The sequence below is a fragment of the Stenotrophomonas sp. YJH_SMC_37 genome (genome assembly GCF_059370035.1).
Window position 1 is genome coordinate 172,427 of record NZ_JCAFTG010000009.1, and the last position, 42,650, is coordinate 215,076.

The following is a 42,650-nucleotide window of genomic DNA, read 5'->3' on the forward strand; positions in this document are numbered from 1 at the left end:
GCAGGCGTTCGGCCAGGGTGCCCTGCGGGTTGAATTCCAGCTCGAGCTCGCCGGCCAAGAACTGCCGCTCGAACTCCTTGTTCTCGCCCACATAGGACGAAATCATCTTCTTGATCTGCCGGGTTTCCAGCAGCTGGCCCAGACCGAAACCATCGACCCCGGCATTGTTGGAGATCACGGTCAGGCCCTTGGCGCCACTGTCGCGCAGCGCGGCGATCAGGGCCTCGGGAATGCCACACAGGCCGAAGCCGCCCACGGCCAGCGTCTGGCCATCGGCGACCACCCCTTGCAGGGCCTCCGCCGCACTGGCGAAACGCTTGCTGCGCTTGCCGGTGGAAGTCGATTGCTGCATTGCTGTACTACCCTGCACGTTGAGGATGACCGCATTCTAGCTGGAGGGCGGCGAAGGGCCTGGATGCGCCGCAGCATTGCACGGGCATCGCACAGGGTTCCGTAGAATGCCGGGTTCCCCTGCCAATGGCCGGCCCCGTGCCCGCCCCACCCTCGTTGATGGCCCATACCTACACCGAAGAAGACCTGCTCCGCTGGATGGAAGGCCGGACGCTGGAAATGAGCGACCATGGCCTGTCGGAAGTCCATAGCATGCGTCTGTTCGGTGACATTCTGGTCGCTGAGGTAAAGATCCCGGCCAAGTACTCCTACCGGGTGGAGATCGACCTGGCCGCCAGTCTTCGCCATCCGCGCAGCCTGCTGCGCAACCGGTGTTCCTGCCCGCTCGGCCACGACTGCATGCACGTGGCGGCTGTGCTGGCGCAGATGCTGCAGCAGATCGACCATACGCCCCCCATGCCCGACGACAGCAGCACGCTGCCAACGCTGCTGATCCGTTCGATGACCCCCGTCCTGCGCCTGCACACGGTCGAGTTCCGTCCGCCGTGGCTCGGCCCACGCGACCCTTCGCAATGGGCCGATATCGCCACCGTGGCCTTCGAATACGACGAGCACGTGCGGTTCCTGGATGATCCGAGCCTGTTCGCCCACGATCCGGAGGGCCAGCTTGCGCTGCTGCCCCGCGACCTGGCCGAGGAATCACGGCGCGAGGCCGAGCTGCGCACGGTGGGACTGCATCGCGACACGGCGCCGCGGGCGCCATTGGAGGGCGCAGGACCTCAGTTCCAGCTGCGCACCCATGACTGGACACGGTTCCTGCTGGACGACGTACCGCGCCTGGAAGCCTTGGGCTGGAAGGTAGAGACCGACGACGATTTCCGCCATCGCATCACCCGGGTGGATGAGATCGACCTGGACATCCAGGCGGACCCGGCGGATGCGGGCTGGTTCAACCTGGGCCTGGACATCCAGGTGGAAGGCCGCAACGTGTCGATGGTTCCGCTGCTGCAGCAGGTGCTGCAGTCCGATCCCCGCTGGATGCGTGGCCAGCTGGACGCCATCGGCGATGATGAGAACATCCTGTTGACGGCGGGCGACAACACGCGCCTGGCATTGCGGGCCGCACGACTGAAACCGATCATGGCCCTGTTGACGGATCTGTTCGCCCAGCGTGGCGCGCCGCTGCGCCTGTCTGTGCATGACCGTGGCCGCCTGCAGGCGCTGCAGGACACGGCGCGCCTGCAGTTCCGCGGGCGCAAGGACACCCAGGCACTGGTGCAGCGGCTGATGCAGGCACCCGCATTGGGCGAAGTGCCGCCGCCGGCAGGGCTGGTGGCAACACTGCGTCCCTATCAGCGCGAAGGCCTGTCGTGGCTGCAGTACCTGCGCCAGCAGGGCCTGGGGGGCGTGCTGGCCGATGACATGGGCCTGGGCAAAACCGTGCAGACGCTGGCGCATGTGCTGGTCGAGAAGGAAGCCGGTCGCCTGGACCGTCCGACGCTGCTGGTGGTGCCCACTTCGCTGCTGCACAACTGGCAGAGCGAAGCGGCACGCTTCACCCCGGGCCTGCGCGTGCTGACCCTGCACGGGCCGACACGTGAAACGCTGTTCGAGGCGATTCCCGGGCACGACCTTGTACTGACCACCTACCCTCTGCTGTGGCGCGACGAGCAGGCGCTGCAGGCACATACCTACCATCTGCTGATTCTGGATGAAGCCCAGCAGGTGAAGAATCCGAAGTCACGCGCGGCCATCACCCTGCGCACGCTGCAGGCGCGCCACCGGCTGTGCCTGACCGGCACGCCGCTGGAAAACCACCTGGGCGAACTGTGGACGCAGTTCGACTTCCTGCTGCCCGGCCTGCTAGGCAGCGAGAAACAGTTCAACCAGCATTGGCGCCATCCGATCGAACGTGGCAGCGACCACCGCCGCGCCACCTTGCTGGCGCAACGGCTGCGTCCGTTCATACTGCGCCGGCGCAAGGACCAGGTGGCGTCAGAGCTTCCGCCCAAGACCGTCATTACCCGCGCGGTGGAAATGGAGAGCGGCCAGCGTGATCTCTATGAAACCGTGCGCGCAGCGATGGAAAAGCAGGTGCGCGAAGCCATCAGCGGCAGCGGGCTGGCGCGCAGCCACATCGTGGTACTGGATGCGTTGCTGAAGCTGCGCCAGGTCTGCTGCGATCCGCGCCTGCTGCCTGGTGATGCCCCGGCGCGCAATGCGGGCTCAGCCAAGCTGGACCTGCTGCGCGAGATGCTGCCGTCGATGGTCGAGGAAGGCCGGCGCATCCTGCTGTTCTCCCAGTTCACCGGCATGCTCTCGCTGATCGCGCAGGCACTGGATCAGCTGGGCTTGGCCTATGTGACCCTGACCGGCGACACCCAGGACCGGGCCACGCCGGTGCAGCGCTTCATGCAGGGCGAGGTGCCGGTATTCCTGATCAGCCTGAAGGCAGGTGGCGTCGGGTTGAACCTGACCGCCGCCGATACCGTCATCCACTTCGACCCGTGGTGGAATCCGGCGGCCGAAAACCAGGCCAGCGATCGCGCCCATCGCATCGGCCAGCAGCAGCCGGTGTTCGTTTACCGGCTGATCGCCGCAGGCAGCATCGAAGAACGGATTGCCGAGCTGCAGGAGCGCAAGGCCACGCTGGCCGACGCCATTCTCGAAGGCGGCGGCGCTACGGGGCCACGCTTCAGCGAAGAAGACGTGCAGGCGCTGCTGGCGCCGTTGCCGGGCCTGCCCGGCAAGCGTTTGCGCAAAGCGGGCAAGCGGTCGACGCGGAGCTGACCTCCGGACGCCAGTCAGGTGGCGTTCCCCGATGGAAACGATTCCCATACATGACTGGGACTACAATTGGGGACTGAGCTCACAAAGGAACTGATCGATGCCCCTGCCCGCCTTCAAGGCCTACGATATCCGCGGCCGTGTGCCGGAAGAACTGAACGAAGACCTGGCCCGCCGCATCGGCGTCGCCTTGGCCGCGCAGCTCGCTCCAGGTCCAGTGGTCCTCGGCCACGATGTGCGCCTGACCAGCCCGGCGCTGCAGGATGCACTGGCCACCGGCCTGCGTGGTACCGGGCGCGAGGTGATCGACATCGGCCTGTGCGGCACCGAAGAAGTCTATTTCCAGACCGACCATCTGGGCGCGGCCGGCGGCGTGATGGTCACCGCCAGCCACAACCCGATGGATTACAACGGCATGAAGCTGGTCAAGGAGAATGCCCGGCCGATCAGCTCCGATACCGGCCTGTTCGCAATCTCCGACGCGGTTTCCGCCGATACGTCCGAGGCCCAGCCGCCGCGTGCCGGGCAGGTTGCCCAGCACGACAAGAGCGCCTACATCCAGCACCTGCTCAGCTATGTCGATGCCAGCAGGCTCAAGCCGCTGAAGCTGGTGGTGAATGCCGGTAACGGCGGCGCGGGCGCGATCGTCGACCTGCTGGCCCCGCACCTGCCGTTCGAGTTCATCCGCATCTGCCACGAACCGGACGGCAGCTTCCCCAACGGCATTCCCAACCCGCTGCTGCCGGAGAACCGCGCCGCCACCGCCGATGCGGTGCGTGAACACGGTGCCGATTTCGGCATTGCCTGGGACGGTGACTTCGACCGCTGCTTCTTCTTCGACCACACCGGCCGCTTCATCGAGGGCTACTACCTGGTCGGTCTGCTGGCCAAGGCGATCCTGGCACGCAATCCCGGCGGCAAGGTCGTGCATGACCCGCGCCTGGTCTGGAACACCGTGGATATGGTCGAACAGGCGGGCGGTGTGCCGGTGCAGTGCAAGAGCGGCCATGCCTTCATCAAGGAAAAGATGCGCGCCGAAGACGCCGTGTACGGTGGCGAGATGAGCGCCCACCACTATTTCCGCGAGTTCGCCTATGCCGACTCCGGCATGATCCCGTGGCTGCTGATCGCGCAGCTGATCTCCGAGAGCGGCCGCTCACTGGCCGAGTGGGTCGAAGACCGCATGGCGGCCTATCCGTGCAGTGGCGAGATCAACTTCAAGGTGGCCGATGCCAAGGCTGCCGTGGCCCGCGTGATGGAGCACTTCGCGGCGCAATCACCGGTACTGGATCACACCGACGGCATCAGTGCCGACTTCGGCGGCTGGCGCTTCAACCTGCGCAGCTCCAACACCGAACCGCTGCTGCGCCTGAATGTCGAAGCCCGTGGTGACGCCGCGCTGATGCAGGCGCGTACCGACGAAATTTCCCGCCTAATCCAGCAGTAATCAAGGACGACCATGAGCATCATCCAGCCCGTCATTCTGTCCGGTGGCTCCGGGACCCGCCTGTGGCCGCTGTCGCGCGAGGCGTACCCGAAGCAGTTCCTGCCGTTGGCGGGCGAACTGACGATGCTGCAGGCCACTTGGAAACGGGTGGCGCCGATCGCCGCGCATGGCCCGCTGGTGATCGCCAACGAGGAGCACCGCTTTGTCGCTGCCGAGCAGCTGCAGCAGGTCGGCGCCGAGCCGGCGGCCATCATCCTGGAACCGGTTGGCCGCAACACGGCGCCGGCAATCGCGGTCGCAGCCCTGGAAGCCACCCGCGACGGCGCCGATGCGCTGCTGCTGGTGCTGCCCTCGGACCATGTGATCACCGACGAAGCCGCCTTCCGCAGCGCCGTGCAGGCCGCCGCCAGTGCCGCCGAAACCGGCAAGCTGGTGACCTTCGGCATCGTGCCGACCGGTCCGGAAACCGGCTACGGCTATATCAAGGCCGCCGATGGGCAGGGTCTGCGTGCGGTCGAGCGCTTTGTCGAAAAGCCCGACCTCCAGACCGCCAGCGGTTACGTCAGCAGCGGCCAGTATTACTGGAACAGCGGCATGTTCCTGTTCAAGGCCTCGCGCTACCTGCAGGAACTGGAGCGCTTCCAGCCCGGCATGCTGGCCGGCAGCCGCCAGGCCTGGCAGCAGGCCCGCCGCGATTCGGATTTCACCCGCCTGGACAAGGACGCCTTCGCCGCCGTTCCCTCTGATTCCATCGACTATGCCGTGATGGAAAAAACCGCCGACGCCGTGGTGATTCCGTTGGACGCCGGCTGGAACGATGTCGGCTCGTGGACAGCCCTGCGCGATGTCTCGCAGCAGGACGGCGATGGCAACGCCCATCAGGGCGATGTGATCGCCATCGACTGCCGCAACACCTATGCCTATGCACGGCGCCTGGTGGCACTGGTCGGCCTGGATGACGTGATTGTCGTCGAGACCGACGACGCGGTGCTGGTCGGCAGGGCCGACCGCATGCAGGAGGTCAAGACCGTTGTCGGTCAGCTGAAGTCCGAAGGCCGCAGCGAGGCCACGTGGCATCGCAAGGTCTACCGCCCGTGGGGCGCGTACGATTCAATCGACAATGGTGCACGCTTCCAGGTCAAGCGCATCACGGTCAAGCCCGGCGGCACACTCAGCCTGCAGATGCATCATCACCGCGCCGAGCACTGGATCGTGGTCAGCGGCACCGCGGAAGTGACCCGCGGCGACGAAGTGATCCTGCTCAGCGAAAACCAGAGCACGTACATCCCACTGGGCGTGACCCATCGCCTGTGCAACCCGGGCAAGCTGCCGCTGGAACTGATCGAAGTGCAGTCCGGCAGCTACCTTGGCGAGGACGACATCGTGCGCTTCGAGGATACCTACGGGCGCAGCTGACCCGGCGCCCGCTGGAGGCGACCGACCGTTGGTCGGGGTGGGTGCCGACCGTCGGTCGGCACGCCGCCTGCCGGGTCAGGCAATCTCCGCCATCACCCGCTTCAGGCCATCCTGCCAACTCGGCAGTACGATGCTGAAATCCTGCTGCAGCTTGCGGTTGTCCAGCACCGACCAGGCCGGGCGCTTGGCCGGGGTCGGATACTCGGAACTGGGAATCGCCTCGACCGCCGGCACCTTCGCCAACACGCCGGTAACCAGCGCTTCGGCGAAGATCGCTTCGGCGAACCCATGCCAGCTGGTCTGGCCGCTGGCGGTCAGGTGCCAGGTACCGGACAGTTGGCCCGGATGCCGCAGCGCCTGCGCAGTAACATCAGCGATCAACGCGGCCGGCGTCGGTGTACCGACCTGGTCGGCCACCACACGCAGCTGGTCGCGCTCGGCGCCGACGCGCAACATGGTGCGCAGGAAATTTGCCCCATGCGAGGCATACACCCAGGCCGTGCGGAAGATCAGGTGGCGACCGCCGGCCGCGCGTACTGCATCCTCACCATCGCGCTTGCTGGTGCCATACACACCCAGCGGCGCGGTCGGCTCGTCCTCGCGGTACGGCGCGGTGCCCTGACCATCGAACACATAGTCGGTGGAGTAATGCACGAACGGCACGCCATGGGCCGCACACCAACGCGCGATCATGCCAGGCGCCTGCGCGTTGGCCGCAAACGCAGCTTCCACATCCTGCTCGGCACGATCAACGGCGGTATAGGCCGCAGCATTCACCACCACCGACGGCTGAAGACGGTCCAGCAGGGCTGGCAGGCTTTCAGGTTGGCCGAAATCGGCGGTTTCGCAGGCGCTGCCATCCGGCAGAGTGCCGCTGCGGGTGGTCGCGACCACCTTGCCCAGCGGCGCCAGCGCGCGCAGCAGCTCCTGGCCGACCTGGCCGTTGCCACCGAACACCAGCACGGTCATGGCGCGCCCTGGGCGGCGGTGTAGACCGGAAGGCGGTCTTCAGCGATGTCCTTCAGGAACGGCGCATTCTCGTCCTTGGCCGACAACGTCGGTGCACTGACTGGCCAGTCCACGGCGATATCCGCATCGTTCCAGCGCACGCCGGCGTCGAAGTCCTTCAGGTAGACCTCGGTGCACAGGTAGCTGAACACCGCGCGCTCGGACAGGACGGCGAAACCGTGGGCGAAGCCTTCCGGAATCCAGAACTGCTTCTTGTTCTCCGCACTCAGCACCACCGCTTCCCACTGGCCGAAGGTCGGCGAGCCGCGACGGATGTCGACGGCCACGTCATAGACCTCGCCTTCCAGCACGCTGACCAGCTTGCCCTGCGGGCGCGGCCACTGGTAATGCAGGCCACGCAGCACACCCTGCGCTGACGTCGACACGTTGCTCTGAACGAAGCGATCCGGCAGGCCCAGCGCGGCAAAGCGCTCGGCATTCCAGGTCTCGAAGAAATAGCCGCGGGCATCGCCAAACACCGCCGGCTCGATCACCACGCAACCGGGCAACTTGGTTTCAATCACTTTCACGGAACAACTCCACGCAATGCGAGCTTGTGCAGGTACTGGCCGTAGCCATTCTTGATCAGCGGCGCCGCCAGCGCTTCGAGCTGTTCGGCGTTGATCCAGCCCTGGCCGAAGGCGATTTCCTCCGGGCAGCAGACCTGCAGGCCCTGCCGGGTCTGGATGGTCTCGATGAAGTTGGACGCTTCCAGCAGCGACTGGTGGGTGCCGGTATCGAGCCAGGCATAGCCGCGGCCCAGTGCTTCCAGATGCAGGTTGCCTTCGGCCAGGTAGCGCTTGTTGAGATCGGTGATCTCCAGTTCGCCACGGGGCGACGGCTTCAGGTCGGCGGCATGCGCGCTGGCATTGCCGTCATAGAAGTACAGGCCGGTCACCGCATAGTTCGAACGCGGATTCTCCGGCTTCTCGACCAGGTCGATGACCTTGCCGCTCTTGTCGAATTCAGCCACGCCGTAGCGTTCCGGATCATTCACCCAGTAGCCGAACACGGTGGCACCGTCGGTGCGCTCATCGGCGCGCTTGAGCACCTCGCGCAGGCCGTGGCCGTGGAAGATGTTGTCACCCAGCACCAGGCAGCTTGGCTTGCCGGCCACGAAGTCGCGGCCGATCAGATACGCCTGGGCCAGCCCATCGGGGCTGGGCTGCACGGCGTACTGGATGTCCATGCCCCACTGCGAGCCATCGCCCAGCAACTGCTGGAACAACGCCTGTTCGTGCGGGGTATTGATGATGAGCACTTCACGGATGCCCGCCAGCATCAGCACGCTGAGCGGGTAGTAGATCATTGGCTTGTCATACACCGGCAACAGCTGTTTGCTGACGCCCTTGGTGATCGGATACAGCCGGGTGCCGGAGCCACCGGCGAGGATGATGCCCTTGCGCTGGGTCATGGTGTCTCCTGGGTTCAGGCCGCGGTGCCGATGCGCTGCAGGCGGTAGCTGCCGTCCAGCACGCCGTTGACCCATTCCTGGTTGTCCAGGTACCAGTCGACGGTGAAGGTGATGCCCTGCTCGAAGGTGTAGGCCGGTTCCCAGCCCAGGTCGTTCTTCAGCTTGGAGGCATCGATCGCATAGCGGCGGTCATGGCCGGGGCGGTCGGCGACGTAGGTGATCTGGCTGCTGCGCGGCTGGCCGTCCGCACGCGGGCGGCGCTGGTCCAGCAGTGCGCAGATGGCCTGCACCACTTCGATGTTCTGCTTTTCCGAGTTGCCGCCCACGTTGTAGGTCTCGCCGACCTGGCCCTTGGCCAGCACGGTGCGGATCGCCTCGCAGTGGTCGGAGACGAACAGCCAGTCGCGCACCTGCTTGCCATCGCCGTACACCGGCAGCGGCTCGCCGGCCAGCGCCTTGGCGATCACCAGCGGGATCAGCTTCTCCGGGAAGTGGTACGGGCCATAGTTGTTGGAGCAGTTGGTGGTCAGCACCGGCAACCCGTAGGTGTGGTGGAACGCACGCACCAGGTGGTCCGAAGCCGCCTTGGACGCCGAGTACGGCGAATTGGGCGCATACGGGGTGGTTTCGCTGAACTTGCCGGTCTCACCCAAGGTGCCATACACCTCATCGGTGGACACATGCAGGAAGCGGAAGGCCGCGCCCTGCTCGGCCGGCAACGCCTTCCAGTAATCGCGGACCGCTTCAAGCAGCCCCAGGGTGCCCACCACATTGGTCTGGATGAAGGCGCCCGGGCCGTCGATGGAACGATCGACATGGCTTTCGGCAGCGAAATTCAGCACAGCGTCCGGCTGGTGCTCGGCCAGCAGGCGGGCGACCAGATCACGGTCGCCGATGTCGCCCTGCACGAACACGTGGTTGGGGTTGCCGTCCAGGCTGGACAGGGTCTTCAGGTTGCCGGCATAGGTCAGCACATCGAGGTTGATGACCTTGACGCCGCGCGCGACGGCCTCGAGAACGAAGTTACCGCCAATGAATCCGGCGCCGCCGGTGACAAGCCATGTGGGCACTACCTGTTCTCCTGATCGAAATTCATCCAAGGGGCGCTATGAAGCGCCCGACACAGCGGCACAGGATACATGTGGTTCGTCTTCACGACTGCCTGCGTGACGTGAACGAAGCACTCGATTCACACGAGCCATGCCGCACCGCAGCATAACCATACGCATTCGCATGGTCCGCTCAAGCCAGCTAGAATCGGGATCCCACCCCCGAACCGGTTGCTGTGCGAGGACCGGACGTTCTCCCCAGTTATTGAAGGACCCCGTACCAGATGAAAATCCTCGTCGCGTACAAGCGCGTGGTGGACTACAACGTCCGCATTCAGGTCAAGCCGGACGGTTCCGGCGTGGTCACCGACGGCGTCAAGCTGTCCCCCAATCCCTTCGATGAAATCGCCCTGGAAGAAGCCCTGCGCCTGCGCGACAAGGGCATTGCCAGCGAAGTGGTGGTCGCCACCATCGCCCCGGCCGATGCCCAGGCGCACCTGCGCAACGGCCTGGCCATGGGCGCCAATCGCGCCATTCACGTCGTTACCGACCAGGCCATCCAGCCGCTGACAGCCGCACGCACCCTGCTCAAGCTGATCGAGAAGGAACAGCCGGACCTGGTGATCCTGGGCAAGCAGGCCATCGACGACGACGCCAACCAGACTGGCCAGATGCTGGCCACGCTGTGGGGCCGCCCGCAGGCGACTTTCGCCAGCAAGCTGGAGATTGCTGATGGCAAGGCCACGGTGACCCGCGAAGTCGACGCCGGCCTGGAAACGCTGGAAGTGGACCTGCCGGCAGTGGTCACCACCGATCTGCGCCTGAACGAGCCGCGCTTCATCAAGCTGCCGGACATCATGAAGGCCAAGGCCAAGCCGCTGGAGACCCTGCAGCTGGCCGATCTGGGCGTTGAAGCCGCCGATACCTTCAAGACCACCCAGTATGCCGCGCCGTCCAAGCGCAGCAAGGGTGTGATGGTCAAGGACGCGGCTGAACTGGTGGCCGCACTCAAGCAGAAGGGGTTGCTGTAATGAGCAGGATTCTCGTCATCGCCGAACACCACGACGGCAAGCTCAACGCCGCCACCGCCAAGACCGTAAGCGCTGCTGCCGCCATCAGCGGTGCCAGCATCGACGTGCTGGTGCTGGCCGCCGACCCGGCCGCCGTTGCCGCTGAGGCCGCGAAGATCGCTGGCGTCGCCAAGGTTCTGACCGTGGCCAACGCTGCCAACGCGCAGGCCATCGCCCAGGTGCTGGCGCCGCAGATCGCGCAGCTGGCCAAGGGCTACACCCACGTGTTCGGCCCGTCGACCACCTTCGGCAAGGACCTGATGCCCTGCGTGGCCGCCCTGCTGGGCGTCAACCAAGTCTCCGACCTGATGACCGTCGAAGGCAGCCACACCTTCAAGCGCCCGATCTACGCCGGCAACGCGATCATCACCGTGGAAGCCCCCGCCGACCAGATCGTGGTCGCCACCGTACGCGCCGCGTCGTGGCCGGAAGCCGCCCAGGGCGGCAGTGCCGCCATTGAAGCGGCCAGCGTCGATGCTGCCCTGCCGAGCCACACCCGCTTCATCGGCCTGGCCGCCGGTGCCAGCGACCGCCCGGACCTGCAGAGCGCCAAGCGCGTGGTCTCCGGTGGCCGCGGCGTCGGTTCGGAAGAGAACTTCAAGGTCATCTTCCAGCTGGCCGACAAGCTCGGCGCCGCCGTCGGTGCCTCGCGCGCCGCGGTCGATGCCGGCTACGTGCCCAGCGACCTGCAGGTGGGCCAGACCGGCAAGATCATCGCCCCGGAGCTGTATGTGGCGGTGGGCATCAGCGGTGCGATCCAGCATCTGACCGGCATCAAGGACGCCGGTACGATCGTGGCGATCAACAAGGATCCGGATTCGCCGATCTTTGAGATTGCCGATATCGGCTTGGTTGGGGATCTATTTGCGATCCTGCCGGAGCTGGAAAAGGCGCTCTGACTCAAGCGACGGCGGCGGCGCCTGCGCCGCCGCCGTCATGCCGGACCCTGCCCGGGCGTCTATACTCTTCCGTTGTCGGATTTACCCCCTGCAGGCGGATGCGCCGGCGCGATGGATCCGATTTCCCTGAAGATAGCGCCGAGGCCCACCACTCCATGACCGCTGTTCCGCCTTCCCCTCCGCAGCCGCCGGTCGAACTGTCGGTCGTCGCGCCTGTCTATGGCTGTAAAGGGTGCCTGGAAGATCTCGTCGATCAAGTCCAGGCTGCGGCAGGATCCATGGGCGTGTCGTTCGAGATGATCCTGGTCGACGACGCCAGCCCTGACGGCGCATGGCCGCGCATCCAGGAGCTGGCCGCCAGCCGGCCTTGGCTCAAGGGCCTGAAGCTCTCGCGAAATTTCGGGCAGCACTCGGCCATTTCAGCCGGCATCGAGCATGCCCAGGGCCGTTGGACGGTCGTCATGGATTGCGACCTGCAGGATGTTCCTGCAGAAATTCCCGGCCTGTACCGCAAGGCGGTGGATGAGCAGTTTGAAGCCGTGTTCGCGCAGCGGATACAGCGCATGGACACCCCGCTCAAGCGCCTCTCGTCGTGGGGGTTCTTTGCGGTGCTGGGCTGGCTGACCGGCGTTCCGCAGGACCCTTCCACGGCCAATTTCGGCATTTTCCACCGCAAGGTCATCGACGCGGTCTGTGCAATGCCGGAACGTGATCGCTCGTTCCCGCTGATGGTGAAATGGGCCGGCTTCCGCACGGGCAAGCTTCCCGTACGCCACCAGCAGCGCGCAGAGGGTGAATCGTCCTACACCCTGCGGCGCCTGTTGCGGCTGGCCATGAACATCGCCCTGGGTTACTCGGAGAAGCCGCTGCGCATGGTGGCCGGCACTGGCATGTTCTGCGCGCTGGTCGCCTTCGTCATGGTGGCCATCAGCATCTGGCGATGGTGGGACGGCGACATCCAGGTTGCGGGTTACACCTCGATCATCGCCGCAATCTGGCTGATTGGCGGCTTGATGATGTTCTCCATGGGCGTTGTGGGGCTGTACGTCGGCCAGGTCTTCCGCAATGTGCAACGGCGCCCCTACTACATCGTCTCTGAAACGACCGTTCGCGGAGAAGCTCCATGAGCCACCTGTCTCTGCAGGCAGGCGGCAGCGTGGTCGAGGCGCGCCTGACGCCCTGGGATGAGCGTGCGCTGGGCTGCACCACTGCCGAGATCGTCCGTTTGGATGCGGCCACCACGGACCAGGCGGCCGCAATGCTGGACCAGGCCCAGGCCTGGGCCAGGCAGCAGGGCGTCCACTACCTGTTCGGTCGCATCGATGCCAATGCGCATGCGTTGCGTGCTGCGGTGCTTGGCTGTGGTTTCCAGTTTGTTGAAACGTCACTGACCGTGTCACGCAGCGGCATGGGGCAACTGCCTGCGGTCCCGCGCGGGATGCTGCCTACGCTGCGGCCGGCGGTTGCTGCGGACATTCCGTTGCTGCGGTCCATCGCCGCCGACGACTTCGGGCATGGCCGTTTTCTGGAAGACCCTGCCATCGACCCTGCACACGCACGTCTTCGCACCGCCAACTGGATCGAGGACCTGGTCAACGCCCAGCTGGTCCAAACCGCGGAATCACGCGGCCGTGTCATTGGCTTCCATGCAGAACGAGTCTTCGCCGACGAGCACAGGGCAGAGCTGCTGCTGACCGGTGCAGCCGCGCCGTACGCCATGCTGGCCATGCCGCTATGGGTCACGGCCCTGCAATCGCTGGCTTCCAGGGATATCCAGCGCTGCACGACGCTGGTGTCCGCCGCCAATACCGGCATCATCAATCTGTATGCCCGGCTTGGCTTCCAATTCAATTCATCTCTTAACGGGTTCCGGAAATTCCTATGAGCAACTCCAGCAACGAAGACCAGGTTGTAGCCGTGTTCGCCCGCGTGTTGGGCATCGATGCCTCCCAGGTGACTGACGAACTGCGTTACAACACCATTCCGCAGTGGGATTCGATCGCGCACATGTCCGTGGTCGCCGCACTGGAAGAAGCGTTCAACGTCATGATCGACATGGACGAAGTGATCGACATGAGCTCGGTCGGCAAGGCGCGTGAAATCCTGCGCAAGCACGGCGCTGCTGTCTGACAATGACGGGCACCCACGCTCCCGTTGTCCTGGTTACCGGGGCCTCACGAGGCATCGGCCGGGCCATCTGCGAACTGCTGGCAGCACAGCACGTCCAGCTGGTGATCGTCGCGCGCGATGACGACGCGCTGCGCGCGCTCGCCGCCGAGGTCACTGCACAGGGGGCACCGGAACCGATGGTCGCGGTCATCGATCTGGCTGACGTCGATGCGGTGGCCGCCGTGTTCAAGCAGATATTCAACCAGTTCGGCCGCCTGGATGGGCTGGTGAACAACGCAGGGGTCCTGCACGAAGGTCTTCTGGGCATGATCCGTGCCGAAGACATCGACCGCGTGCTGGCGGTGAATGTCAAAGCGCCGTTGATGATGATGCAGCATGCAAGCCGGATGATGGCACGAACCCGGAAGGGCAGCATCGTCAACCTCGTCTCGATCATGGGCGTCAATGGCGCTGCAGGATTGAGCCTGTATTCGGCAAGCAAGGCGGCACTGGTCGGTGCAACCCGATCCGCGTCGAAGGAACTGGCTGCCAAGGGCATTCGCGTGAATGCGATTTCGCCGGGTTTCATCGATACCGACATGACCCGCGCCATGCCGCAGGCCGCCCACGCCAAGCGGGTGGAATCGATCGGCATGGGCCGCGCAGGAACGCCGCGCGAAGTGGCCGAGCTGGTCGCCTTCCTGCTCGGCGACAGCTCCGCCTATATCACCGGCCAGATCATCGGCATCGACGGACAGATGGTGGTCTGAATGCAGTTCTGGCAGTTGGCGCACGGCAACCGCACTGCGCTCATCGAGGGAACACGGACGCTCAGCTATGGCGAACTGGGCGTGCTGGCCGATACCCTGGCCATGCACCTGCCCGCCGGGCGGGGCATGGGCGTGCTGGCGATGCCCAGCACGATCGACGCGGTCGCGCTCTATCTGGGCGCCCTGCGCAGTACCCGCCAGGTACCCCTGCTGATCCAGCCCGATGTCGACCCGGAGCTGCTGGACGCGCTGCTGACCCAGTACGCGCCGGACTGGCTTGCCATGCCGGGCACGGCGCCGGCGGGTTACCGGACGGTGCATGTCGCAGGCACTCTGGGCATCCACCTGCGCGAAACCCAGCTCACGCTGCCATCGCCGCATGGCGACCTGGCGCTGTTGCTGAGCACCTCGGGCAGTACGGGTTCATCCAAGCTGGTGCGGTTGTCCGCGCAGGGCCTGGCCGCGAACACGGCATCGATCATCGCCTATCTCGGCCTGGGTCCCGAAGACCGCGCCATCACCACATTGCCATTGGCCTATTCGTTTGGCATGTCCATCCTCAACAGCCATCTGGGCTGTGGTGGCTGCGTGGTGCTGAGCGAAGACAGCCTGATGACCCGCGAGTTCTGGGAAGCCGCACGCGGCAATGCGGTCACTTCCCTGTCCGGGGTTCCGGCCACCTACGAAATACTGCGCCGCATGGGCCTTGCGCGCCTGCAGCTGCCCAGCCTGCGCATGCTGACCCAGGCCGGTGGCCGCCTGCGCGACGAACTGGTCCAGCATTTTGCCGAGTCTGCCAAGGACCACGGCCTGCAGTTCTTCGTCATGTACGGCCAGACCGAAGCCTCGCCCCGCATCAGCTATGTTCCCTCCGAGCGGCTGCTGGACAAGATCGGCAGCATCGGCATTGCGGTGCCGGGTGGTCGTATGCATGTCGATGCGGAAAGCAGTGAACTGGTCTACGAGGGGCCCAATGTCATGATGGGCTATGCCACCTCGCGCGAAGAACTTGCGCGCCCCGACGAACTGCACGGCCTGCTTCGCACGGGCGATCTGGCCCGTGTGGATGACGAAGGGTTCCATTACATCACCGGGCGCGCCAAACGGTTCCTGAAGATCTCCGGCAACCGCGTCAATCTCGACGAAGTGGAAGCGATGCTGTCGACCGCGCTCGGCCGTCAGATCGCCTGCTCGGGCAATGACGACGATCTGGTCGTATTCAGCCATGGCGATGCCCCCGCCGCGCAGGACAACGTCCGCCAATTGGTGCAGGCGCGCTACAAGCTGTTCGGCGGCCTGGTCCGCTGCATCCATCTGGATTCGCTGCCGCTGCTGTCCAGCGGCAAGATCGACTATCTGTCGCTGCGGCAGCTCGCCGCGCAAGGAGCACGTCAATGAACGCAGGCACGGACAGTTCGCTGGCAGCGGCTGCGCTGGAAGCGGAGGTCTATGGGCTGGGCCGCCAGGCCAAGCGCGAATGGCTGCTGGACGGCCTGCAGTCGCTCACCCGGCATCACCACCTGTCCTGCCCGCCCTACCGCGCCATGCTCGATGCATTGTGGCGCGGCGGCCAGGCGGACTCGCTGGAATCGCTGCCCTGGCTGCCGGTCCGGCTGTTCAAGCAGATCGACCTGAAGAGCGTCGCCGACGACCAGGTACTGCGCACGCTGGTTTCCAGCGGCACCACGGGCGCTGCCGTCTCGAGGATCTTCCTCGATGCGGAAACCGCACGCGCGCAGACCCGCGCCTTGACGCGGATCTTCTCCCACTTTGCCGGCAACCGCCGGATGCGCATGCTGGTGGTCGACGACGACTCGTTCCTGCGCGATCGCAGCCGCTTCAACGCGCGCGCAGCCGGCATCCTGGGCTTCTCCAACTTCGGCCGCGACCATCTGTACCTGCTCGACGAACAGCTGCAGCCCGATTGGGCAGCACTGGCGCACTGGCTGGCCAAGGCCCCGGACGAACCGGTACTGCTGTTCGGCTTCACCTTCATCGTCTGGCAGTCCTTTGTCCAGGCTGCCGCACGCGACGGCGTAACGCTGCGCTTTCCCGAAGGCAGCATGCTGGTTCATGGCGGCGGCTGGAAGAAGATGGACGAACAGAAGGTCGACAATGCCGCTTACAAGGCCTCGCTCTCCAGCACCTTCGGTATTGATCGCGTCCACAATTATTACGGCATGGTCGAGCAGGTCGGATCGATTTTCTTCGAGTGCGAGCACGGTCATCTTCATGCACCGGCTTATGCCGATGTGATCATTCGTGACCTGCAGGATCTCAGCCCAACAGCCAATGGAACCGCAGGTGCCGTGCAGGTGCTGAGCCTGCTGCCTGGCAGCTACCCGGGGCACAGCCTGCTCACCGAGGACCTGGGCGTGATCCACGGCGAGGACGATTGCCCTTGCGGTCGACTCGGGAAGCATTTCAGCGTACTGGGCCGCATCAAGAACGTTGAAGTCCGCGGCTGCAGCGACACACGAACGGTACCCCGCGCATGACACAGATCCTGTTTTCCATTGACGCAGACGCAGCGCTGCCGGATCAGCTGGCGCGCCTGGCCACGCTGCCGCCGCTGCCACCTTTCAGTGCGGAGGCGCGCGCGTTCGTTGCCGATTTCGCACGACGTGTGTTCGCGCTGCCGGTGCTGCGCGAGCATCCCGAACTGGCGACGCTGGCACACTGGTTCCGTCCGGCGGCGCAGGAGCAGCTGTCGCGGCGCCTGCTGGCGCCGTCCACCGAACACCTGCTGGCACGTGGCCTGGTGTTCCATCTTGCGCCGGCCAACGTCGATGTGCTGTTCGCCTATGCCTGGCTGATGTCCGTGCTGGCCGGCAATCGCAACGTAGCCCGCCTGTCGCAGAAGCACAGTCCCCAACGCGAGGCACTGGTCTCGATCCTGCACGCCATGCGCGAGGAAGGGCTGCATGCCGACGTCCTGCAGCGAAGCGTGCTGCTGACCTATCCGCATGATGACGCGGTGACTACGTTGATCTCCCGCAGCTGCCATGCGCGGATCATCTGGGGCGGCGACGCAACGGTCGCCAAGATCCGTTCCTTGCCGCTGGCGCCGCTGGCTGTTGAACTCGCCTTCCCGGATCGATTCGGTGTGGCAGCCATCGATGCCGCGCATGTACTGCAGAGCAGCGACGCAGACCTGCAGCAGCTTGCCCACCGGTTCGTCAACGATGTTCTCTGGTTCGGCCAGCAGGCGTGCTCTTCACCCCGCACCCTGTACTGGGTTGGCGCGCAGGAAACAGTGGAGGCCGCGCGTGCACGGTTCTGGCCTGCGGTACGCTCGCAATCCGGCGCCGTCGCAGATGAGCCCGCCGCGATGATGGCCCGGGTGACCGATGCCCACCTGATGGCCGCACTCTCCTCCGATGGCCTGCATTCGGGCGGGTCACTGGGCACCTATCCCCTTACGCTCGATGCTGCCCGCGCCGATGGAAACCTGCGCGAGCTGCAGAGTGGCCACGGGCTGGTGGTGGACGTTCAGTTGGACACGCTGGAAGCGCTGGCGCCACAGCTGGATGATCGCGACCAGACGCTCGTCGTGCAGGGTTTCCCGCGGGAATCGCTGATCAAGCTGCTTGACCGGCTCGGTAATCGTGCCATCGACCGCATCGTGCCTTTCGGCCGCGCACTTGACTTCCACCCGGTCTGGGACGGCACCGACCTGCTGGACGTGCTGACCCGCAAGATCACCCTGCCAGGGAACTGAGACGATGAGCTACCTCTTCATCGCGTTGACGATCATGCTGACGGTCTACGGCCAGCTGATCCTGAAGTGGCAGGTAGGCGTCCACGGCCACCTGCTTTCCGCGCCGCTGCAGCCTTTGAACGTGCTGCAACTGCTGCTCAAGCCATGGGTCATTTCCGCCTTTGCGGCAGCCTTCGGTGCATCGCTGTGCTGGATGGCGGCCATCAGCAAGATGCCGATCAGCCGGGCCTACCCGTACATGGCGATCAATTTCTTCCTTGTTGCGCTGTTTGCCAGCGTGATCTTCCGTGAGCAGCTGGATGGATACAAGATCGCCGGAACGCTGATCATCATGCTGGGTGTGGTCGTGCTGTCACGATCGGTCGCCTGACACCATTCCAACGCCCACCCTGCGAGGCACACTCTTGATTCCCTTCAACAAGCCCTTCATGACTGGTCGTGAGCTCTGGCACATTGCGCAGGCGCACGCCAACGGCCACCTGTCCGGCGACGGTCAGTTCACCAAGCGCAGCCACGCCTGGCTTGAACAGCGCACCGGGGCGCAGCGGGCGCTGCTGACCCACAGCTGCACGGCCGCGCTGGAGATGGCGGCGCTGCTGCTCGACCTGCAGCCCGGTGACGAAGTGATCATGCCGTCCTATACCTTCGTGTCCACCGCCAACGCATTCGTACTGCGAGGGGCGGTGCCGGTCTTCGTGGACATCCGCGAGGACACGCTGAACCTGGACGAGCGCCTGGTGGAGGCTGCGATCACGCCGCGCACCCGCGCCATCTGCGTAGTGCACTATGCCGGTGTCGCCTGCGAAATGGACAGCTTGCTGGACATCGCCGCCCGCCACGGCCTGGCCATCGTCGAGGATGCAGCACAGGCCATCATGTCCACCTACAAGGGGCGACCACTGGGCACGATTGGCGAATTGGGGGCCCTCAGCTTCCACGAAACCAAGAACATCATTTCAGGTGAGGGCGGCGCCCTGCTCTGCCGCGACGCCCAATTCGGCGAACGCGCGGAAATCCTGCGCGAGAAGGGAACCAACCGCAGCCGCTTCTTCCGCGGCCAGGTCGACAAGTACACCTGGGTGGACGTCGGTTCCTCCTTCCTGCCCGGCGAAATCACCGCCGCATTCCTCTGCGCGCAGATCGAAGAAGCAGACCAGATCACCGCGCGCCGCCTGGCCATCTGGGACCGTTACCAGCAATGGGCGGCGCCGCATGAAGCGGCTGGCCGGCTGCGCCGGCCGATCGTACCGGCCGACTGCCAGCACAACGCGCACATGTTCTACATGCTCCTGCCCGACCTCGACGCGCGCACCCGCTTCATCTCGGAAATGAGGAACCGCGGGGTGCAGACCGTTTTCCATTACATTCCGCTGCATTCGGCACCCGCCGGCCTTCAGGCCGGCCGTACCCATGGCGAGCTGCACAATACCGACGCGCTCAGCGAGCGGCTGGTGCGCATGCCACTGTGGGTGGGCGTGGAAGAGCACCTTGAGGCGATCTTCGCAGCTGCGGACGACGTGCTCGCATGAATCAACCGGTCACTTCAGCAGCGCAGGACGCCCGGGAACTGCTCAAGGGGTTGCCCGGCTGGTACTCCAGCCTGACCATGCTCCGCCGCCTGCAAGGGCTGATGATGCTGGTCGCGGGTCTGTTGCTGCTGATCCTGCTGATCGTGCCGTACAACCGCCAGGTGCTGGTCATTGACCTGGAGAGCGCACAGCCTGGGCGGCTGCAGGTCTATTTCGACATGGGACAGGGCCTCTCCGAGTCCCTGTCCATGATCAAGCGCTATCAGGCCGGCCAGACCGAACTGCGCTACGAGCTGCCACGCGGCACGCTGCATGGCGTCCGGATAGATCCTGATCCCGGCGCAGCGCCCATCGTGTTCACGCATATCGGCGCGGTTGGCTTCGGCGGGCGCGAGCGACAGACGCTCGCAGACCCGCTGCAGCTGGAAGGTGTGCAGATGGCACGCGACACCAGCCCCGGCCTGGAACACGCACGGTTCGTGATCGCCGCCGATGCCACCGATCCACAGCTGGCGATCCCGCTCGCGGTGCCGATGAAAAGCAACTCCGGCGTAGCACCGGCTACGTGGAACCTGCTGTGGTGGGCATTCTGGTTGAGCCTGCTGGTAGCCATCAGCCTCCAGTTCCTGCGCCGGCCCATGCCGCTCCTGGCATTGGCACTGATCGTGCTCGGGCTGTGCACCGCGCTGTCGATGTTCTCCCCGACCTCGGGGCGTTCGGTGCACCCCGATGAGCTGCTGCACGACGCGGATGCGGGGTATTTCCAGCACCATTGGGCGCCGCCGCGCATGGATGCAGCGGACCTGGCGACCAGCTTCACCAGCAGTCCGTATGGCGTGACCTATCTTTCCGAATGGAACGTTGTCTACCTGTTCGCCGCAAAGACCTCACGGATCTTTGGCGAGCTGGGCCTGGACGTGATGCTGTCCTATCGCGCGTTCAATCTGGCATTGTTTGCGCTGATGCTCGTTGGCCTGGTGGTGATCCGCGCGCCGCGGGGCAGCTACATCCCGCTGCTGATCACGCCACAGCTCTGGTACGTGTTCTCCTATTTCAATGGCGATGCAATGCCCTTCGCGCTGGGCATGCTGGCCGCCACGATCGCACTGATGCCCGAGGGCCCACTGCAGCGCTTCCTGCAGCGCCGCGGGCCCTTAGACGCCGCCACACTGGGGCATCTGCTGGTGTTCTGCACCTGCCTGGGCCTGTTGCTTCTTTCGAAGAAGAACTACTGGCCGGTCGCAGCGTTCATCGCGTTGTCGATGTCGGTCGTCGCGCTGCGACTGCGCGCCCTGCTGGCGTCGTCCCTGGTCGTGCTGCTGCTGGCCGGCGTTGCCGCCAACGGCGCCGGCACGGGGCTGGCCGCTGCGGCGGGCTCCTCCCTGCTCACCGTGGTGGGCATCATGGCCGGCCTGTCGCTGCTCTACTGCTTCTATGCAGCCTGGGTCCTGCTGCGCGAATCCCACAGCCGCGCAGCGATCGGTCGCATTTGTCTGACCCTCGCACTGTCGGCAGCGGTGGCCCTGCCGTGGATCGCGGCCGATGCCTACAAGCACCGCGGCGGCCCGGGCAAGACCGCACTGATCGAGCAGCAGCGTGAGCGGTTCGCCGAGCCCGCATTCAAGCCCTCGGTGACCCGCACGCTGTCCGCAGAGGTCTCCGGGTTCAAGCTCCAGGAGAAGGGCGTGCAGATCGGGCAACTGCTCGACGCACCGAAGGAGTGGCACGTGGGAACGTTCCGCAGCTTCTTTGGCGTCTATGGCTATATGGAGTACTTCGACACCGAGAGCGCCTATCGGTTCGTCGGCTGGTGCGTGCTCGGGGTCCTGTTGCTCGCGCTTGCCTGGGGACTGGGCACCCGCACGCTCTCCCCTGCCCTGGCCATCACCAGTGTCGGCTGCGGGCTGGCACTGGTGCTGGCCTCGTTCCTGCACAGCTGGACCTATGATTTCCAGCCGCAGGGGCGCTATGTGATGGGCCTGGTGGTGATGATGGTGCCGCTGTTCATGCGCACCGGCGAGTCGCAGTGGGGACGCGTCCTGTTCACCGCCGTGGCGCTGCTGCTGTTCGTACTGTCAGCCGCTTCATTCACCCATATCGCGCTGCCGCACCTGGTCTGACACCAGCGGCGGCAGCCGGGTGTGCAGGACATCACGCGGGCGAAGCGCAATGTCGTAGTTGAGGAAGGCCAGGATCAGCTGGAGCCCACTGAGAATGGCCATGGCAGGCAGCACCACCGTACCCACCGGTGCTGCCAACCCCGCCACGGACAGTTCGAACCAGCGAACAGCGCCGTAGGCACCGCCTCCGAGCAACAGCACGACACCGGCCACCAGCTGCAGCGATGCCACTGACAGGTCGCGCAGGAAATAGTTGTAGCTGATGCGCTTGGCGAAGTTGCGCGCGTGCTTCAGGGCGAACTCGCCCAGCACCTTGCCTACGCTGAGGTTGCTGACCTCTTCGCCGTAGTGCGCGTCCATCGGCACGTCCACCACCACGGCACGCACGGCGTTGAGCCGGAACAGCAGGTCGGTTTCGAAGAAGTACCGCTCGCTGAGTTTTGCCAGCGGCAAGCGTGCGGCGACCGCGGCGTGGATGGCGGTGTATCCATTGGTGGGATCGAACAGATCCCAGTAGCCGGTGGATGCTTTGGCCAGGAAGGAAAGCCCCAGATTACCCAGGCGACGGAGCCAGGGCATGCGGCTGATCTGGCCCAGATCCCAGAAACGGTTGCCCTTGGCATAGTCGGCCTGCCCGCGCGCGATCGGAGTCACGAACAACGGCAGCAGTCGCGGATCCATCTGCCCGTCGCCGTCCACTTTGACCAGGATCTCCATGCCGTCGGCAATGGCAGCCCGATAGCCGGTCACGACCGCACCGCCCACGCCCTTGTTCCGGGCATGGCGCAACACCCGCACCCGGGCGTCATCCGTATCAGATTCGATGAAATCACCCGACGCCTCGGGGCACGCATCGTCCACGCAGTAGACGGCCGTCACCTCGGGGCCGATCGCTGCCAGCACACCGCGTATATGGCGGGTGACCTTGTAGCACGGGATGATCACCGCGATGCGCGGTACGCAGGGAGCGGCCTGGGGAGCGTCGGGCGAGAGAGCAGCGGTCATGGTTGCAGAGGATAGAAGAAGAGGCCGCCCGGTGCGGCAATCGCATCCTGCACGCTCAGGCCCAGCCTGCCCAGCTCGGTCATGCACAGGCGTGTTTCCAGCATGTCACGATCGGTTGCACGGTCGGAACGATCAATCAACACATGGGTCACCCCCAGCCTTCGCAGCTGCTGGCGCGCTGCGGCGGGCTTGTTGCTGCAGAGCAGCTGTCGAAGATCGCGTGCTGTGAATGGATAGCCGGCCCCCAGTCGTACATTGAACAGATAGTCACGCTGTCCGAACGGAAGATAGGGCGCGACGCTGGCAGAGGGCAGCACCCAGTCCTCGCGCCCATTGAGCATGACCGAATAGGCCGGTACCAGCACCACCGCATCCGCCGGCAAACGCGCCTCGGCCTGCTGGAACGCCCGCACCTGCTTTTCGTCCACTGGATAGGGCCATCCCATGGTCCTGGCCCGCGGTGCAGGCGGTGGCACCACTGCAAAGGCCAGGGCCCCAAGGGCGACCACGATGGCGGTGGCGCGGCGCAGGCTGGCCTTGGGCAGGGCGCGGAGGTGGCGGCCTGCACCCACCGCGTCCAGCAGCAGCAGCAGCGACGCCAGTGCCAGCATCGACTGGATGAGCAGCGCATACATGCCCAGCAGGTCGATGTAACGCTGCGAGTAGGTGCTCAGCAGGCTCGCTTCCAGCGAACTGTGGCCGAGGGCGAGCAGGACGATGTTGGCAAGCCGCTGCGCACACAGCACCGAGAGCAGCAATCCAATCTGCCACCCCAGAATCGACACCAGCAGACGCCGGCTTTCCGCGGCCCAGCGGCGCCAGAGCAGCGCTGCCAGGCCTGCCACAATGCTGGCAAGCGCCAGAGCGTGTCCCAGCGGATGGATGGCGCGCCACAGGAACTGGCTGGAATCGGGCATCCACTGCGTCCAGGGCGCCGGCTGAGGCCCGTGCCAGAGCTCCCACATCACCGCCGCACGAAGCGCCTCCGGCAGTGAACCCTCGACCAGAGCAACGGAGGGTGGCGTGTACAGGCGGAGCCCCAGGAACTGCTGCAGCCCCGCCCGCACCTCTGGCACGGCTTCTGCCACAAGCTGGAGGTAGTAAGGATCGGCCAGCAGCAACACAACGCCGGCCGCCGTTCCGGTGAACAGCCCCAGCAGCGGCATCAGCAGGCGAAGGGACAGTCCACGCGTGTGCAACCACGGGAACACCGCCACGCAGAGGAACAGCGGCACGGAGAAACCGGCGTAGGCCACTGCCAGTGAAGGATTGAGCTTGACCGCCATTGCCCCGGCAAAGGGCAGCGCGGCCCAGCAGAACGCGGCGCTGCGCCGGTTCCGCGCCATGCCGTGCAGGGTGGCCGCCAGGGCGGGCAGCAGCAGCACTGCCAGCGCACTCAGGCGCCCGGTGCTGTTGAGGTCTGCCACGGGATAGAAGTACGTGGTTCCGCGCAGCATGAGCGCACCCAGGCCCGCAAGCAGCAGTGCGCCGCCGGCCATCAACAGCGCCGGCGACAGCCCCCGTAAGCGCAGGCGCCCCCATACCAGCTCGGTGAGCCCCACCACGGCCAGCGTCGCCTGCAGGGCCGGTTGCACCTTCAGGAACGGCCCCAGGTGATGGCCCATGCCGGGCCAGGCCCACAGCGAGGCCAGCACATGCAGCAGCTTCGGGTACTTCTCCAGCCAGGCGGTGCCGCCGGCGGTCAGCAGCGGATAGCCCGCTTCGTACATTGCCGTTGTGAAGGCAATATGCTGATGGGTATCAAGCCCCAGCGCGCCGGCACGCCGCGAGTACAGCGCGGCGGTGGCGACCAGTGCGAACAGGCCCAGCAGGCTCGGCAGCGAAGAACCGCTGCATGAGGGCACAAGGCTGCGCGCAAACCCGCGTGCCTGCGTTCGATGCAGCAGCAGACTGATCGACAGTGCCGCCATCACCATAAACGGCAGGGCCAGCGGCAGGTCGGCCCAGCTCGTCCAGGCCCAGGCCAGCGGAGCCGAGACAAGCCAGACCAGCAGCAGTGCAAACTGGCCCAGCCAGGCCTTCAGGAAGAGGCCAGGTCCCTGCGCTGTGCTTGCCAGCCCCAGCCATGCCAGTACCCGATGACCGAACCATCCCATGGACAACAGGGAGACCGCCAGCAGAATGACGAACTGGAACTGGGAAACACTGCGCGAGCAGAGCAGGATGAAGATCAGGACGCCGGCGGCCACCCACCTGCCGCGGTTGCGCCCCAGCACGCCATGGCTTGGCCCGTTTCCAGCACTGGCGACCATGTAGTCAGCCGTCTGCCAGCACGCGGCTGTGCACGTCGCTGGCAATACGGGCGAATTCGCCCTGGCCGAGCAGGGCATGATCGCTTCCGGCAACGGCACTCTGCATCATGCCGCGCTGTTCAAATGCATCCACCAGCGCCACAAGCCCCGCACAGATCGCCTCGGGGGTCATGCTGTCGAGCGAATGCACGTTGGCCACGGTCTGGTCCAGCCGCTTGTTGTCGTAGCGGTTGGTCAGCACCTCCATGCCGAACGCGGCCATTTCCAGCGGCGGATAACTGGGGTGCGGTGAGACCATCAACGACAGGCCGATCGCCGACGTCGACAACAGCCGGGCATACGCATCGATATCCAGCTTGCCGAGCGCCTTCAACGCGAACGGGCCCAGATCCAGGTCGGCCTGCAGTTCACCCGGTGCCGCCACCTCCCACTGCCTCGCGCGCGGGTCCTTCCAGCCCCACAGGCGCAGGCCCTCGCAGATCAGCTCGAATGCATTGCGCGGCGTGCCCGGGCGCGCGTAGACAACGATGCGGCGCTGGCGGGGAACAGCAGCATCACGGACCTGCTGCAGCGCCGGGCGCAGCCCGTCATGCAGAACCGGTTCGAACACCGAGTGCTTCTCGTAGCGCAGGCCATGCTGCTCGAAGAATCCGGCAAGCAGGGCCGTGTTGAAGATGCCGATGTCGCGCGCAGGGCGGTACGTGCTCAGCGACAGCGCGTACTGGCTCGACCAGGCATAGAACCCCGGCTCGAAGTCCTGGATGAGGTAGATCATCGGGCGATCAATACCGCCGTTGTCGCCCTGCCATTGCGACATGCGCTGCGCTGCATACGCCGTCCACCAGGCGGTGGCCACCCAGATGTCCTCGCCGGCCACCGGCAGGGTCTTCTGGTAGCGATCGCTGAACGGCACGATCTGCCGCATCGCCGTGGAGGTCTGGTCTGCAGGCACCAGTACGTGGTCGGAGAAGCGCGAAAGCGCTTCTTCATCCGGTGAACTGTCGACCAGGATGATCCGCGATGCAGGGAAGAACCGGCACAGCTCGCGGTAGATCAGCACAGCGGTATGGATGCCGCCGAAGTAATGTTGCTTGTTGATCGACGGCAGCACCAGGTTCAGCCGCCGGCCCTCCCAGGGGTCGTGCCGGGGGGTACAGGGAGTGATCTCGGCAACGTGGGTATTGGGCGTGGGCGCACCGGGAGCGCTTGCATCCAGGCGCGCGGCGACGCGCCGCAACAGGTTACCCAGGCGGCTCATTGCACGGCCCCGCGCAGACGGGGCGATGAAGCCATGTAGTCCAGGTTCGGGCTGAAGAACGGATCGCCCTCTTCGCGATACGGCGAGTACGCTTCGGCCGAGCGCACGAAGTCGCTCTCGGGGATTGCACGCGGATCACGCGTCTTGGACTCGTGATGGATCATCACTGCACGTGCGACGTAAACGGTGGCAAGGCCGCGTGCATGCGCACGCAGGCACAGCTCCACATCGCTGCCGCAGACAATGAAGGATTCATCGAACCCGCCCAGCGACTCGAACGTGTCACGTGCCACCACCATGCAGGCGCCCGTCACGGCCAGCACCTGGCGCTGCAGCACCGGGGAAACGAACAGGTTCTGGTTGTGCACCGGCGCTTCACCCTTGAATACATGGTCGGCCCAGCCGCCCATGCCGATCACCACGCCGGCGTGCTGGATGGTGCGATCGCCGTACAGCAGCAACGGGCCGCACACGCCCACGTCCGGCCGCAGCGCGTTCTCGGCAAGCCGTTGCAGCCACTGCCCATCGATGATCTCGGTGTCGTTGTTGAGGAACACCAGCACCTCGCCACGCGCTTGCCGCGCAGCCAGGTTGTTCAGTGCCGACCAGTTGAACGGCACATCGGCACGGATCACCCGGAAGTTTTCGCGGCGGGACATCGCCTCCAGCCACTGCAGCGTCTCGGCCTGGGTTGAACCGTTGTCGACGACGATGATCTCGAATGCACGGTAGTCGGTCTTGGCGTACAGCGATTCAACACAGGTCCGCAGCAGGTCCAGGCCATCGCGGGTGGGAATGATGATGCTGGCCAAGGGGCCCTTGTCCGCGTATGGGTAGCGTACGTCGTAGCAGAACAGCTGCTCGCCGTCGTCCACCTGCGCCCCGGGGTGGGTTGCCTGCACATGCTGCTGCAGCGCGCGACGACCGGCGTGATGCGCGTAGGGCTTGGAGCCGGCATTGGCCGCGGTGGAACCGGCGTGCGCGCGCCAGTGGTAGAGCACCTTGGGCACATGCGCGATGGTGGCGCCGGCGGCGGCACAGCGAAGCACCAGATCGTAGTCCTGCGAGCCATCGCAGTCGCTGCGCAGCCCCCCCAGCTGCGCCACCAGCGCAGCATCGAAGCTGACCAGGTGACCCAGGTACATCTGCGACAGGAACAGGTCCAGATTCCAGTCGGGCTTGAAGTACGGATGGCGGAGGCGGCCGTCTTCGCCCAGCACATCGTGGTCGGTGTACACGACCCCTGCCGAGGTGGCCACATGACAGGCAACCACCGCAGCCAGTGCATCCGGCTCCAGCAGGTCGTCATGGTCCAGGAAGGTGATCCAGCGCCCCTTGGCCAGTGCGACCGCGGCGTTGGTGGTGGCCGCAATGCCCTGCCGCTCACTTGAGCGCGAAACACGCAGGTTCGGCAACCGCCGCGCCAGTTCTTCCAGCACGCGTGCCACATGCGGTTGATCGGACGCATCGTCGTGGATGCACAGTTCCCAGTTCAGGTACGTCTGTGCTTCGACGCTGGCCACGGCCTCGCGCAGGAACACTTCCGGCGTGTTGCAGACAGGCATCACGATGCTGATCAGGCCAGCGTCCGCCGGAATTGCGGCCGGCGCCTGCTGGCGCAGCCATTCGGCGTAGACGTCCGGCGGCGTGGTCGCTGCTGCCGTGTGCGATCCATTGGCATAGGCCAGAATCGCCCGGGCCAGATGCTTCGGCCCCCTGCGTGCGGCGCGGGCCAGCGCAGAGAGGATGGTGCCGACAGAGACACCCTGCCCCTGTGCGCGACGAATGCTCCAGTAGATTCCGCGAAGCAGATTACCCATCTTGGACATCAGGCATTACCTCGTTGATTCAGTACGGTCACTTCCCGCTTGCCCCATCGCTTCAAGACACGCCCCAACCCACCAGCGCGCCAATGACCAGGCCGCCCAGCGTCAACCCCACCATTGCGGCTTGCCACTTGCGGCGCGAGCGCTGGTAGTCCGCCGCGCGCTGCTGCAGGCGCTGCTCGAGCTCGCGCTCCACATCCAGTGCCTGCAAGCGGGCGGCCTCCGCGGCCTCCGCGGCCTCCACCAGTTCAGCCATGCGTGCCTGGGCGCTCTGCAACTGCTGCAGCTCATCGGCCACACGCGCCTTCAGCTCCTGCTCGCGCTGCTGCCAATCCAGCTCGGCCTGCTGCCACTGGTCGCGCCTTCGCAGCCACCCGGCATCGGCCTCGTCCTTGGCCTGCTGCAGCTGCTGCGCATAGGCGGCGGTGGCGCCCCACTCGCGCTTGGCCACGGCAAGATCGGCGATGTAGGCGTCCAGCAGCCGCGCCGTGGATTTCCATTCCTTCTCGGAGTTGGCGGTACGCACCGCCAGCTCACGCAGGCCGCCGGCGAGACCGCTCAGCAGCGCAGTCGCCTCCGCATCGAGATCGGCACGGAACGGCGGGTTGGCCTGCAGGCGCGCCGCGTCGCTGGGCAGGCGCACCGCCACGCAGTACTCGCGATAGGGCTGGTCGCTGTGATCGCCGGCGAACACCCGGCTGTTGTAGAGACGGTCGGCGGCGCTGACCAGCGGCTCCAGCTCGGGGAACTTCACCTTGATGAAATGCGCACCCATCAGGCTGGACCACAATGCGGCATTGCCCTGCCCGAAACGCAGCACCGTCATGCCGGCGCTTTCAAACGCGGCCACGATCTCGGCGGTGTCCACCAGGCCGAATTCCTTGTGCTCCTGCAGCCAGACATAGTCCTCGCCGAACAGCTCATGCCAGCGCCCATTCGCATCGACTTCAGCGTCACGCACCCACGGCTGATCCGGCGGGAAGCCGACGATGACCGCACGGCTGGCGACACGCGCCATTTCGGCCGCGGCCTTGGCACGCAGGGGCGCGGGAATATGCTCGAGCACATCCAGCGAGACCACCGCGTCGAAGCCCTGCTCGGGGAACGGCAGCGCGGTGGCGTCAGCCACCACGAAGTCCTTCTCGTCCCCTTCGGCATGCAGGTCGGTGTACAGGAACGTTGCCTGTGGCAGGAACTGCCCGAGCAGACGCTGACGGTTGGCCCCTACTTCCAGCACCCGCGGCGCGGGCAGATCGAGCGCCTGCAGCAGATGCGTCGCCGCAGCGTAGCGCTGGTAATGGTCAAAGGGAATTTCAAGCAGCGTCGGGGTCATGGACCTTCCACTCATGCGGGATATAGACCACGCCCTCACTGAAGTAGGGCGCAGCCACGGTGAAGACACTGGCTTCGGACAGATAATCCAGGCAGACCAAGCCCTTGTCGGTGAACAGTCCCACATCAACGCGGTAGCTGCCGGTCAGCAGGGTCATCGACGGGATGCAGTAGCTGACGCGGTGCGAGCCGCGGGAGGTGGGAATCACCACCCGCTCAAGATAGGTGTTGGGGCCAAAGATATGCAGGCCGTCCATGCCCTTGATCGCTACGCCGAGCAGCAGGCCATCGACCACCTCATCGCCGACGGTATAACTGATGTCCACCGTCAGCGGCTCGAACGGGGCCAGCATGTCGGTGCTCAGTGCAACCGTTTCAAGATGCGCGGGGATGCTGCCCGGGGCGGGTGCCTGGCGCACTTCGGCATCCTGCGCCACGGCCAGGTCCTTGCCCAGTTCGTAGTCGCGGAAACGGTCGGCCACGAAGCTGGCTTCACCGTGCAGCTTGACCTTGCCACCTTCCAGCCACAGCGCGGTCTGGCAGAAGCGCTTGACCTGCTCGAGCGAATGCGACACGAACAGGATGGTGGCGCCGCGTGCACGGATCTGTTCGATGCGCGCAAGGCATTTCATCTGGAAGCGGATGTCACCCACCGACAGTGCTTCGTCGATGATCAGCACATCCGGTTCGGTGTGGATGGCCACCGAGAACGCCAGGCGCACGTACATGCCGCTGGAATAGGTCTTGACCGGCCGGTCGAAGAAATCGCCGATATCGGCGAAGTCGATGATCGACTGCAGCTTGTCGTCCACTTCCTTGCGGCTCAGGCCCAGCAACGAGGCGCTCAGGTACACGTTGTCGCGGCCGGAGAAATCCGGATTGAAACCGGCCCCCAGTTCTAGCAGCGCGGCAAAGCGCCCGCGGATGCTGACCGAGCCGGAGGTCGGGCGCACCGTGCCGCACAGGATCTGCAGCAGGGTCGACTTGCCGGCGCCGTTACGGCCTATGATGCCGACGGTCTCGCCCTTCGGCACGACCAGGTTGATGCCGTCCAACGCGCGGAAGGTGCGGCTGGCCCGGTCGCCGGAAGGCTTGAGCAGCGACAGCAGGCGGTCGCGCGGGTTGGCGTAGACCGGATAGTCCTTGGTCACGCCCAGCACTTCGATGGCCGCGTCAGCTGAGGCCTGCAACGTGGTGGTCTGGGGGTTGTTCATAGGACGTCCGAGAAGCCGCGCGAGAGGCGACGGAAGAGCGCGTAGGCCAGCATCGCCGCCACTACCGAAAGCAGGAAGTGGGGCAGCAGCGCGGCCAGATCAGGCGCCGAATTCTGCACCGTCACCGCGCGCAGCTGTTCGATGGGCGTGACCAGCGGGTTGAAAAGCACCAGGCCCCGCGCCGCCTCGGGCATTGCATGCGCCGGGAAGAAGATCGGGCTGAGGAACAGCAGCACGCTGCTGAGGATGCCGACGAACTGGCCGATGTCGCGCAGATAGACCCCCAGCGCCGACAGCGACCATGCAATCGCAAGCAGCATGGGGGTCATTTCCAGCAGGATCAGCGGCGAGGCCAGCGCCCATGCCGACGGCAGCCCCGACTGCCAGGTCTGCGCGACCAGCAGGATGGTCAGGCCGATGCCGGCGGTGGTCAGCGCTGCGGCCACCTTTACCATCGACAGGACCGGCAACGGGAATACCACCTTCTTCACGAAGTTGGGCTGCCCGGCGATGATACCCGGTGCGGTGATCAGCACTTCCGACAGCAGCGTAAACGGTACCAGGCCTGCAAACAGCATCAGGGCGAAGTCGCCGGTGGATTCGGCCCCCGCCCATCGCGCCTTGAACACGCCACTGAACACCAGCGTGTACACGCATAGCATCAGCAAAGGTTGCAGCACCAGCCACAGAACACCCAACGTGGTGGTGCGGTACCGTGCTGCCAACTCACGCCCCAGCAGCTGGCGGAACAGGAACAGGAGATTGGCGTGCTTCTGCATGAATCAGCGGTTCCCTGCCAATGCCCGCTCCAGATCCACCTGCAGATCCCCCAACTCCTCAACACCCACGCTCAGCCGCACCAGCGCATCGCTGATGCCCAGCTGCTCCCGGCGTGCGACCGGGATCGAGGCATGCGTCATCACCGCCGGGTGGTTGACCAGGCTTTCCACACCGCCCAGCGACTCGGCCAGGGTGAACAGCTCGGTCTTCTCGCAGAAGCGCTTGGCCGCCTCGAACCCACCCTTGAGTACGATCGAGACGATGCCGCCGTAGCCGGCCATCTGCTTGCCGGCCAGCTCATGCTGCGGGTGCGAGGCCAGGCCGGGGTAGATCACCTTCTCCACCGCCGGGTGCTTTTCCAGCCACTGGGCCAGGGCCAGTGCGTTGGCGCAATGTGCCTTCATGCGCAGCGGCAGGGTCTTCAGGCCGCGCAGGGCCAGGAAGCTGTCAAACGGGCCCTGCACGCCACCCACCGAGTTCTGCAGGAACGCCATCTGCTCGGCCAGTTCGGCGTTGTCGCCAACCACCACCATGCCGCCGACCATGTCCGAGTGACCGTTGAGGTACTTGGTGGCCGAATGCAGGACCAGGTCCGCGCCCAGTTCCAGCGGGCGCTGCAGCATCGGCGAGGCGAAGGTGTTGTCGACCACCACGATCAGGCCATGGCGCTTGGCGATGGCAGCGACCGCGGCGATGTCCACGATCTTCAGCATCGGGTTGGTCGGGGTCTCGATCCACACCATCTTCGTCTTCGGCGTGATCGAGGCTTCGAACGCCGCCAGATCGGTCAGGTCGACGAAACTGAAATCCAGCCCGGCGGTGCGGCGACGGACGCGCTCGAACAGGCGGAAGCTGCCGCCGTAGATATCGTCCATCGCCACCACGTGGCTGCCGGCGTCCAGCAGCTCGATCACCGTCGAGCTGGCCGCCATGCCCGAAGCGAACGCAAAGCCACGGGTACCGCCTTCCAGCGACGCCACGCAACGCTCATAGGCGAAACGGGTCGGGTTGTGCGTGCGCGAGTACTCGAAGCCCTGGTGCTCGCCCGGGCTGGACTGGGCATAGGTCGAGGTGGCGTAGATCGGCGGCATCACCGCACCGGTACTGGGGTCGGGCGACTGGCCACCGTGGATGGCCAGCGTGGCCAGGGCCAGCGCACGGTCGGGCGAAGAGGAGTTGGACATGTCGTTTCCTGAATGGCGCCGACGTGCGGCGCCGTCAAAGGATCGGGAGTCTATCAGCGCAGCCTTAACGAGCTTTGACGCGAATAAACCGGAATTCAGCGGTGAACTGCCGTGATCGGCGGCTTACTGCACGCGACGGCGCAGATAGTTCAGAAGGTCGATACGGGTGATCAGGCCCAGGAAAGCATCGCCGTCCATCACGATCGCCACCTGGCCGCGGTCGAACACCGGCAGCAGGGCCTCGATCGGCGACTTCACGTCCAGCCGGTCCAGCTTGCTGACCATCGCCGTGGCAACCGTGTCGCGGAAGCGCGCTTCGTCGCCATAGACATGCAGCAGGACGTCGCTTTCATCGACGATGCCGACCAGCTGGTCACCGTCCATCACCGGCAGCTGCGACACGTCATACAGCTTCATGCGCTGGTAGGCGGTGGTCAGCAGGTCGTTCGGGCCAATAACGACAGTGTCGCGCTGGCCGTACGGGCGCAGGATCAGGTCGCGCAGGTCACCGTGCTGCGGGCGCTCCAGGAAGCCGTTGTCCAGCATCCAGTAGTCGTTGTACATCTTCGACAGGTACTTGTTGCCGGTATCGCAGACCAGCACCAGCACCTTCCTCGGCGTGGTCTGCTCCTTGCAGTACTTCAGCGCTGCGGCCAGCAGGGTGCCGGTGGACGAACCGCCCAGGATGCCTTCCTTGCCCAGCAGCTCGCGCGCGGTGTGGAAGCTCTCGGCGTCGCTGATTGCATAGGCTTTCTTGACACGGCTGAAATCGGAGATCGACGGCAGGAAGTCCTCGCCGATGCCCTCCACCAGCCAGCTGCCCGACTTGTCGTTGAGCACGCCGTCGTTGATGTATTCGGCCAGGATCGAGCCGACCGGATCGGCCAGCACCAGCTCGGTCTTGGGCGACAGCTTGGCGAACGCGCGCGACAGGCCGGTCATGGTGCCGGAGCTGCCGCAGCCGAACACGATGGCGTCGAGGTCACCCCCCATCTGCTCCAGGATCTCCGGGCCGGTACCGAATTCGTGCGCTGCCGGATTGTCCGGGTTGCCGAACTGGTTGATGAAGTAGGCGCCCGGGGTCTGCTCGGCGATGGTCTTGGCCAGGTCCTGGTAGTACTCCGGATGGCCCTTGGCCACGTCCGAGCGGGTCAGGCGGACTTCGGCGCCCATCGCCTTCAGGTTGAAGATCTTCTCGCGGCTCATCTTGTCGGGAACGACGAGGATCAGCTTGTAGCCCTTCTGCTGTGCCACCAGCGCCAGTCCCAGGCCGGTGTTGCCGGCGGTACCTTCAACCAGGGTCGCGCCCGGCTTCAGGTCGCCACGCTGCTCCGCCGCCTCGATCATCGACAGGCCGATGCGATCCTTGATCGATCCGCCCGGGTTGGCGCTCTCCAGCTTCAGGTAGAGCTCGCAGACGCCGGTGTCCAGGCGCTGGGCCTTGACGATCGGGGTCTGGCCGATGAGTTCGAGGACGGAAGAATGAATGGGCATTCGGAGGACTTTCGATTCGCGCCGCGCAGGGCCGGACCGATGATTATCCGTCGGATGGCGATGAATGTCAGGTCGTTGCGCCGCGGGGCCGGAAGCCCGCAAAAAAGGGATGCGGACGGCCCCGGATCGACGAGGAGACCGGTGCCGCCCGCATCGGTGAGTTGTGCCTGAAGGCCAAGGCACCACCGCCTGTGGTGCCTTGGCGCGGCCGCCTCATCGGCGCGGCCGCGATGCCGGGGCAGGAGCCCCCGGCAGGGCCATCGATGGCCGGGTCACGCCGTTCCGGGCGCGACGATGTGCGTCAAAGCGTGGGGGACGTCGTTGGGAGCGGTGTTTCGTACATTCGCAGAAGACGTTGCTTGGCCAGCAGCTTCTCGCGCTTCATGCGACCCAGGGTGACATCATCGATCGGGAGTACACCCAACTCCGCGTCCATGCACTTCTTGTTCAACTTGCGGTGCTGGTCATGGAGTGCCCTGAACTCCGGATCACGCGCGCGACGTGCGTCGATCTCGCTCTGGGGCTGATCTTCAAACATGATGGACCTCCTTCGACAGATACACGAACGCCCCGGCCGAAAGGCACGGGGCGTTGTTCATGGAGGAGCGCCGGTCGATGGCCACCTGGACGCCCGCAACGACCTGCGGCACTGGCCTGCGCACGTCGATCTGCTGCGGTTCGCGCCCTGCTTGCATCGGCCCGGCCCTCCCATCGTCCGGTCCGCGGCATTGCGTCCCGGACGATTGACCCTACGCCTGCTCAAGGTGGGGTACAAGACCCCTGCGTCAAAAAGACCGAACCCCGCCGGGGCGGGGTTCAGGCTGAATGCTCATCACAACGAAAAACAAACAATATCAATGCATTACGGGGCAATGATGACCTCGGCCGAGCGCGCCCGGGTGGACGCAGCCTTCTTGCCGCTGACCTGGATGCGGTTGCTGGCGACACCACCCGCGACCAGGGCGTCGCGCAGCGCTTCGGCACGCTTCTGGCCCACGCCGTTGGCACTGTCGTAGGCCTCGATGCGCAGGCGGCCCTTCTTGCCGATGTTCAGGTACTCGGCCAGGGCCTTGGCCTGGTTGCGGGCGCCACCCGACAGGCTGGAGGCGCCTGCGGCGAACGCGTCACCACCGAAGGTGAAAACTTCGCCACGGCCATCGAACTTCGAGCCCGGCAGTTTCTGCCCGGACACCAGTTCGGCTTCCTCGCGGGCCAGCTTGGCGGCGTTCTGCTGTGCGGCGCTCAGACGCTGCTGCTGCTTGCCGGCCACGCTGGTCAGGGCGTTCTCGGCGTCCTGGCGGGCCAGGGTCTCGGCTTCGGCGGCCTGGCGCAACCGTTCGGCCTCCTCGGCCTGCATCTGCGCCTGCATGCGCAGCTGCTCGGCTTCCTGGCGGGCACGGGCCGCATCGCGGCGGCTGGCCTCGATCAGCAGGTCGCTGCGGGTCCGATCCAGGCGGTCCACCTCGCGCGCGGCCAGTGCGGTGCGCACGGCGGTCTCGGCGATCTCGACCCGGCGCTCGGCCAGGTAGGTGGCCAGCTCCTGATCGCGGCGCTTGGCCTTGTCCAGGGTGGCGATGGCCTGCTGGGCCTGCATGCGCTCGAACGCGCCCAGCTCAGCGGTATCCGGGTTGGCCTGGATGGCCATCAGGCGCTGGCTCAGCTGCGCCACCATCGGGTTGTCGGCGGCCGTGGCCAGGGTCGGCAGCGCCAGCAGCGCGGCCAGGGTTGCGGCGGTCATCGGCTTCACCGGCGGTCCTCCCCGGTCGACAGCTGGCGCTGCAGCTGGTTGACCTCGTTGCGGCGCAGCTGCAGCTGCGCGGTGACGGTGGCTTCCTCACTGCGGACGCGGGCCAGGTCGGCATCGGCGGCGGCGCGCAGGGCCATCGCCGGGGCGTTCTTGCGCTCGCGGCGGTCGCCGGCGGCGCGCTGGGCCTGCTCCAGCCCCTGCCGGGCCAGCCCGATCAGGTCCGGGGCGTACTGGTCGGCATCGGCCTGGGTGGCCTTGTCGACTGCCTGCCGGGCCTGCGCCAGTTCCAGGGCAGCGTCCTGCGCCCAGGCGGGGGCAGACAGTGCGAATGCAAACGCCATCACATACAGGCCATGGCGCATTCGTGCGAAGCTAAGTCGTTTCATTGGGGAGGCCGTACCGGTTGTCGGTTCACGGCCATTGTCGTCAAGCCGACACCGTGCTGGCAACGGGCGTCGGCCGTTTCGTTGGGGAAAATTCGCAATGGATATCGGCTACTTCCTGAAGCTGATGACCGAAAAGAACGCTTCGGACATGTTTTTGACCACCGGGGCGCCGGTCTACATCAAGATCGAGGGGAAGCTCTATCCGCTGGGCAACACCGGCCTGCCGCCGGGCATGGTGAAGAAGATTGCCTACTCGCTGATGGACGAGGGCCAGGTGCCGCAGTTCGAGCGCGAACTCGAGCTCAACATGGCCATCGCCCTGCCCGACGCCGGGCGCTTCCGCGTCAACGTGTTCAAGCAGCGGGGTGAGGTCGGCATGGTCATCCGCGCCATCCGCAGCCGCATCCCGAGCATCGAGGAGCTGAACCTTCCGCAGGTGCTGAAGGACGTCATCATGACCCCGCGCGGGCTGGTGCTGGTGGTGGGGTCCACCGGCTCCGGCAAGTCCACCTCGCTGGCGTCGATGATCGACCACCGCAACAGCACCACCACCGGTCACATCCTCACCATCGAGGACCCGATCGAGTACCTGCACAAGCACAAGATGTCGATCGTCAACCAGCGCGAGGTCGGCCTGGACACCCATGCCTTCCACAACGCGCTGAAGAACGCGATGCGTGAAGCGCCGGACGTGATCCTGATCGGCGAAATCCTGGATGCGGAAACGATGGAGGCGGCGATCGCCTTCGCCGAGACCGGCCACCTGTGCCTGGCCACCCTGCACTCCAACAACGCCGACCAGACCATCGAGCGCATCCTCAACTTCTTCCCGGAAAGCGCGCACAAGAACGTGCTGATGAACCTGGCGCTGAACCTGCGCGCGGTGATCAGCCAGCGCCTGGTGAAGAACAAGGAGGGCCGACGCCTGCCGGCCACCGAGGTGCTGATCAACACGCCGATGATCCGCGACCTGCTGCGCCGCGGCCAGGTGCACGAAATCAAGGCGGCGATGGAAGCCTCGCTGGAGGAAGGCATGGAGAGCTTCGACCAGTGCCTGTTCCGGCTGGCCAAGGCCGGCATCATCGAGCAGGAAGAAGCGCTGCGCGCGGCCGACTCGCGCGATGGCCTGGCCCTGAAGTTCCGCCTGTCCGAAGGTAGCAGTGGCGAGCACGACCCGTACGCCGATTTCTCGGCAGGCGCACCCAGCATCACCCACGGCTTCTGACCGCACGAAAAAAGGGACGGAGGGGATCAAGTCGTTTGTGCACTTGCGACTTGATCCCCTCCAATCCCCTTTTCTGAAGAGTTCAGGGGCCATCTCATCCAATGAGACCCCTCATCCGTAGGTTTCCTCAATGGAAACCATCCGCAAGCTGGCCATTCTGGCTGATGCCGCCAAGTACGATGCCTCCTGCGCCTCCAGCGGCTCGGGCAAGCGCGATTCGCGCGCCAGCGGCGGTATCGGCAGCACCGAGGGCATGGGCATTTGCCACAGCTACACGCCCGATGGCCGCTGTGTTTCGTTGCTGAAGATCCTGCTGACCAACTTCTGCGTCTACGACTGCGCCTATTGCGTGAACCGGGTTTCCAGCAACGTGCCGCGTGCACGTTTCAGCGTGGATGAGGTGGTCACGCTCACCCTGGACTTCTACAAGCGCAACTACATCGAGGGACTGTTCCTGTCCAGCGGCATCATCCGCAATGCGGACTACACCATGGAACAGATGGTGGAGGTGGCCCGGCAGCTGCGCGAAGAACACCGCTACGCCGGCTACATCCACCTCAAGACCATTCCCGAGGCCTCGCCGGAACTGCTGGCCGGTGCCGGGCGCTATGCCGACCGCCTGTCCATCAACGTGGAACTGCCGACCGAAGCCGGCCTGAGCGCCTTGGCGCCGGAGAAGACGGTTCATTCCATCCGTGGCGCGATGGGCGAACTGCGCTGGCGCATCGAGGAAGCCAAGGAAGCTCGCAAGGCCCCCACAGCGGTGGCACCGACGTCCATCCGCAGCACTCGCCCGCGTCCTCCCCGTTTCGCACCGGCCGGGCAGAGCACCCAGATGATCGTCGGCGCGGACGGGGCAAACGACCGGCAGATCCTGGCCAGCGCCGACAGCCTGTACGGCAACTACCGCATGCGCCGGGTCTACTACTCCGCGTTCAGCCCGATTCCGGACGCCAGCCGGCAGTTGCCACTGCAGCCGCCACCGCTGCAGCGCGAACATCGCCTTTACCAGGCTGACTGGCTGCTGCGCTTCTACGGGTACGGCGTGGATGAGATTACCGATACCACCCAGGACGGCATGCTCGACCTGGATATCGACCCGAAGATGGCCTGGGCGATCCGCCATCCCGAGCGCTTTCCGGTCGATCTGAACCGGGCACCGAAGGAGATGCTGCTGCGGGTGCCCGGCCTTGGCGTGCGCAACGTCAAGCGCGTGCTGATGGCACGCCGTCACGGGCGGCTGCGCGTGGCCGACATCGCGCGCCTGAAGGCACCGATGAGCAAGCTGCTGCCGTTCGTGCTGCTGGCCGACCATCACCCTCGCAAAGCACTGGACGACCCGGCGGCGCTGCGCGCGCAGCTGGCCCCGCCGCCGCGACAGGGTTCGCTGTTCGATGCCCCGTCCGCGGCCTGACGCGCAGCGCTGGTCGCTGCGGGTGGATCCGCCATGGTCGCTGGAGGCCTGGCGCAGCGGTGCGCGCGAAGCCCTGCTGCGCGGCGTCGCGCCGGAGCAGCTGGACTGGCTCGAGGGCAGCGACGCATCACTGCTGGACGCGCCCGCGGTCACCTCGGCGCCCGCACAGGCCGATGCTGGCGCACCGACGGTACCGCGCGACTTCCTGGAACTGGCGGCCACCTGCCTGTGCCATCGCGACGGACAACGCATGGCCCTCCTGTACCGGTTGCTGTGGCGCATCGCCCATGGCGAACGCTCGGTGCTGTCAAACCCTGCCGATGCCGACGTACTGAGGGCGATGGCCATGGCACAGGCGGTCCGCCGCGACACGCACAAGATGAAGGCATTCGTGCGCTTCCGCGAAGTGCCTGGCCAGCCTGATGCGTTCATCGCCTGGTTCGAGCCGCAACACCACATCGTCGACCGGGTCGCGCCGTTCTTCGCGCGCCGTTTCACCGGCATGCGCTGGGCCATCCTCACGCCTTCGCGCAGCGTCGCCTGGGATGGGCAGGCGCTTGCCTTCGGCCCCGGTGCACGGCGCGAGGACGCCCCGGCCGAGGATGCACGCGAGTCGCTGTGGCAGACCTACTACGCCAGCATCTTCAATCCGGCGCGACTCAACACACGGATGATGATGCAGGAGATGCCGGCCAAGTACTGGCGCCACCTGCCTGAAGCACAGTTGCTGCCACGCCTGGTGCGCGACGCCGCCGACCGCGTGCAGGAAATGCATGACCGTCCCGCGCAGGCACCGCAACGCAGGATTCCGCTGCGAGCGAACCCTCCGGCATCGGCAGCCGAAGCCAGCAGCCTGGACAATCTGCGCGGACAGGCCAGCGCCTGCCGCCAGTGCCCGTTGTGGGAGCAGGCCACGCAGACCGTGTTCGGACAGGGGCCGGCAGGGGCCGGGGTGATGCTGGTCGGAGAGCAACCCGGTGACACCGAAGATCTGCGTGGGCAGCCATTTGCAGGACCTGCCGGCCAGGTGCTGGACCGCGCATTGGCGGAACTGGGGATCGATCGCGCCACGCTGTACCTCACCAACGCGGTGAAGCACTTCCACCATGAGCGGCGCGGCAAGGTGCGGCTGCACAAGCGGCCGGAGAGCCGTCACATCCAGGCCTGCCGGCCCTGGCTGATGGGTGAGATCGCGCGCGTGCGGCCGCAGGTGATTGTGTGCCTGGGCGCGACTGCGGCAGCCTCGGTATTCGGTCGAGATTTCGACCTCTCACGCGACCGCGGACGCTGGCACACCCTCGAAGACGGCACCCGCGGCTACGCCACGGTGCACCCGGCGTGGGTGCTGCGGCAGACCGACGATGCACGCCGCGAGGCCGGCTATCGGCTCTTCCGGGAAGACCTTCGGCAGATGTTGCGAGGGGATGGGGCATCCGCCGGGCATGGCCCGGCGCTACCACGGACCGGGGACCGGTAGCGCCGGGCCGCGCCCGGCGAGCGAAGCGGTCCGTCAGGCGGCGTCGAGCTGGTTTTCCGGGCGCGCGCGATCAAAGGCATCCAGCGCCTGGCAGGCCGCTTCAATCCGGCGCAACGTTGGATACGGCGCCAGGTCCAGGCCGAAACGGTGGGCGTTGTACAGCTGCGGCAACAGGCAGATGTCGGCCAGACCAGGACGGTCGCCGTGGCAGAAGGTGCCGGTGTCGCGGCTGTTGGCCAACAGCGTTTCCATCGCCGCAAAGCCCTCGGCGATCCAGTGCAGGGTCCACTGCGTGCGTGCGTCGGCAGGCAGCTGCAGGTCGCGTTCCAGGTACTGCATCACCCGCAGGTTGTTGATCGGATGGATATCGCAGGCCACAAGCTGCGCCAGCGCCCGCACCCGTGCGCGGCCCGCAGCATCGGCAGGCAGCAGCGGCACCTGTGGGAAGCGCTCTTCCAGGTACTCGATGATCGCCAGCGACTGGGTCAGCACATGCCCCTCATGCAGCAGCGTCGGCACCTGCTGCTGCGGATTGAGCGCGCGGTAAGCCTCATGGTGCTGCTCGCCACCGTCGCGCACCAGATGCACCGGCCGCGCCTCCCAGGCCAGGCCCTTCAGCTCCAGGCCGATGCGCACGCGGTAGGCGGCGCTGGATCGCCAGTAGGTGTACAGCACGATGCCGTCGTCGACCGGAATCTCCATCGCCGCCTCCATGCTCAGGGCCTGGCCGCCTGTTCGATGCGCTGCTCGATCGCACCGAAGATGCTGTTGCCGGCAGCGTCGAGCATCTCGATCCGGACCACGTCACCGAAGGACATGAACGGCGTGCTCGGCTTGCCGTCACGCAGGGTCTCGACCACGCGCTGCTCGGCGAAGCACGAGGCACCCTTGCTGGTGTCTTCATTGGCGATGGTGCCCGAGCCGACGATGGTGCCGGCACCCAGCGGGCGGGTCTTGGCCGCATGCGCGACCAGCTGGGCGAAGTTGAACTGCATGTCCACGCCCGCCTCCGGCGCACCGAACCACTGGCCGTTGATGTGGGTCAGCAGCGGCAGGTGCACCTTGCTGTCCTGCCACGCAGCACCAAGCTCATCGGGGGTGACGAACACCGGCGACAGCGCCGAACGCGGCTTGGACTGCAGGAAGCCGAAGCCCTTGGCCAGCTCGCCCGGGATCAGGTTGCGCAGCGAGACATCGTTGACCAGGCCGACCAGCTGGATGTGGCTGGCGGCCTGTTCCGGGGTGGCCGCCATCGGCACGTCGTCGGTGATCACCACGATCTCCGCTTCCAGGTCGATGCCGTAGTCCTCGCTGACCACCTTGACCGCATCGCGCGGGCCGTAGAAGCCCGCACTGGTGGCCTGGTACATCAGCGGGTCGGTGTAGAAGCTCTCGGGCACCTCGGCACCGCGGGCGCGGCGCACGCGCTCGACGTGCGGCAGGTAGGCGCTGCCATCGACGAACTCATAGGCACGCGGCATCGGTGCGGCCAGCGCCTGCGGATCGAGGTCGAACACGCCATCGGCGTCGCCAGCGTTGAGCGATTCGTACAGGGCGTTCAGGCGCGGCGCGATGTGGCTCCAGTCCTCCAGGGCCTGCTGCAGGGTGGCGGCAATGCCGGTGGCGCGCACGCCGTGGCGCAGGTCACGCGAGACGACGATAAGGGTGCCGTCGCGGCCGCCTTCCTTCAAGGAACCAAGCTTCATGGTGGGTGTCCGGAGTCGTGGGCAAACAAGTTTCAAGTGTAATCAAATCTGCGACAACGCCAAGCTGCAGCGCGGCATCGGCCCACCCTACCGTAGTGGGGGCTTCGGCAGGGCTTGCAGCCCTGCACCTGCTCAATGCAACGGCAACGGCAACGGCAACGGCAACAGCTGGCTTTCCGTGGGTTGCCGGGGCGGTGTCGGATTGCGGGGACGCCGCAAGTACGTCCCTGTAGGCTTGGCCGCGGCATCCATGCCGCGGACACCCCGCAATCCGACACCGCCCGCCCTCGACACATTCCGGCGACTGCTGGTGGATGTCGACCTTGGTCGACACATTGGTCAGATATCGAATGGAATTCCGGGGGACAGATCCGTTTTCCAAAGGAAAGCGGATCTGACACCAAGAGACGTCCCAGCAGCTCGCGGGAAACTGTCGAAGGCGGGGTGGGCCCGGTGGCGGGAGTGTCCGCGGCATGGATGCCGCGGCCAAGCCCCCATGGTGAAGTGACCCCCGGGAGTTGGACGCCAGATCCAACCCCGAGGGATACATGAACAGATACGACGCTCGTTTCAAACTGCAGGTCGCCAAAGAGGCCTGCAAGACCTCCACATCAGTCAAAGCCGTTGCTCGTCGCCACA

The 42,650-nt window shown here is 65.7% G+C and carries 38 protein-coding genes (1 of these 38 cut by a window edge); 19 read left to right on the top strand and 19 right to left on the bottom strand.

The genetic code is table 11. From position 1 onward, the window contains the following. Positions 1 to 352, bottom strand: the start of a protein-coding gene (locus tag AC5P8J_RS14320) for a CoA transferase subunit A (protein WP_049434964.1). 380 nt of this gene lie to the left of the window's left edge; 352 of the gene's 732 nt are visible here — the first part of the coding sequence; its start codon is at positions 350 to 352; its stop codon lies beyond the left edge, outside the window. Between the two features lie 158 nt (positions 353 to 510). Between AC5P8J_RS14320 and AC5P8J_RS14325 the strand changes: the two genes are divergently transcribed. The 3 genes from AC5P8J_RS14325 to AC5P8J_RS14335 all read left to right on the top strand — a co-directional run bounded on the left by AC5P8J_RS14325 (position 511) and on the right by AC5P8J_RS14335 (position 6,001). Next, a complete protein-coding gene (locus tag AC5P8J_RS14325; protein ID WP_495216884.1) occupies positions 511 to 3,141 on the top strand; it encodes a DEAD/DEAH box helicase in 2,631 nt (876 codons plus the stop codon). A 97-nt stretch (positions 3,142 to 3,238) separates the two neighbouring features. Beyond that, complete coding sequence (locus AC5P8J_RS14330; protein WP_019660974.1) at positions 3,239 to 4,585, top strand: phosphohexomutase domain-containing protein; 1,347 nt, start codon at positions 3,239 to 3,241, stop codon at positions 4,583 to 4,585. Between the two features lie 12 nt (positions 4,586 to 4,597). Next, positions 4,598 to 6,001 carry a mannose-1-phosphate guanylyltransferase/mannose-6-phosphate isomerase gene (locus AC5P8J_RS14335; protein ID WP_495216880.1) on the top strand — a complete coding sequence of 468 codons (1,404 nt, stop codon included), beginning with the start codon at positions 4,598 to 4,600 and terminating at the stop codon, positions 5,999 to 6,001. Between the two features lie 75 nt (positions 6,002 to 6,076). On the opposite strand, the gene rfbD is transcribed toward AC5P8J_RS14335, so the two are convergent. From rfbD to rfbB, 4 genes are read right to left on the bottom strand one after another with little or no spacing between them, the layout of a single operon-like run. Further along, on the bottom strand, positions 6,077 to 6,970 hold the full coding sequence (rfbD, locus tag AC5P8J_RS14340) for a dTDP-4-dehydrorhamnose reductase (protein WP_019660972.1): 894 nt from the start codon (positions 6,968 to 6,970) through the stop codon (positions 6,077 to 6,079). Continuing rightward, positions 6,967 to 7,539, bottom strand: coding sequence for a dTDP-4-dehydrorhamnose 3,5-epimerase (gene rfbC / locus AC5P8J_RS14345; protein WP_057496705.1), 573 nt, complete (start codon positions 7,537 to 7,539; stop codon positions 6,967 to 6,969). The genes rfbD and rfbC overlap by 4 nt, the downstream gene beginning before the upstream one ends. Beyond that, positions 7,536 to 8,423, bottom strand: a complete 888-nt coding sequence (gene rfbA, locus AC5P8J_RS14350) for a glucose-1-phosphate thymidylyltransferase RfbA (protein WP_021202693.1) — start codon at positions 8,421 to 8,423, stop codon at positions 7,536 to 7,538. The genes rfbC and rfbA overlap by 4 nt, the downstream gene beginning before the upstream one ends. Before the next feature lie 14 nt (positions 8,424 to 8,437). Next, a complete protein-coding gene (gene rfbB / locus AC5P8J_RS14355; RefSeq protein ID WP_057496706.1) occupies positions 8,438 to 9,493 on the bottom strand; it encodes a dTDP-glucose 4,6-dehydratase in 1,056 nt (351 codons plus the stop codon). A gap of 263 nt (positions 9,494 to 9,756) precedes the next feature. On the opposite strand from rfbB, the gene AC5P8J_RS14360 reads away from it, so the two are divergent. From AC5P8J_RS14360 to AC5P8J_RS14415, 12 genes are all read left to right on the top strand, one after another. Continuing rightward, entirely contained in the window at positions 9,757 to 10,503 is a 747-nt protein-coding gene (locus AC5P8J_RS14360) for an electron transfer flavoprotein subunit beta/FixA family protein (protein WP_019660968.1), read from the top strand. Then, positions 10,503 to 11,441: an electron transfer flavoprotein subunit alpha/FixB family protein gene (locus tag AC5P8J_RS14365; RefSeq protein ID WP_459389724.1), complete on the top strand. Its 939-nt coding sequence runs from the start codon at positions 10,503 to 10,505 to the stop codon at positions 11,439 to 11,441. The genes AC5P8J_RS14360 and AC5P8J_RS14365 overlap by 1 nt, the downstream gene beginning before the upstream one ends. 155 nt (positions 11,442 to 11,596) lie before the next feature. Next, positions 11,597 to 12,568 (top strand): glycosyltransferase family 2 protein, encoded by a 972-nt coding sequence (locus AC5P8J_RS14370; protein ID WP_057496709.1) that lies wholly within the window; start codon positions 11,597 to 11,599, stop codon positions 12,566 to 12,568. After that, the gene (locus tag AC5P8J_RS14375; RefSeq protein WP_057496710.1) at positions 12,565 to 13,326 is read left to right on the top strand and encodes a GNAT family protein; all 762 of its coding nucleotides are present in this window, start codon (positions 12,565 to 12,567) and stop codon (positions 13,324 to 13,326) included. Before AC5P8J_RS14370 ends, AC5P8J_RS14375 begins: the two co-directional genes overlap by 4 nt. After that, positions 13,323 to 13,571, top strand: coding sequence for an acyl carrier protein (locus AC5P8J_RS14380; RefSeq protein WP_057496711.1), 249 nt, complete (start codon positions 13,323 to 13,325; stop codon positions 13,569 to 13,571). Before AC5P8J_RS14375 ends, AC5P8J_RS14380 begins: the two co-directional genes overlap by 4 nt. A 2-nt stretch (positions 13,572 to 13,573) precedes the next feature. Further along, positions 13,574 to 14,320 (top strand): SDR family NAD(P)-dependent oxidoreductase, encoded by a 747-nt coding sequence (locus AC5P8J_RS14385; protein WP_057496712.1) that lies wholly within the window; start codon positions 13,574 to 13,576, stop codon positions 14,318 to 14,320. After that, positions 14,321 to 15,718, top strand: a complete 1,398-nt coding sequence (locus tag AC5P8J_RS14390) for an AMP-binding protein (RefSeq protein ID WP_495216881.1) — start codon at positions 14,321 to 14,323, stop codon at positions 15,716 to 15,718. It begins immediately after the preceding gene. Further along, positions 15,715 to 16,818, top strand: coding sequence for a LuxE/PaaK family acyltransferase (locus AC5P8J_RS14395; protein ID WP_111103805.1), 1,104 nt, complete (start codon positions 15,715 to 15,717; stop codon positions 16,816 to 16,818). The genes AC5P8J_RS14390 and AC5P8J_RS14395 overlap by 4 nt, the downstream gene beginning before the upstream one ends. Continuing rightward, positions 16,815 to 18,041 carry an acyl-CoA reductase gene (locus tag AC5P8J_RS14400; protein ID WP_495216882.1) on the top strand — a complete coding sequence of 409 codons (1,227 nt, stop codon included), beginning with the start codon at positions 16,815 to 16,817 and terminating at the stop codon, positions 18,039 to 18,041. The genes AC5P8J_RS14395 and AC5P8J_RS14400 overlap by 4 nt, the downstream gene beginning before the upstream one ends. 4 nt (positions 18,042 to 18,045) lie before the next feature. Next, positions 18,046 to 18,411: an EamA family transporter gene (locus tag AC5P8J_RS14405; RefSeq protein WP_057496716.1), complete on the top strand. Its 366-nt coding sequence runs from the start codon at positions 18,046 to 18,048 to the stop codon at positions 18,409 to 18,411. Positions 18,412 to 18,445: 34 nt separating this feature from the next. Beyond that, positions 18,446 to 19,570, top strand: a complete 1,125-nt coding sequence (gene rffA, locus AC5P8J_RS14410; RefSeq protein WP_111103814.1) for a dTDP-4-amino-4,6-dideoxygalactose transaminase — start codon at positions 18,446 to 18,448, stop codon at positions 19,568 to 19,570. Continuing rightward, on the top strand, positions 19,567 to 21,690 hold the full coding sequence (locus tag AC5P8J_RS14415) for a hypothetical protein (RefSeq protein WP_134735592.1): 2,124 nt from the start codon (positions 19,567 to 19,569) through the stop codon (positions 21,688 to 21,690). Before rffA ends, AC5P8J_RS14415 begins: the two co-directional genes overlap by 4 nt. Here AC5P8J_RS14415 and AC5P8J_RS14420 read toward each other — a convergent pair. The 12 genes from AC5P8J_RS14420 to AC5P8J_RS14475 all read right to left on the bottom strand — a co-directional run bounded on the left by AC5P8J_RS14420 (position 21,655) and on the right by AC5P8J_RS14475 (position 36,165). Next, positions 21,655 to 22,695 carry a glycosyltransferase family 2 protein gene (locus AC5P8J_RS14420; RefSeq protein WP_057496718.1) on the bottom strand — a complete coding sequence of 347 codons (1,041 nt, stop codon included), beginning with the start codon at positions 22,693 to 22,695 and terminating at the stop codon, positions 21,655 to 21,657. The genes AC5P8J_RS14415 and AC5P8J_RS14420 overlap by 36 nt on opposite strands. Beyond that, entirely contained in the window at positions 22,692 to 24,968 is a 2,277-nt protein-coding gene (locus tag AC5P8J_RS14425; protein ID WP_495216883.1) for a hypothetical protein, read from the bottom strand. Before AC5P8J_RS14425 ends, AC5P8J_RS14420 begins: the two co-directional genes overlap by 4 nt. 4 nt (positions 24,969 to 24,972) lie before the next feature. Continuing rightward, positions 24,973 to 26,226 (bottom strand): rhamnosyltransferase WsaF family glycosyltransferase, encoded by a 1,254-nt coding sequence (locus AC5P8J_RS14430; protein ID WP_111103828.1) that lies wholly within the window; start codon positions 26,224 to 26,226, stop codon positions 24,973 to 24,975. Then, on the bottom strand, positions 26,223 to 28,055 hold the full coding sequence (locus tag AC5P8J_RS14435; protein ID WP_227853666.1) for a glycosyltransferase family 2 protein: 1,833 nt from the start codon (positions 28,053 to 28,055) through the stop codon (positions 26,223 to 26,225). The genes AC5P8J_RS14430 and AC5P8J_RS14435 overlap by 4 nt, the downstream gene beginning before the upstream one ends. Before the next feature lie 52 nt (positions 28,056 to 28,107). Continuing rightward, complete coding sequence (locus AC5P8J_RS14440; protein WP_308305554.1) at positions 28,108 to 29,400, bottom strand: class I SAM-dependent methyltransferase; 1,293 nt, start codon at positions 29,398 to 29,400, stop codon at positions 28,108 to 28,110. Continuing rightward, a complete protein-coding gene (locus tag AC5P8J_RS14445) occupies positions 29,366 to 30,598 on the bottom strand; it encodes an ABC transporter ATP-binding protein (protein ID WP_227852416.1) in 1,233 nt (410 codons plus the stop codon). Before AC5P8J_RS14445 ends, AC5P8J_RS14440 begins: the two co-directional genes overlap by 35 nt. Then, complete coding sequence (locus AC5P8J_RS14450; protein ID WP_134731762.1) at positions 30,595 to 31,377, bottom strand: ABC transporter permease; 783 nt, start codon at positions 31,375 to 31,377, stop codon at positions 30,595 to 30,597. The genes AC5P8J_RS14445 and AC5P8J_RS14450 overlap by 4 nt, the downstream gene beginning before the upstream one ends. Before the next feature lie 3 nt (positions 31,378 to 31,380). Next, entirely contained in the window at positions 31,381 to 32,562 is a 1,182-nt protein-coding gene (locus tag AC5P8J_RS14455) for a cystathionine gamma-synthase (RefSeq protein WP_111103836.1), read from the bottom strand. Positions 32,563 to 32,685: 123 nt separating this feature from the next. Continuing rightward, positions 32,686 to 34,056 (bottom strand): pyridoxal-phosphate dependent enzyme, encoded by a 1,371-nt coding sequence (locus tag AC5P8J_RS14460; RefSeq protein ID WP_134731760.1) that lies wholly within the window; start codon positions 34,054 to 34,056, stop codon positions 32,686 to 32,688. A 301-nt stretch (positions 34,057 to 34,357) separates the two neighbouring features. Beyond that, entirely contained in the window at positions 34,358 to 34,594 is a 237-nt protein-coding gene (locus AC5P8J_RS14465; RefSeq protein ID WP_005407964.1) for an HP1242/YdcH family protein, read from the bottom strand. 324 nt (positions 34,595 to 34,918) lie between these two features. Further along, positions 34,919 to 35,803, bottom strand: a complete 885-nt coding sequence (locus AC5P8J_RS14470) for an OmpA family protein (protein WP_134731758.1) — start codon at positions 35,801 to 35,803, stop codon at positions 34,919 to 34,921. Beyond that, complete coding sequence (locus AC5P8J_RS14475; RefSeq protein WP_005415160.1) at positions 35,800 to 36,165, bottom strand: DUF4398 domain-containing protein; 366 nt, start codon at positions 36,163 to 36,165, stop codon at positions 35,800 to 35,802. Before AC5P8J_RS14475 ends, AC5P8J_RS14470 begins: the two co-directional genes overlap by 4 nt. A 121-nt stretch (positions 36,166 to 36,286) precedes the next feature. Here AC5P8J_RS14475 and AC5P8J_RS14480 point away from each other — a divergent pair, with 121 nt between their 5' ends. From AC5P8J_RS14480 to AC5P8J_RS14490, 3 genes are all read left to right on the top strand, one after another. Continuing rightward, the gene (locus AC5P8J_RS14480) at positions 36,287 to 37,414 is read left to right on the top strand and encodes a PilT/PilU family type 4a pilus ATPase (RefSeq protein ID WP_014035879.1); all 1,128 of its coding nucleotides are present in this window, start codon (positions 36,287 to 36,289) and stop codon (positions 37,412 to 37,414) included. A gap of 130 nt (positions 37,415 to 37,544) precedes the next feature. Beyond that, on the top strand, positions 37,545 to 38,828 hold the full coding sequence (locus AC5P8J_RS14485) for a putative DNA modification/repair radical SAM protein (protein ID WP_134731756.1): 1,284 nt from the start codon (positions 37,545 to 37,547) through the stop codon (positions 38,826 to 38,828). After that, entirely contained in the window at positions 38,809 to 40,305 is a 1,497-nt protein-coding gene (locus AC5P8J_RS14490) for a UdgX family uracil-DNA binding protein (protein WP_134735593.1), read from the top strand. Before AC5P8J_RS14485 ends, AC5P8J_RS14490 begins: the two co-directional genes overlap by 20 nt. Before the next feature lie 33 nt (positions 40,306 to 40,338). Here the strand turns inward: AC5P8J_RS14490 and maiA are convergent, their stop codons facing one another. Continuing rightward, complete coding sequence (gene maiA / locus AC5P8J_RS14495; RefSeq protein ID WP_227844404.1) at positions 40,339 to 41,007, bottom strand: maleylacetoacetate isomerase; 669 nt, start codon at positions 41,005 to 41,007, stop codon at positions 40,339 to 40,341. Positions 41,008 to 41,021: 14 nt separating this feature from the next. After that, positions 41,022 to 42,011, bottom strand: a complete 990-nt coding sequence (locus AC5P8J_RS14500; RefSeq protein ID WP_019660949.1) for a fumarylacetoacetate hydrolase family protein — start codon at positions 42,009 to 42,011, stop codon at positions 41,022 to 41,024. 548 nt (positions 42,012 to 42,559) lie between these two features. On the opposite strand from AC5P8J_RS14500, the gene AC5P8J_RS14505 reads away from it, so the two are divergent. After that, the coding region (locus tag AC5P8J_RS14505) for a transposase (protein WP_332329010.1) at positions 42,560 to 42,650 on the top strand (91 nt) is incomplete at its 3' end.

What these genes read in the sequence shown, in the direction of transcription:
- AC5P8J_RS14480 (WP_014035879.1), top strand. Translation starts at nt 36,287, where the DNA reads ATGGATATCGGCTACTTCCTGAAGCTGATGACCGAAAAGAACGCTTCG.
- rfbA (WP_021202693.1), bottom strand. Translation starts at nt 8,423, where the DNA reads ATGACCCAGCGCAAGGGCATCATCCTCGCCGGTGGCTCCGGCACCCGG.
- AC5P8J_RS14485 (WP_134731756.1), top strand. Translation starts at nt 37,545, where the DNA reads ATGGAAACCATCCGCAAGCTGGCCATTCTGGCTGATGCCGCCAAGTAC.
- AC5P8J_RS14335 (WP_495216880.1), top strand. Translation starts at nt 4,598, where the DNA reads ATGAGCATCATCCAGCCCGTCATTCTGTCCGGTGGCTCCGGGACCCGC.
- AC5P8J_RS14445 (WP_227852416.1), bottom strand. Translation starts at nt 30,598, where the DNA reads ATGAACAACCCCCAGACCACCACGTTGCAGGCCTCAGCTGACGCGGCC.
- AC5P8J_RS14490 (WP_134735593.1), top strand. Translation starts at nt 38,809, where the DNA reads ATGCCCCGTCCGCGGCCTGACGCGCAGCGCTGGTCGCTGCGGGTGGAT.
- AC5P8J_RS14440 (WP_308305554.1), bottom strand. Translation starts at nt 29,400, where the DNA reads ATGAGTGGAAGGTCCATGACCCCGACGCTGCTTGAAATTCCCTTTGAC.
- AC5P8J_RS14330 (WP_019660974.1), top strand. Translation starts at nt 3,239, where the DNA reads ATGCCCCTGCCCGCCTTCAAGGCCTACGATATCCGCGGCCGTGTGCCG.
- AC5P8J_RS14420 (WP_057496718.1), bottom strand. Translation starts at nt 22,695, where the DNA reads ATGACCGCTGCTCTCTCGCCCGACGCTCCCCAGGCCGCTCCCTGCGTA.
- AC5P8J_RS14415 (WP_134735592.1), top strand. Translation starts at nt 19,567, where the DNA reads ATGAATCAACCGGTCACTTCAGCAGCGCAGGACGCCCGGGAACTGCTC.
- AC5P8J_RS14500 (WP_019660949.1), bottom strand. Translation starts at nt 42,011, where the DNA reads ATGAAGCTTGGTTCCTTGAAGGAAGGCGGCCGCGACGGCACCCTTATC.
- AC5P8J_RS14375 (WP_057496710.1), top strand. Translation starts at nt 12,565, where the DNA reads ATGAGCCACCTGTCTCTGCAGGCAGGCGGCAGCGTGGTCGAGGCGCGC.
- rfbD (WP_019660972.1), bottom strand. Translation starts at nt 6,970, where the DNA reads ATGACCGTGCTGGTGTTCGGTGGCAACGGCCAGGTCGGCCAGGAGCTG.
- AC5P8J_RS14450 (WP_134731762.1), bottom strand. Translation starts at nt 31,377, where the DNA reads ATGCAGAAGCACGCCAATCTCCTGTTCCTGTTCCGCCAGCTGCTGGGG.
- AC5P8J_RS14370 (WP_057496709.1), top strand. Translation starts at nt 11,597, where the DNA reads ATGACCGCTGTTCCGCCTTCCCCTCCGCAGCCGCCGGTCGAACTGTCG.
- AC5P8J_RS14465 (WP_005407964.1), bottom strand. Translation starts at nt 34,594, where the DNA reads ATGTTTGAAGATCAGCCCCAGAGCGAGATCGACGCACGTCGCGCGCGT.
- AC5P8J_RS14435 (WP_227853666.1), bottom strand. Translation starts at nt 28,055, where the DNA reads ATGTCCAAGATGGGTAATCTGCTTCGCGGAATCTACTGGAGCATTCGT.
- AC5P8J_RS14360 (WP_019660968.1), top strand. Translation starts at nt 9,757, where the DNA reads ATGAAAATCCTCGTCGCGTACAAGCGCGTGGTGGACTACAACGTCCGC.
- AC5P8J_RS14405 (WP_057496716.1), top strand. Translation starts at nt 18,046, where the DNA reads ATGAGCTACCTCTTCATCGCGTTGACGATCATGCTGACGGTCTACGGC.
- AC5P8J_RS14385 (WP_057496712.1), top strand. Translation starts at nt 13,574, where the DNA reads ATGACGGGCACCCACGCTCCCGTTGTCCTGGTTACCGGGGCCTCACGA.
- AC5P8J_RS14380 (WP_057496711.1), top strand. Translation starts at nt 13,323, where the DNA reads ATGAGCAACTCCAGCAACGAAGACCAGGTTGTAGCCGTGTTCGCCCGC.
- AC5P8J_RS14325 (WP_495216884.1), top strand. Translation starts at nt 511, where the DNA reads ATGGCCCATACCTACACCGAAGAAGACCTGCTCCGCTGGATGGAAGGC.
- AC5P8J_RS14460 (WP_134731760.1), bottom strand. Translation starts at nt 34,056, where the DNA reads ATGCCCATTCATTCTTCCGTCCTCGAACTCATCGGCCAGACCCCGATC.
- maiA (WP_227844404.1), bottom strand. Translation starts at nt 41,007, where the DNA reads ATGGAGATTCCGGTCGACGACGGCATCGTGCTGTACACCTACTGGCGA.
- AC5P8J_RS14395 (WP_111103805.1), top strand. Translation starts at nt 15,715, where the DNA reads ATGAACGCAGGCACGGACAGTTCGCTGGCAGCGGCTGCGCTGGAAGCG.
- AC5P8J_RS14390 (WP_495216881.1), top strand. Translation starts at nt 14,321, where the DNA reads ATGCAGTTCTGGCAGTTGGCGCACGGCAACCGCACTGCGCTCATCGAG.
- AC5P8J_RS14425 (WP_495216883.1), bottom strand. Translation starts at nt 24,968, where the DNA reads ATGGTCGCCAGTGCTGGAAACGGGCCAAGCCATGGCGTGCTGGGGCGC.
- AC5P8J_RS14400 (WP_495216882.1), top strand. Translation starts at nt 16,815, where the DNA reads ATGACACAGATCCTGTTTTCCATTGACGCAGACGCAGCGCTGCCGGAT.
- AC5P8J_RS14365 (WP_459389724.1), top strand. Translation starts at nt 10,503, where the DNA reads ATGAGCAGGATTCTCGTCATCGCCGAACACCACGACGGCAAGCTCAAC.
- AC5P8J_RS14475 (WP_005415160.1), bottom strand. Translation starts at nt 36,165, where the DNA reads ATGCGCCATGGCCTGTATGTGATGGCGTTTGCATTCGCACTGTCTGCC.
- AC5P8J_RS14455 (WP_111103836.1), bottom strand. Translation starts at nt 32,562, where the DNA reads ATGTCCAACTCCTCTTCGCCCGACCGTGCGCTGGCCCTGGCCACGCTG.
- AC5P8J_RS14430 (WP_111103828.1), bottom strand. Translation starts at nt 26,226, where the DNA reads ATGAGCCGCCTGGGTAACCTGTTGCGGCGCGTCGCCGCGCGCCTGGAT.